Origin of the sequence: Streptococcus canis (assembly GCF_900636575.1) — a bacterium.
GTDB lineage: Bacteria > Bacillota > Bacilli > Lactobacillales > Streptococcaceae > Streptococcus > Streptococcus canis.
This window is the reverse complement of sequence record NZ_LR134293.1, coordinates 1348185-1405855: the sequence shown is the minus strand read 5'-3', so window position 1 is coordinate 1405855 and position 57671 is coordinate 1348185. Positions and strand designations below refer to the sequence as shown.

The 57671-nt window shown below is 38.8% G+C and carries 51 protein-coding genes and 7 pseudogenes (2 of these 58 cut by a window edge); 13 read left to right on the top strand and 45 right to left on the bottom strand.

Annotated elements, in window-relative coordinates; translation table 11 throughout:
* The 3 genes from EL097_RS07185 to miaA all read right to left on the bottom strand — a co-directional run.
* Positions 1 to 89, bottom strand: partial view of a hypothetical protein gene (locus tag EL097_RS07185; protein WP_003043928.1) — the 5' end (the start) only. The gene continues 547 nt to the left of window position 1, outside the view; 89 of the gene's 636 nt are visible here — the first part of the coding sequence; its start codon is at positions 87 to 89; the stop codon falls past the left edge of the window.
* Positions 82 to 1320, bottom strand: a complete 1239-nt coding sequence (hflX, locus tag EL097_RS07180; RefSeq protein ID WP_003043930.1) for a GTPase HflX — start codon at positions 1318 to 1320, stop codon at positions 82 to 84. Before hflX ends, EL097_RS07185 begins: the two co-directional genes overlap by 8 nt.
* A gap of 72 nt (positions 1321 to 1392) precedes the next feature.
* The gene (miaA, locus tag EL097_RS07175) at positions 1393 to 2292 is read right to left on the bottom strand and encodes a tRNA (adenosine(37)-N6)-dimethylallyltransferase MiaA (protein WP_003043932.1); all 900 of its coding nucleotides are present in this window, start codon (positions 2290 to 2292) and stop codon (positions 1393 to 1395) included.
* Between the two features lie 134 nt (positions 2293 to 2426).
* On the opposite strand from miaA, the gene EL097_RS07170 reads away from it, so the two are divergent.
* A complete protein-coding gene (locus tag EL097_RS07170; RefSeq protein WP_003043934.1) occupies positions 2427 to 2603 on the top strand; it encodes a DUF3042 family protein in 177 nt (58 codons plus the stop codon).
* A 110-nt stretch (positions 2604 to 2713) separates the two neighbouring features.
* On the opposite strand, the gene EL097_RS07165 is transcribed toward EL097_RS07170, so the two are convergent.
* From EL097_RS07165 to trhO, 4 genes are all read right to left on the bottom strand, one after another.
* Positions 2714 to 3631 carry a TDT family transporter gene (locus EL097_RS07165; protein WP_003043936.1) on the bottom strand — a complete coding sequence of 306 codons (918 nt, stop codon included), beginning with the start codon at positions 3629 to 3631 and terminating at the stop codon, positions 2714 to 2716.
* Positions 3632 to 3868: 237 nt separating this feature from the next.
* On the bottom strand, positions 3869 to 4477 hold the full coding sequence (locus tag EL097_RS07160) for a glutathione S-transferase family protein (RefSeq protein ID WP_003043938.1): 609 nt from the start codon (positions 4475 to 4477) through the stop codon (positions 3869 to 3871).
* Positions 4478 to 4591: 114 nt separating this feature from the next.
* A complete protein-coding gene (locus EL097_RS11065) occupies positions 4592 to 4792 on the bottom strand; it encodes a hypothetical protein (protein ID WP_112420680.1) in 201 nt (66 codons plus the stop codon).
* Positions 4792 to 5778 carry an oxygen-dependent tRNA uridine(34) hydroxylase TrhO gene (gene trhO / locus EL097_RS07150; protein WP_003043940.1) on the bottom strand — a complete coding sequence of 329 codons (987 nt, stop codon included), beginning with the start codon at positions 5776 to 5778 and terminating at the stop codon, positions 4792 to 4794. The genes EL097_RS11065 and trhO overlap by 1 nt, the downstream gene beginning before the upstream one ends.
* 202 nt (positions 5779 to 5980) lie before the next feature.
* On the opposite strand from trhO, the gene EL097_RS07145 reads away from it, so the two are divergent.
* Complete coding sequence (locus EL097_RS07145) at positions 5981 to 6283, top strand: hypothetical protein (RefSeq protein ID WP_003043941.1); 303 nt, start codon at positions 5981 to 5983, stop codon at positions 6281 to 6283.
* Positions 6284 to 6524: 241 nt separating this feature from the next.
* Here EL097_RS07145 and EL097_RS10935 read toward each other — a convergent pair whose 3' ends face one another.
* From EL097_RS10935 to EL097_RS07125, 4 genes are all read right to left on the bottom strand, one after another.
* Entirely contained in the window at positions 6525 to 6716 is a 192-nt protein-coding gene (locus tag EL097_RS10935) for an NAD(P)H-dependent oxidoreductase (RefSeq protein ID WP_003043945.1), read from the bottom strand.
* Between the two features lie 633 nt (positions 6717 to 7349).
* Positions 7350 to 9614, bottom strand: a complete 2265-nt coding sequence (gene glgP / locus EL097_RS07135; protein ID WP_003043949.1) for a glycogen/starch/alpha-glucan family phosphorylase — start codon at positions 9612 to 9614, stop codon at positions 7350 to 7352.
* Between the two features lie 25 nt (positions 9615 to 9639).
* On the bottom strand, positions 9640 to 11136 hold the full coding sequence (malQ, locus tag EL097_RS07130; RefSeq protein ID WP_129545007.1) for a 4-alpha-glucanotransferase: 1497 nt from the start codon (positions 11134 to 11136) through the stop codon (positions 9640 to 9642).
* 109 nt (positions 11137 to 11245) lie between these two features.
* Positions 11246 to 12277, bottom strand: a complete 1032-nt coding sequence (locus tag EL097_RS07125) for a LacI family DNA-binding transcriptional regulator (protein WP_003043952.1) — start codon at positions 12275 to 12277, stop codon at positions 11246 to 11248.
* 241 nt (positions 12278 to 12518) lie between these two features.
* Here EL097_RS07125 and EL097_RS07120 point away from each other — a divergent pair, with 241 nt between their 5' ends.
* The 4 genes and pseudogenes from EL097_RS07120 (at position 12519) to EL097_RS11230 (ending at position 17157) form a co-directional block, all read left to right on the top strand.
* Complete coding sequence (locus EL097_RS07120) at positions 12519 to 13772, top strand: extracellular solute-binding protein (RefSeq protein WP_003043954.1); 1254 nt, start codon at positions 12519 to 12521, stop codon at positions 13770 to 13772.
* A gap of 283 nt (positions 13773 to 14055) precedes the next feature.
* Positions 14056 to 15417, top strand: a complete 1362-nt coding sequence (locus EL097_RS07115) for a carbohydrate ABC transporter permease (protein WP_129545006.1) — start codon at positions 14056 to 14058, stop codon at positions 15415 to 15417.
* Complete coding sequence (locus EL097_RS07110; protein ID WP_003043958.1) at positions 15417 to 16253, top strand: sugar ABC transporter permease; 837 nt, start codon at positions 15417 to 15419, stop codon at positions 16251 to 16253. The genes EL097_RS07115 and EL097_RS07110 overlap by 1 nt, the downstream gene beginning before the upstream one ends.
* Positions 16254 to 16406: 153 nt before the next feature.
* A pseudogene (locus EL097_RS11230) lies at positions 16407 to 17157 on the top strand (LacI family DNA-binding transcriptional regulator).
* Positions 17158 to 17351: 194 nt separating this feature from the next.
* On the opposite strand, the pseudogene EL097_RS07100 reads toward EL097_RS11230, so the two are convergent.
* The 7 genes and pseudogenes from EL097_RS07100 to uvrB all read right to left on the bottom strand — a co-directional run.
* Positions 17352 to 18152: pseudogene (locus EL097_RS07100) on the bottom strand (IS630 transposase-related protein); the annotation flags it as partial.
* A gap of 209 nt (positions 18153 to 18361) precedes the next feature.
* On the bottom strand, positions 18362 to 19624 hold the full coding sequence (gene dltD / locus EL097_RS07095; protein ID WP_129545005.1) for a D-alanyl-lipoteichoic acid biosynthesis protein DltD: 1263 nt from the start codon (positions 19622 to 19624) through the stop codon (positions 18362 to 18364).
* Positions 19617 to 19856, bottom strand: coding sequence for a D-alanine--poly(phosphoribitol) ligase subunit DltC (dltC, locus tag EL097_RS07090; RefSeq protein ID WP_002984216.1), 240 nt, complete (start codon positions 19854 to 19856; stop codon positions 19617 to 19619). Before dltC ends, dltD begins: the two co-directional genes overlap by 8 nt.
* Before the next feature lie 15 nt (positions 19857 to 19871).
* Positions 19872 to 21128: a D-alanyl-lipoteichoic acid biosynthesis protein DltB gene (dltB, locus tag EL097_RS07085; RefSeq protein ID WP_003043970.1), complete on the bottom strand. Its 1257-nt coding sequence runs from the start codon at positions 21126 to 21128 to the stop codon at positions 19872 to 19874.
* On the bottom strand, positions 21125 to 22663 hold the full coding sequence (gene dltA, locus EL097_RS07080; RefSeq protein ID WP_003043973.1) for a D-alanine--poly(phosphoribitol) ligase subunit DltA: 1539 nt from the start codon (positions 22661 to 22663) through the stop codon (positions 21125 to 21127). Before dltA ends, dltB begins: the two co-directional genes overlap by 4 nt.
* A gap of 11 nt (positions 22664 to 22674) precedes the next feature.
* The gene (locus EL097_RS07075) at positions 22675 to 22818 is read right to left on the bottom strand and encodes a teichoic acid D-Ala incorporation-associated protein DltX (RefSeq protein ID WP_003043975.1); all 144 of its coding nucleotides are present in this window, start codon (positions 22816 to 22818) and stop codon (positions 22675 to 22677) included.
* 260 nt (positions 22819 to 23078) lie between these two features.
* Positions 23079 to 25061, bottom strand: a complete 1983-nt coding sequence (gene uvrB / locus EL097_RS07070) for an excinuclease ABC subunit UvrB (protein WP_003043977.1) — start codon at positions 25059 to 25061, stop codon at positions 23079 to 23081.
* A gap of 187 nt (positions 25062 to 25248) precedes the next feature.
* Between uvrB and EL097_RS07065 the strand changes: the two genes are divergently transcribed.
* Both EL097_RS07065 and EL097_RS07060 read left to right on the top strand, forming a co-directional pair.
* Positions 25249 to 27426, top strand: coding sequence for an ABC transporter substrate-binding protein/permease (locus tag EL097_RS07065; protein WP_003043980.1), 2178 nt, complete (start codon positions 25249 to 25251; stop codon positions 27424 to 27426).
* Complete coding sequence (locus EL097_RS07060; protein ID WP_003043982.1) at positions 27426 to 28166, top strand: amino acid ABC transporter ATP-binding protein; 741 nt, start codon at positions 27426 to 27428, stop codon at positions 28164 to 28166. Before EL097_RS07065 ends, EL097_RS07060 begins: the two co-directional genes overlap by 1 nt.
* Positions 28167 to 28464: 298 nt before the next feature.
* On the opposite strand, the gene EL097_RS07055 is transcribed toward EL097_RS07060, so the two are convergent.
* The 7 genes from EL097_RS07055 to EL097_RS07025 all read right to left on the bottom strand — a co-directional run bounded on the left by EL097_RS07055 (position 28465) and on the right by EL097_RS07025 (position 35741).
* Positions 28465 to 29844 carry a PTS sugar transporter subunit IIC gene (locus EL097_RS07055; protein WP_003043985.1) on the bottom strand — a complete coding sequence of 460 codons (1380 nt, stop codon included), beginning with the start codon at positions 29842 to 29844 and terminating at the stop codon, positions 28465 to 28467.
* Positions 29845 to 30019: 175 nt separating this feature from the next.
* The gene (locus tag EL097_RS07050; RefSeq protein ID WP_003043987.1) at positions 30020 to 30469 is read right to left on the bottom strand and encodes a DUF3284 domain-containing protein; all 450 of its coding nucleotides are present in this window, start codon (positions 30467 to 30469) and stop codon (positions 30020 to 30022) included.
* Positions 30466 to 30801, bottom strand: coding sequence for a PTS lactose/cellobiose transporter subunit IIA (locus tag EL097_RS07045; RefSeq protein WP_002992853.1), 336 nt, complete (start codon positions 30799 to 30801; stop codon positions 30466 to 30468). Before EL097_RS07045 ends, EL097_RS07050 begins: the two co-directional genes overlap by 4 nt.
* Before the next feature lie 2 nt (positions 30802 to 30803).
* On the bottom strand, positions 30804 to 31115 hold the full coding sequence (locus EL097_RS07040) for a PTS sugar transporter subunit IIB (protein ID WP_003043988.1): 312 nt from the start codon (positions 31113 to 31115) through the stop codon (positions 30804 to 30806).
* A 22-nt stretch (positions 31116 to 31137) separates the two neighbouring features.
* Entirely contained in the window at positions 31138 to 33132 is a 1995-nt protein-coding gene (locus tag EL097_RS07035; protein ID WP_003043990.1) for a BglG family transcription antiterminator, read from the bottom strand.
* Positions 33133 to 33237: 105 nt separating this feature from the next.
* A complete protein-coding gene (locus tag EL097_RS07030) occupies positions 33238 to 34332 on the bottom strand; it encodes a DUF871 domain-containing protein (protein WP_003043992.1) in 1095 nt (364 codons plus the stop codon).
* 8 nt (positions 34333 to 34340) lie between these two features.
* Positions 34341 to 35741 carry a glycoside hydrolase family 1 protein gene (locus EL097_RS07025; protein ID WP_003043994.1) on the bottom strand — a complete coding sequence of 467 codons (1401 nt, stop codon included), beginning with the start codon at positions 35739 to 35741 and terminating at the stop codon, positions 34341 to 34343.
* A 236-nt stretch (positions 35742 to 35977) separates the two neighbouring features.
* On the opposite strand from EL097_RS07025, the gene pnuC reads away from it, so the two are divergent.
* Positions 35978 to 36673: a nicotinamide riboside transporter PnuC gene (gene pnuC / locus EL097_RS07020; RefSeq protein WP_003043995.1), complete on the top strand. Its 696-nt coding sequence runs from the start codon at positions 35978 to 35980 to the stop codon at positions 36671 to 36673.
* 4 nt (positions 36674 to 36677) lie between these two features.
* Here pnuC and EL097_RS07015 read toward each other — a convergent pair whose 3' ends face one another.
* From EL097_RS07015 to EL097_RS07005, 3 genes are all read right to left on the bottom strand, one after another.
* Positions 36678 to 36836: a hypothetical protein gene (locus tag EL097_RS07015; RefSeq protein ID WP_002984154.1), complete on the bottom strand. Its 159-nt coding sequence runs from the start codon at positions 36834 to 36836 to the stop codon at positions 36678 to 36680.
* 68 nt (positions 36837 to 36904) lie between these two features.
* Entirely contained in the window at positions 36905 to 38218 is a 1314-nt protein-coding gene (obgE, locus tag EL097_RS07010; RefSeq protein WP_003043997.1) for a GTPase ObgE, read from the bottom strand.
* 54 nt (positions 38219 to 38272) lie between these two features.
* Complete coding sequence (locus tag EL097_RS07005; protein WP_002984145.1) at positions 38273 to 38401, bottom strand: DUF4044 domain-containing protein; 129 nt, start codon at positions 38399 to 38401, stop codon at positions 38273 to 38275.
* 173 nt (positions 38402 to 38574) lie between these two features.
* Between EL097_RS07005 and EL097_RS07000 the strand changes: the two genes are divergently transcribed.
* Both EL097_RS07000 and EL097_RS11225 read left to right on the top strand, forming a co-directional pair.
* Positions 38575 to 39816 (top strand): aminopeptidase, encoded by a 1242-nt coding sequence (locus tag EL097_RS07000; RefSeq protein WP_003043999.1) that lies wholly within the window; start codon positions 38575 to 38577, stop codon positions 39814 to 39816.
* 60 nt (positions 39817 to 39876) lie between these two features.
* Positions 39877 to 40788, top strand: a pseudogene (locus EL097_RS11225) (magnesium transporter CorA family protein).
* Positions 40789 to 40833: 45 nt separating this feature from the next.
* Here EL097_RS11225 and EL097_RS06990 read toward each other — a convergent pair.
* Positions 40834 to 41566, bottom strand: a pseudogene (locus EL097_RS06990) (pseudouridine synthase).
* Between the two features lie 115 nt (positions 41567 to 41681).
* Here EL097_RS06990 and EL097_RS06985 point away from each other — a divergent pair.
* The gene (locus EL097_RS06985; RefSeq protein WP_003044004.1) at positions 41682 to 42047 is read left to right on the top strand and encodes a thioesterase family protein; all 366 of its coding nucleotides are present in this window, start codon (positions 41682 to 41684) and stop codon (positions 42045 to 42047) included.
* Between the two features lie 125 nt (positions 42048 to 42172).
* On the opposite strand, the gene EL097_RS06980 is transcribed toward EL097_RS06985, so the two are convergent.
* Positions 42173 to 43393: an MFS transporter gene (locus EL097_RS06980; protein ID WP_003044007.1), complete on the bottom strand. Its 1221-nt coding sequence runs from the start codon at positions 43391 to 43393 to the stop codon at positions 42173 to 42175.
* Positions 43394 to 43760: 367 nt separating this feature from the next.
* Between EL097_RS06980 and EL097_RS06975 the strand changes: the two genes are divergently transcribed.
* Complete coding sequence (locus EL097_RS06975; RefSeq protein ID WP_003044008.1) at positions 43761 to 45245, top strand: DUF1846 domain-containing protein; 1485 nt, start codon at positions 43761 to 43763, stop codon at positions 45243 to 45245.
* A 250-nt stretch (positions 45246 to 45495) separates the two neighbouring features.
* Here EL097_RS06975 and EL097_RS06970 read toward each other — a convergent pair whose 3' ends face one another.
* The 15 genes and pseudogenes from EL097_RS06970 to EL097_RS06900 all read right to left on the bottom strand — a co-directional run.
* Positions 45496 to 45897 carry a PaaI family thioesterase gene (locus EL097_RS06970; RefSeq protein ID WP_003044010.1) on the bottom strand — a complete coding sequence of 134 codons (402 nt, stop codon included), beginning with the start codon at positions 45895 to 45897 and terminating at the stop codon, positions 45496 to 45498.
* Positions 45898 to 45972: 75 nt separating this feature from the next.
* Positions 45973 to 46767 carry a nucleoside phosphorylase gene (locus EL097_RS06965; protein WP_003044012.1) on the bottom strand — a complete coding sequence of 265 codons (795 nt, stop codon included), beginning with the start codon at positions 46765 to 46767 and terminating at the stop codon, positions 45973 to 45975.
* A 148-nt stretch (positions 46768 to 46915) separates the two neighbouring features.
* The gene (locus EL097_RS06960) at positions 46916 to 47755 is read right to left on the bottom strand and encodes a MetQ/NlpA family ABC transporter substrate-binding protein (protein ID WP_003044013.1); all 840 of its coding nucleotides are present in this window, start codon (positions 47753 to 47755) and stop codon (positions 46916 to 46918) included.
* Between the two features lie 605 nt (positions 47756 to 48360).
* Positions 48361 to 48740, bottom strand: a pseudogene (locus EL097_RS06955) (transposase); the annotation flags it as partial.
* A 96-nt stretch (positions 48741 to 48836) separates the two neighbouring features.
* Positions 48837 to 49180, bottom strand: a pseudogene (locus EL097_RS06950) (replication initiator protein A); the annotation flags it as partial.
* 107 nt (positions 49181 to 49287) lie between these two features.
* Positions 49288 to 49806, bottom strand: a complete 519-nt coding sequence (locus EL097_RS06945; protein WP_129545004.1) for a ClbS/DfsB family four-helix bundle protein — start codon at positions 49804 to 49806, stop codon at positions 49288 to 49290.
* 444 nt (positions 49807 to 50250) lie between these two features.
* Positions 50251 to 51753 (bottom strand): annotated as a pseudogene (locus EL097_RS06940) (IS1182 family transposase).
* A 223-nt stretch (positions 51754 to 51976) separates the two neighbouring features.
* Positions 51977 to 53158, bottom strand: a complete 1182-nt coding sequence (locus EL097_RS06935; RefSeq protein WP_003044017.1) for an ROK family transcriptional regulator — start codon at positions 53156 to 53158, stop codon at positions 51977 to 51979.
* Between the two features lie 125 nt (positions 53159 to 53283).
* Complete coding sequence (locus EL097_RS06930; protein ID WP_003044019.1) at positions 53284 to 53592, bottom strand: PTS lactose/cellobiose transporter subunit IIA; 309 nt, start codon at positions 53590 to 53592, stop codon at positions 53284 to 53286.
* Positions 53593 to 53601: 9 nt separating this feature from the next.
* Positions 53602 to 53913: a PTS sugar transporter subunit IIB gene (locus tag EL097_RS06925; protein ID WP_003044021.1), complete on the bottom strand. Its 312-nt coding sequence runs from the start codon at positions 53911 to 53913 to the stop codon at positions 53602 to 53604.
* A 10-nt stretch (positions 53914 to 53923) separates the two neighbouring features.
* The gene (locus tag EL097_RS06920) at positions 53924 to 54823 is read right to left on the bottom strand and encodes a DUF7916 family protein (RefSeq protein ID WP_003044023.1); all 900 of its coding nucleotides are present in this window, start codon (positions 54821 to 54823) and stop codon (positions 53924 to 53926) included.
* A gap of 3 nt (positions 54824 to 54826) precedes the next feature.
* Positions 54827 to 56155 (bottom strand): PTS sugar transporter subunit IIC, encoded by a 1329-nt coding sequence (locus EL097_RS06915; protein ID WP_003044025.1) that lies wholly within the window; start codon positions 56153 to 56155, stop codon positions 54827 to 54829.
* Positions 56156 to 56235: 80 nt separating this feature from the next.
* The gene (locus EL097_RS06910; protein ID WP_051026413.1) at positions 56236 to 56787 is read right to left on the bottom strand and encodes a hypothetical protein; all 552 of its coding nucleotides are present in this window, start codon (positions 56785 to 56787) and stop codon (positions 56236 to 56238) included.
* Between the two features lie 133 nt (positions 56788 to 56920).
* On the bottom strand, positions 56921 to 57544 hold the full coding sequence (locus EL097_RS06905) for a glycoside hydrolase family 16 protein (protein ID WP_051026414.1): 624 nt from the start codon (positions 57542 to 57544) through the stop codon (positions 56921 to 56923).
* A 23-nt stretch (positions 57545 to 57567) separates the two neighbouring features.
* Positions 57568 to 57671 carry the 3' portion of a hypothetical protein gene (locus EL097_RS06900; protein ID WP_003044027.1) on the bottom strand. Its footprint extends 103 nt past the window's final position, so 104 of the gene's 207 nt are visible here — the last part of the coding sequence; its start codon lies off the right edge, out of view; it ends in the stop codon at positions 57568 to 57570.

Sequence of the window (57671 nt, the reverse complement as noted above, 5' to 3'; positions counted from 1 at the left end):
GTCAAACCGGCTAACAGATGGTTTAGGTAGTTAGTATCCAGACTGGTAAATCCACCATAGGTTTTAGCTAAATCAATATAATTATTCATAAAAATCGTCAAGTCTCCATTGCTGTCTTGGGGAAATGTAGCCTGAAATATCCTCTATTTCATGGTCAAAAGTGTAGTGGTCTAAAAGAGCAACCCGATTCAAATCATACAGTTTGTAAGCCTTGTCTTGATGCACTTTGATAGAAAAAGGAACAAATAAATCTCTAATCTGATCAATGATTAAGCGTCTCAAGAGAACCTTGCTATCCTTTGAACGTGCTGAAATCCTGACATTTGGAAAGACGGTGGCTGTTAACTGATCTGCCATATCCATTTTGTTATAAATAGCCAAGCGTGGAATATCAAGCATGTTCAACTCTTTGAGGAGATCTAAAACTACCTTTTCCTGCTCACTATGATTGGGATCACTCGCATCAATAACATGTAAGAGCAGATTCACATGCTTGCTTTCTTCCAAGGTCGATTTAAAGGCAGCCACTAATTCCGTTGGCAGGTCTTGAATAAAGCCTACGGTGTCTGTCAACGTTGCTTGAAATTGATTTTCTAAATAAAGTTGTTTTGTGGTTGCGTCCAAAGTAGCAAATAATTCATTGGCTTCATAGTGACTGTCATCTGTCAACAAGTTCATAATGGTTGACTTGCCAGCATTGGTATAGCCAATCAAACCAATGTTAAAGGTGTCTGAACCCACACGACGATTTCTAATCGTTTGGCGGTTTTTCGCCACTTGGGATAATTGACGTTCAATATCCGCAATCTGATGACGAATCGAGCGGCGGTTTAATTCCAACTGGCTTTCACCTGGTCCGCGGCTACCAATACCACCTGCTTGACGGCTTAACATGATTCCCTGCCCTACCAATCGAGGCAACATGTACTTCAATTGGGCAAGGTGAACCTGTAATTTGCCTTCATGACTTCTGGCACGCATGGCAAAAATATCTAAAATCAACTGCATACGGTCAATGACTTTTACCTCTAAAACAGCTTCCAGATTGGCATTTTGTCTGGCAGTCAAACGATTATTCACAATAACGGTATCAATCTCATCGGCTTCCACAATCGCTTTGATTTCATCCAGTTTTCCTGATCCGATAAAGGTTTTGCTGTCGTAACGTTCCCGCTTTTGGCTAAAGTTTGCCACAACTTTTGCACCAGCTGTTTTGGCCAGATTAGCTAACTCGGTCATGGACATGTCAAAGTGTTCTGTTGTTTGAAGCTCAACACCTACCAAAATCACTCTTTCTTGCTGATTTTTTGTCTCAATCATATCCCTTGCTAATCCTCCAAATTCCGTAAACTTTATTATAGCATATCTCCACCAAATTCTGCTAATTTTGCGTTATGACTTCTCCGTCTGTGCAAGGAAATCTCTGACCTTATCATACACTACTTGCGGGTAATCAGGAGCTGTTATGGCAGTGAAGGTAACAGCCATTCGATTGCGGAACCAAGTTAGCTGTCGCTTGGCAAAACGTCTCGTATTCTGCTTTAATTGTTCGCTAGCTTCTGTTAAGGTCATTTCTCCTGCAAAATAGGGGAATAATTCCTTATAACCTATGCCACGGCTCGCTTGGGCACTGGGGTAGTTGTCATATAGCCACTTTGCCTCTTCTAACAAACCTGCTTCAAGCATGCGATCCACGCGCTGATTGATACGGTCATAGATAACTTGACGGTCATCATTTAAACCGACAATAAGCGGCTCATAAGCCGTTTCGGCATTCTCTAATTCATCAGCAAATTGACTCAACTCAAGGGCTCGAATGGCCCGCCTGCGGTTAAGCTGCTCAATGGTAATACTTTTCATTGTCAAGAGTTCATACACCTCTTGATCAGATAACTGCTCTAATTCCTGTCGATAAGCTTTTACCGCCTCTTGGTCAACTTGACCTCCTAAATGATAGCCTTCAAGTAAGCTTTGAAGGTAAAGACCCGTCCCCCCTACAATAATCGGTAATTTCCCACGGCTAACAATGTCTGAAATAGCTTTTTGAGCATCTTGAACAAAATCATAAGCCGAATAAGACTCAGTCACCTCACGAATATCAATTAAGTGATGAACCGCTTCCTCCTGCTCTTCTCGAGTTGCCTTGGCTGTTCCAAGATCCAACTGTCGATAAACTTGTTGGCTATCTCCCGAAATAATCTCTCCATTAAAAGCCTTTGCTAAGCTAATCCCAAGTGCTGTTTTTCCAACCGCTGTCGGACCAACAATCACAACTACTTTTATTTTTGTCATTTTCTTATCTTTCTATTAGAAAAGCGTATCAAAAAACGCCTTTTGCTTGAAAATTATACTATTTTTCGTTACCATATATTATAACATAAGATTGGAGGACAACTGAGATCCTTCGCTAGAAATGGAGAATTATCATGGCTAAGAAATATCAATTTATTAAAGGTCTTGCAACCGGTGTCCTAGCAACTACTGCTACCGTTGCTGGTGCTGTCTTTGCTGTTAAAAAAACAATCATTGACCCTGAAGAAGAAAAAGCGGCTTTCGTTGAAGAAAACCGTAAAAAAGCAGCCCGCCGTCGTGTAGCTCGCTAATACACCTTATTCTGACGATAAAAAGAGACTGACACATGACTGTGCTAGTCTCTTTTTTTCATTCATCATCAATAACTAGTTAAGAGTAACTATCTCTGTGAGTTCAGGTGTTAGCTACTCTTCTTATTTTGAAATAGAAATATCAGGGAACCCCCATAAACATAAGTGACTAAAGCTGTCGCCAACAACACCTCTCCTAGCAAAAGGATCTGCCAACCTAATCCTTGCCAACCTAAAAAAGACAGATTCATTTTCAAGGAAGTGGCACTAATCACAAACGGAAAGGTAAAGGCTGAAAAACCTGGATTAAAAGGACGATTAAGTAAGCGAGGAAGCTGTAAAACCACAAAAGCATATAACAGCTGTGAACTGATGAGAAGAAAGAGAACCATTGTCTCTTGCGGTTTAGGAAAGGTTGCCAAATAAGACGCTGATAATAACGACAGAGGGGCACAGAACGTTGAGATATTAGGCATTGCTGCCTCAGGCAGGCCAATTCTATAAGCCTTTGTTGCCATAAAGGGTAAAATGATAGCTGTTAAGATGAGACAAGCCCAAAAAATAATTTGCCCTAACCAGAACTGTTTGCTAGCAGGTGCTGTTAGTGCTGCCATGGCAATTCCGACAAAGAGGACAGACCATGACGGAAAAACATTGTCCCAAGAAAAAGAAAAAACAAAACGATACTGGTAATAAGCAATCAGGACAAGATTTCCCAAGAAGAATAACCACCAAGCCACCAAGCCCAGCCAATGCCCTCCTAGCATTTTCAAAAAGAGAGCAGCTAATAACATTCCTGTCATAAAAAACGTTGGAAAAACAGATGCAATCAAAGGCTGTCTTAACTGCATTTTGGTGTCATTTAGGTTCCGAACTATACCAACGACTAAGATACCATAAATAAAGAGGGAAGCAAGGAGACCTAAAGAACTAAATAAAGAAAAATAAGATGCCAAGAGGTTACCCAAAGAAAGTGTACCTAGTGCCAATCCTGACATGACCAAGGGTGGGTTTTTGAGATGTTTCATCATTGTCCTTCTTTGCCTGCCACTAGTCAGGCCTAATAAAATCACTTTATTTATTTTATCACAATTTGATTATCTGTAACAGGCATCTATCAAGAAAAAGCAAATCTAATATAATTAAAAGTGTGTCCTTCACAAAATAACTACTGGCTCATGATGTCAGGGTCGTTAAGAAAACAAGGACATCAGCACACGACTTAAAAAGAGTAGAGATTTCTCCCTACTCTTGTCTGATTTTATTTAGTGAGCTGCATTAAGCACTTTTTGAACAGCTGAATCTTCCTCCATTTTTGCCATAAAGGTTGCCAGATGGGGATAATTCTCATAAGATTTTGGTGTTTTTTGAGACCATAGCGCCATGACATAAGCATAAGCATCTGCAATGGTTTTTTGATCTTGATAAACATGCCCACTATCCCCAATAAGACCATCTAAATGCGTCATAGCAATATCAATCCGCTTATAAGAAGCTTGTCTCACTTCTTCAAGAGCTTGATTGTCTTGAGAAATAGTGTAGCGATAAGGGCTAAACATTGGCCAAAAAGCAGGATGGAAATCACCTGTTAAGAAGTCCATGATTTCGTTAAATCGACACTCTGCCAAAAGATTATCTTGGGGAATAAGCTGAGCTTTCGGAGCTTGTTTTGCTATAAAGGCCAAGATAGTACCTGCCTGTGTAACAATTTGCCCATCGTCAAGCTGTAAAGCTGGAACCATTCCCAAAGGATTGATTTTAAGGTACTCTTCAGAACCCAGTTTTACCTTCTCTACCTCATAATCCAGTTGTGCCCATTCCAAAGCTATCCAGCAAGCCAAGGCACAGGTTCCAGGAGCATAATAAAGTTTCATCATAATTTCCTCCCTAATTAGTATTAAATTAAGTATAACACTTTTTGAAAACCTTTGCAGGAATAAAGTATCCTTACCTCATGTTTTTCTTTCTAAGAACCACATACCTTGAGACTAGTTCAACCAAAACTCACAATCCTTTTGACAGGATTCTAAATAAAGTTGATATTGACGTCTTCGATGTTGATGGCTCTGCATGACAAAATGAGCTTGGTACCCACGTTCACTGGTATCTCGTTGCAAAGGTCTTTGCGATTCAGTCTCATCATCTGTATAACCAAAAACAAACCAGTTTCCTGATTTGTTTTGAGATATTAGGCGCCTACAAATTCTGGTAACGTTTCACCTATCGCTTCAAGACGAGCTGCCCATTCTTGACGGCTCAAGCCATTTTCTGCCACATAACGGTTACGATCATGGGCACGACATTCTGGCGAACACCCACGCACATATTTGTCTTCGCTTTCTACAGAAGTGAAGATTTGTTTGTTACAGAATGGATTGGCACAATTAACATAACGTTCACACGGTGTGCCATCAAAATGGTCACGTCCAATAACCGTTGGATCCACATGATTGATTGGTACTGAGATACGTTCATCAAAGACGTACATTGCCCCCTCCCAGAGTTCCCCTTGAACTTCAGGATCCTTACCATAAGTGGCAATACCCCCATGAAGCTGACCAACGTCTTTAAAGCCTTCACGGACCATCCAGCCAGAGAATTTCTCACAGCGAACACCACCCGTACAGTAAACCACAACACGTTTTTCCATAAACTTGTCTTTGTTGTCTCGTACCCATTGTGGCAACTCACGGAAGTTACGAATATCTGGACGAATCGCTCCACGGAAATGACCAAGGTCGTATTCGTAGTCATTACGGGTATCTAAGACCACCGTATCTTCGTCAAGCAGGGCTTCCTTAAATTCCTTGGGTGATAGGTAGGCTCCTGTTATTTCAAGTGGGTTAATGTCGTTGTCAAAATCATTGTCTTCCAAACCAAGGTGAACAATTTCTTTTTTGTAACGGACGAACATTTTCTTGAAAGCTTGCTCATCTTCTTCATCAATTTTGAACCAAAGGTCTGCAAAACGCTCATCGCTATGTACCCAGTCCATGTATTTTTGAGTGGTTTCATAGTCACCTGAAACCGTACCGTTAATCCCTTCGTCTGCAATCAAGATACGGCCCTTGAGACCAATCGATTTACAAAAGGCTAAATGTTCAGCCGCGTAGGCTTTGGCATTTTCAATGGGAACATATTTGTAGTAGAGTAAAACTCGAATCTTATCTGACATGTATTCTCCTTCATTATCATTCAATTACATTCCATTATAACGAGCAAAATAAGATCTAAGCAAACCATTTGCTTGTCTCTTTTCTCACAAAAAACTTAACTAATTAAGTTTTTTTAAAAAATCGCCATTATCATGTTAGTTCTTAAACAAATGATTAGAAGCTCTGCCTATAAAATGCTAAGATAAGGGCAAGGAGGTTATGATGACTTACGAACTTTGTTTAGAATATGGAACCTATCCGCTATCGCTTGTGAACGCTGCTTTAGGAGAGGACCAAGAGCCACCAGCCTTTATCAAAGATGACCAGGTACTCCTCAATAAGCTTGACATCATGAATCAACTCTTTCATGACTTATTTGCAACCATTGAGTCTCAATTCCACTACATTGGCTTTAACATGCCTGAAAACAGAGCTCAGATTAGAGAGCTCTATGATGAGGTGGTTACCATCTTGGAAACCAAATACAAGGATTACCCAATTATTATTGAGAAATTCCTCCTCTAAGAATAGAAGAATCACTGACAAAAAGCCAGCAACCAAGTGTTGCTAGCTTTTTTGTGCCACGAGAGAAGTTACATCAACCATTGAGCAAAGTCTAAAAAAGCTTGTGTGGCTTCTGCCAAGGATTGCGCAGCCGATGCATCAATAAAATCGCTTTGATCATTAACAAGGGTATGAATATGCACTAAAAATATTTCAGCTTGCAGTGTAACAGGGACATTAAAAAAATCAAACTTTGTCTTAACTAATGCTTGGTCCCAAAGCCATCTAACCTGTCATTGGATTGTGAAATAATCATGGCAGTTTTACCACTAAAGGCTACTTGTTGATAAGGTCTTGGCCCAACCTCAATAGCATTTTTTAGGGCAGCAGGAAGCGTTTGGTTATATTCTGGAATGATAAGTCTTGGTCGTGAATGCTCGTCTAAAGTGGTCACAAGAAACTGATCTGCGTCCTTCTTTATCAATATCTGGGTCAAATAAAGAGAGACCCTCAATGCAACTGAGAGATACCTGTATATCTTCAGGAAAAAATGGCAACATTGCCTTAGCTAAATATTTTGAAAAGGACTTGTCCTTGATACTTCCTAAAATAACACCTATTTTTTCATTATTACCTCCTAATCGTGTTTGGAAACATTATCAGGAGTACTTTATGATGATACGGCTTTCTACCATTGATTAGCAATAGCTTAATAGGATAAATGGTTATCAATACAGCTTGCTTTGGTTTTTAGGGATGGTTTATCACTAAAAGAAATAGGAAATCAACCTGACAATTTGAAGAACAAATCAAGGAGTTCTCCTTAACCACTTCTTCTCAAAATGCATCAACCTAAAATCACCAAAAAAAGCGGAAAATCCGCTTCAGATTGAAGAAAGAGTCCATTTAGGACAATTTTTCTTCAATCTTTTTTGCTCTTCTAAAAAAGAAAAACTCCTGAAACGCGATAAAATAGGCATTTCAAGAGTTAGTAGACATCATGATCATTAAATCATTTCCATTGACACCTTCTAAAAATAGAGTTTGTCTACGTTCTGAAGCGGAAAATCCGCTTTTGGGTCAGTGTTTAATTTGAATGCCAAATGTCTTCATTGTATTGTTCAATGGTACGGTCAGACGAGAAGAAGCCAGCTTTGGCAATGTTATGAACCACTTTTGTCATCCACAAGTCTTGGTCTTCATAATCTGCTAACATTCTTTCTTTCACCTCAATGTACTCTTCAAGGTCAATCAAGGTCATGAACCAGTCTTTTGAAATCAATTCTTTATAGAGACGATCAAGACGTTCTTCATTTCCAAGTCCAAGTAATTCTGGACTGATAATAAAGTTAACTGCTGACTTAATGGCTGGGTGACTATCATAGTAGTCTTTGGCCACGTAAGAAGCTGTCGCATAAAGATTGATGATTGTATCAGAATCTTTACCAAAGGTATAGATATTATCCATGCCTGCAAGCTCTGCAATTTCCACGTTGGCCCCATCCATAGTTCCTAAGGTCAAGGCACCATTAAGCATAAATTTCATATTACCAGTTCCAGAAGCTTCTTTGGATGCTAGTGAAATTTGCTCAGAAATATCGGTTGCAGGAATCAAGTGCTCTGCTACTGTCACATTGTAGTTTTCGACAAGATGGACATTAAGGTATGGACTTACCTCGGGGTCATTGTTGATCAATTCTGACAGACAAAGGATCAAGTGAATGATGTCTTGGGCAATGATATAGGCAGGCGCTGCTTTTCCACCAAAGATAACAGTGATCTTACGTTTTGGAAGGTTGCCTTTTTTAATTTCCAAATATTTGTGAATCACATAGAGGGCATTCATTTGTTGGCGTTTGTACTCGTGGAAACGTTTGATTTGGGTATCAATAATAGAGTTTTCATCAAGTTCGATGCCTTTATTATCTTTAAGATAACGTTTAAGAGCTAATTTGTTGTTGTATTTGATTTCAGCCAATTTAGCATGGACAGCTTTGTCATCTGCAAAGGCCATCAATTTTTCTAATTTAGTCGCATCAGTCAAGTAGTCATCGCCGATAAGTTCTTTGATGTAATCAGCCAAGTCTTGGTTGGCAAATTCTAGCCAACGACGAAAAGTAATCCCGTTGGTTTTATTGTTGAATTTTTCTGGGTAAAGGTCATAGAAAGCTTTTAATTCACTGGTTTTCAAGATTTCTGTGTGAAGAGCAGCTACGCCATTTACGCTTGTCGCAAAGTGAATATCCATGTGTGCCATGTGCACGCGACCTGATTCGTCAATAATTTGAACAGCTGGATCAGATACCTCTGCTCGAACAAGAGCATCTAGTCTTTCAATGATGGTTACCAAGTGGGGAACTACTTCATTAAGATAAGCTATTGGCCATTTTTCAAGAGCCTCCGCAAGAATGGTATGGTTTGTGTAACCAACCATATTTTTCACAACAGCTACAGCTTCATCAAAGTCAAAACCATGTTTTTCAGTCAAAAGACGAACCAATTCAGGAATAACCATTGATGGGTGTGTATCGTTGATTTGCACATAAGCATAGTCTGCAAGATCATGAAGATTTGAACCACGTTCGATAGCTTCGTCAATTAATAATTGAGCTGCATTGGAGACCATAAAGTACTGTTGGTAAATACGAAGCAACTCACCGTTCTTATCAGAATCATCTGGGTAAAGGAACAAGGTCAAATTTTTAGCAATTTCAGTTTTATCAAATGAAATACCACCTGTGATTAACCCATAATCAACACCCTCGATGTCAAATAAATTAAGGTAGTTTTTAGTGTCACGGTTGTAACCCAAAACATCAATACGGTCAAGACGAGATTTCAAGGTAAAGTTCTTAAATGGCACATCGTAAGAAATGTCTGTTGGAACCAACCACGAATTGTCTTCAATCCAGAAGTTTGGCTCTGCTTCTTGCTCATTGTGTTTGAAAACTTGCTTAAATAACCCACAATGATAGTTCAAGCCAACCCCTTCACCATTGATGCCAAGAGATGAAATAGAGTCAATGAAACATGAAGCAAGACGTCCCAAACCACCATTACCAAGGGAGGGTTCTAATTCAACGTCTTCGACTTCTGCGATAGATTTACCAGCCGCAGCCAATTCTTCTTTAATATCTTTGTAAGTTCCTAGGTTGATGAGGTTGTTTGATAATAATTTACCAATCAAAAATTCCGCTGAGATATAGTAAACTTTGCGTTTAGCAGTATTTTTAGCTTTGTGGCTAGCTTCCTCTTTGACAAAGTTTAATAATGATAGATAAATCTCTGCATTACTGGCTTGGGCAAGGGGTTTTCCTAAGTTAGTTTCAGCATAATCTGTAAAGCGTTTCATGTCTTCCTCTTTTCTTTTGTTCTCTTTAACGATTTGCACGACCGTACAATTCAGTCAAATGGGTTAGGTAGGCTTTATGCTCTTCAGTGATATCACCTTCAAGCATTCGCCATTGCCAGTTGCCACCAACAGTATTTGGCATGTTCATACGACTGTCAGCTCCCTTATCAAGCAAATCTTGCATACACAAGATAGCCGTGTTGCTCACTGTTGCAAAAATCGTGCGCAACATAGCTTGGGTGATGCTCTCGTCTGATCCTTTGTGGAGGTAATCATTAACAAAAGCCACTTGCTCCTTGCTAAGGTTTGCATACCAACCATTGACCACTTCATTGTCATGGGTGCCCGTGTAAACCACACAATTATGTCCATAGTGATGTGGCAAGTCGCTACTTTGACTCGTGGTATCAAAAAGACCAAATTCTAAAATCTTCATACCAGGAAAGTCTGTGGATGCTAATAACTGCTCTGCTTTTTCATCAATGTAGCCAAGGTTTTCTGCAATGATAGGAAGTTCTCCTAAAGCTTCACGTACCGCAGCAAATAAGGCTAGTCCTGGAGCTGATTCCCAATGACCATTTCGAGCTGTGGTATCCCCGCCAGGAATTTCCCAGAAATCTGAGAAACCTTTAAAGTGGTCAATCCTCAATTTGTCATACAACTTGAAGCTTTCTTGAATACGGTAAATCCACCAAGCAAAGTTAGACGCTTCATGGGCAGGCCAATGATAAATCGGATTTCCCCAAAGTTGTCCGTCTTCGCTAAAACCGTCTGCAGGAACGCCTGCAATGAATAAAGGATTTTTATCAGCATCCACTTTAAACAGGTCAGGCTTTGTCCAGACTTCTACACTATCGGCAGAAACATAGATTGGCATGTCACCAATAATCTCAATTCCATTAGCATTGGCATAAGCTTTTAGAGCCAACCATTGCTGATAAAAGAAATATTGGCAAACCTTGTGATAATTAATCGTGTCAACAAGTAATTGGCGGTAATGGGTTAGCGCTGCTTTTTCCCGTTTAACAACGGCCCTATCATCCCATTCTTGTAAGGCTTTATTTTGGAAATGTTCTTTCAAAGACATGAATTCAGCAAAGTCATTTAACCAGCTCGCTTCTGCCTCAAAAGCTATCAATTGTTTAACGCCTGCTTCAGTCGCTAAAAAGGCTTTGACTGCTTTTTCCAATAATGGGCGTTTTACTTGAAAAAGCTGAGCATAATCTACCGCTTCAGGATTGGCTCCAAAATCAACACCTATTAAATCATCTTCTTGCAAATAACCATCTGCCACAAGCAACTCAAGGTCGATAAAGTGCGTATTTCCTGCAATGGCAGAGAAAGATTGGTAAGGAGAATCTCCAAAACTTGTTGTTGTTAAAGGGAGAATCTGCCAATAAGTTTGTTTGGTTTCTTTTAGAAAATCAACAAAGTCAAAAGCTGCCTTCCCAAAAGTTCCGATTCCATATGCTCCAGGAAGGGAACTGATATGCATTAAGATACCGCTTGCACGTTTATTCATTCTTTTTTCTCCTCGTGAAATCTAGTTATGATGAAATTATAGCGCAACCGTTTGCGTAAGTCAACCACTTTTCAAAAAAAGTAGCATTCTGAAGACATGCTACTAGTGATTAGTTAGTTGATGAAGGATTGATGTCACGAACACTCTCCCGTTTTTTCAAGGTGAAAGGCACAAAGATTTTTTGACTAAGGCTTTGCTCCTTGGAATTGATAATATCTAGCAACTGTTTAAATGAGGTTTTGCCAAGATTGGCAACATTAATGTCAAAAGTTGTCAAGTAAGGATGAATCAACTTGGCATAACTCGAATTATTGAAGGTAATAATTGACATATCATCTGGTACCTTGATGTTGTAAAAAGACAATAACTGCACCATTCGTACTGATAACACGTCCCCGATAACCACCAAGGCGGTTGCTTTAAAAGCACGAATATTTTCCATCAATGATTCCACACTAACAGGATCCTTACGATCAAATAAAAGCATAGGCTGGGTTTCTAAAGAAAGCTTGAGACAGCCTTTTAAGTAGCCGATGTAACGTTCTGAAGCCACCTCTGATACCAAGTCATCTGTAATAAATAAGATCTGACGATGTCCTTTTTGATAAAGGTGATCTACTGCTGTTTTAGCCATCAATTGGTTGTCATTATCAATATAGGTGATTTTATTGGCATCACCTTCTGGAGCCCCTACAATAACAAAGGGAATCTTGTTACTCATCAAATATTTTCTGACAGGATCTTCTTGAACTGAATAAAGAATAATAAAGCCATCCACTCGCTTTTGAAGGTGCATCAATTTGACTTGCTCTAACAAGTCATCCAAAGACATGCCGGTAGCAATTGAGACCGTAAAGTGATGGTTCTTGGCTTCACTCGTGATGGTTGAAAGAATTTCCATGAAGAAGGGCTCACTCAACCGATCACTTGTCATAATAGGAGGAAAAACAAGACCAATATTATGGGTCAAACCACTGGCAAGCATTTGCGCTGCAACGTTCGGTACATAGCCCAAATCTGCCATAGCCTTTCTCACTTTCTCCTTAGTTTTTTGAGAAATGGAGCGGTTGTCTTTTAGTACCCGACTGACAGTCGAAGGGTTTACTCCTGCCTTTTGGGCAACATCTTTAATTGTTACCATAGTCACCTCGTTCTTGTATTTACTTAAGATAATACCTATCTCAAGCTTTTTCTCTTGTATTTTGTTTCCATTATACAGTTATCTTTTAAAAAATCAACTTCTAGTTTGTATTTTTAAAATAAGAAAGGAAGAGACACTGACTATTTAAAAAAAGATAAGTTTTTAAAAAAAACGCTTGACTTTTTCTGCAAGCGGTTGCATAATATTAAGTGTAAGAAATATATCTTAGGAGGAAATAGCTATGAAATCATGGCAAAAAGTTATCGTCGGTGGAGCAGGTTTGACACTTGCAAGTACCTTATTAGTCGGATGCGGATCTGATTCAAAAAATAAAACAGAATCAGCAGCAGGCTCTGATTCAAAAATGATTAAACTTTGGGTTCCAACTGGAGCTAAAAAATCATACGCAGATATTGTTGCAAAATTTGAAAAAGATTCTGGCTATAAAGTTAAAGTCGTCGAATCAGAAGATCCAAAAGCACAAGAAAAAATCAAAAAAGACGCTTCAACTGCTGCCGATGTCTTCTCGCTTCCTCATGACCAACTTGGTCAACTTGTAGAATCTGGTACAATCCAAGAAGTTCCAGAAGAATACACCAAAGAAATTGCTACAACTGCTACTGACCAAGCAATTGTAGGTGCTCAATACAAAGGAAAAACTTATGCCTTCCCATTTGGTATTGAATCTCAAGTTCTTTTCTACAACAAAACAAAATTAGCCGCTGAAGATGTTGCTTCATACGATACCATTACAGCAAAAGCAACTTTCGGTGGTACCTTCAAACAAGCTAACGCTTATGTTACTGGACCATTGTTCATGTCAGTTGGTAACACTTTATTCGGTGAAAACGGTGAAGATGTTAAAGGAACTAACTGGGGCAATGAAAAAGGCGCTGCTGTTCTTAAGTGGATTGCAGACCAAGCTTCAAACAAAGGATTTGTTAGCTTAGATGCCAACAACGTTATGTCTAAATTTGGTGACGGTTCAGTGGCTTCCTTTGAATCAGGACCTTGGGATTACGAAGCTGCTCAAAAAGCTATCGGCAAAGAAAACCTTGGTGTCGCTGTTTATCCAAAAGTAACTATTGGTGGCGAAACTGTTCAACAAAAGGCATTCTTGGGTGTAAAACTCTACGCAGTCAACCAAGCACCAGCTAAAGGTGATACAAAACGTATCGCAGCTAGCTACAAATTAGCATCATACTTGACTAACGCTGAAAGCCAAGAAAACCAATTCAAGACTCGTAATATTGTCCCAGCTAACAAAGAAGTTCAATCTTCAGAAGCTGTTCAATCAAACGAACTTGCTAAAACGGTTATCACAATGGGTTCTTCTTCAGAATATACTGTCGTAATGCCAAAACTTAGCCAAATGGGCACATTCTGGACTGAAAGTGCTGCTATTCTTAGTGATGCCTTCAACGGTAAAATCAAAGAAGGTGATTACCTTGCTAAATTGCAACAATTTGACAAAGACATCGCTGCAACAAAATAATCTTATCTCGTTTTACTAATACCATACTGAAACAAGCACAGAGGTGAGTAACTTCTAGAAGCTATCTTATCTACTCATCTTTTAGGAGTGGAACTGAGCTCCATCACGTTTTGTTGGGGGTTAGTCCCGCTCCTACTTGTTTTTGATGTTATTTAAGTAGCTTAGTGCTACTTAAATTTTTAATCATTTAAAGGTTTACGTAACACTTAGCTAGTTGTTTTTTCTATTAAGAGATATGACCTGATTTACCGACTCTGGTATCCTAAAATAAAGGAGAATCGATATGACTCAGTCAAGTTTGACACCACAAGTATCTGTGACAGAAGCCATGAAAAAAGGAAGTTGGGATATTAAGCTCTCTGCTATTATCATGGGATTTGCTAATATCGCCAACAAACAATTTGTCAAAGGTACCCTATTTTTAATCAGTGAACTGGTATTCCTGATAGCTTTTGTATCCCAAATCATTCCTGCTATTGGTGGACTCTTCACCCTTGGTACCCAAACTCAAGGAATGGCCACCAAAACCGTTGATGGCATTAAAATCCAAGTAGCCGTTGATGGAGACAACTCCATGTTGATGCTTATTTTTGGTCTGGCATCACTCATTTTCTGCCTAGTCTTTGCTTATATTTACTGGTGTAACCTCAAAAGCGCTCGCAATCTTTATCTTCTCAAACAAGACGGACAAAAAATTCCAACCTTTAAAGAAGACTTTGCGACACTTGCCAACGGTCGTTTTCACATGACCTTGATGGCAATCCCACTCATCTGTGTACTATTATTCACTATTCTACCTCTAATTTACATGATCTGTTTGGCCTTCACCAACTTTGATCATAATCACTTACCTCCAAAATCTTTATTTGATTGGGTTGGCTTAGCTAACTTTGGTAATATTTTTAGTGGTCGTATGGCTGGAACTTTCTTCCCAGTTTTCTCATGGACTTTGATTTGGGCTGTTTTTGCCACAGTAACCAATTTCTTTTTTGGTATTGTTCTCGCCCTATTAATCAATACCAAGGGGCTAAAATGGAAAAAAATGTGGCGTACTATCTTCGTTATTACCATTGCCGTTCCTCAATTCATCTCATTATTGATTATGAGAAACTTGCTCAATGACGAAGGTCCTCTAAATGCCCTCCTCAATAAAATCGGCTTGATTCATGGGTCGATACCATTTTTATCTGATCCTCTCTGGGCAAAATTCTCAATCATTTTTGTCAACATGTGGATCGGTATCCCATTTACCATGTTGATTGCAACTGGTATCATCATGAACCTTCCAAGTGAACAAATTGAAGCTGCTGAAATTGATGGAGCGAGCAAATTCCAAGTCTTCAAATCTATCACTTTCCCTCAAATCCTCTTGATCATGACACCAAACTTGATCCAACAATTCATCGGAAATATTAATAACTTTAATGTAATCTACCTTCTTACTGGTGGTGGCCCAACAAATTCCGAATACTATCAGGCGGGAACAACAGACTTGCTGGTCACTTGGCTCTATAAATTAACCGTTACTGCTGCTGACTACAATCTAGCTTCTGTTATCGGTATCTTAATCTTTACAGTTTCGGCTATCTTTAGCTTACTTGCCTATACTCGAACAGCATCATACAAGGAAGGAGCGGCTAAATAATGAAAAACAAACGTCGATTTCAACTTGGCCTCGTTTATGCCACTTTAATCATCCTCTCAATCATTTGGCTCTTCCCAATCGCTTGGGTCCTTCTCACTAGTTTCCGTGGCGAAGGGACAGCCTATGTGAATTATTTCATTCCAAAAACCTTCACGCTAGATCATTACATCAAGCTCTTTACCAATGAGACTTTCCCATTTGGTCGATGGTTTATGAATACCTTTATCGTGGCAACCTTCACTTGTATTATCTCAACTTTTATTACGGTGGCTATAGCTTATTCACTTAGCCGTATCAAGTTTAAATTCCGTAATCGCTTCTTGAAACTGGCTCTTATTTTAAACATGTTCCCTGGTTTCATGAGCATGATTGCTATCTATTATATCTTGAAAGCTTTAGGCCTTACCCAAACCCTGACAGCTCTTGTTTTGGTTTATTCAGCAGGTGCTGCCCTTAGTTTTTACATCGCAAAAGGGTTCTTTGACACCATTCCTTACTCGCTCGACGAATCAGCCATGATTGACGGAGCTACACGAATGGATATCTTCTTCAAGATTACCCTTCCACTGTCAAAACCAATTATTGTCTATACTGCTCTACTAGCTTTCATGGGCCCTTGGATTGACTTCATTTTTGCCCAAGTTATTTTAGGAGACGCCACAAGCAAATACACAGTTGCTATTGGACTCTTTTCAATGCTCCAGCCCGATACCATTAACAACTGGTTTATGGCCTTCACTGCTGGTTCTGTTCTCATCGCCATTCCAATTACCCTCCTCTTCATGTTTATGCAAAAATACTATGTTGAAGGAATCACAGGCGGTTCTGTTAAATAAGTTACAAAATGCCAAACCTTCTAAAGGACTTGCCTTTAGAAGGTTTTTGATAAATAAGACAGTCGATAATAGATTTAGCTGGTACTCCTTCTTACCAGCTAAATCTATCAATGATTCCTTGACTTTTACCATGAATTCGGATATAACAAAACTATGACATCTGAAATTACTATTAAAGATATTGCGCGAGAAGTCGAGATTTCTGTAACAACCGTTTCTTACGTGTTACACCAGCGCAATGATCAAAAAATTAGTGAAGAAACCCGCAATAAGGCCCTTCATATTAGCAACCTTCTTAACTATACGCCTAATCAGGCAGCCAGATCATTGTCACACAATAATCAAACAGTGTTGTCCTGTATTACAAATATGTAGATACCATTTTAGCTAGGGCTAAACAACTGCATACCATTAGTTTTCTATCCCGTCTCCTGCACGAGCAGGACTATCAACTGGTTTGCCTAAATGAAGATAGCATTGAAAAATTTGATTAGGCTGACCTCATCTTGACCTTAGACATTGATAATGACATTTTTAAAAGATTGGGAAACTTCATTTCAAAACCCTAATTGCCATTGATAGCTTTGTTAATGACCCCCTCTTCTTCCAGATTAATACAGATTATGCTGCTCTCAAAAACCAGACAGAACAGTTTTTCAACAAAAAACCTTATCCCCTGCTTTCCTTGCCTATTACTAATCATGAGCGATATGAGCACGTTTCTGCCCTCTTTCCAAGTTTGCACATTATAAAAGACCTTCGTGAGCTAACCCACTTTGAAAAAAATAATCTTTTGCTGATTGATGAGAGTTTAAACCAACTCTTTGACCACAAGCCACAGAACCTTTACCTGCCAACAGTTCATCTCCCAAAAGGACAGTTAATTTTAGATGCTATTGAATAGGCCAAAAAATGCCAGCCTGATAAAAACCATAACCTTCTGGTGTAAAGTCCGAGAGGAGTGATCTATCTCGACTAATTTCTTGTAACTCAAAACCTTGCCTCTTTAGATAAAGGAGCAAGGTTTTTTTGATGTCTAATCTAATAACAAGATCTGACTTACATCTCTCATCAGTCTCTAAATTGTGTTTACTATAGTCAACTGAAACAGGAGCAAGACAAAAGTGACTTAAAAAAGTATCGTTCTGACAATACTTTGCTGAGGTGTTTTTGATATGAGTCCGTATTTTCTCAATAAAATGATACTCAGGTGAGTACGGAGGAAGGGGTAAAAGTCTATGTCCCTGCTCCTTACACAAGACCTCTAGCCTACTCCTCCTATGAAACGTTGCCTTGTCCATAATGACAACCAATGTATCTAAAGCGGGGAGTAAGACTTTTTGGAACAAGTCACTAGTCATAGGCTCTTTGTAAATAATGGGGGCTATAAGCTCACCATTTAAGAGACCTGCAACTAAAGATAGTCGCCAGTACTTTCTTTCAGAAACCTGACCTTTTAAGAAAGGACCATAGTCTTGATAAACTATGGTTTCCCCTGTCTCATCACTAGAAACAAGAGTCAGGTGCCCTAAGTGGTTACATGCGTTAAGGAACAGAGCTACTTGTTCAGGAGCTTGCTCCTAATAGCTAGAGCACTTTTTTCGATTATACCCTATAGCTTTGAGAACCTACTAAATAGCGGTTGGCTGACAGCCCAACTCAGAAACTATTTCAATCAAATAAGCAGCTGGATAAATTTCAAGATAGTTTTTTTAAGTTATCCCTATCAACTTTTCTTGATTTGTTTTCTCTAACTTGGTGAGTAAGCGCGCCTGTTTTCTCTTTTAGTTTTAGCCGTTGATAAGTAGTGTTACGTGATAGTTGAAAAACGAGAGATGCTTCAGAAATGCCGCCAGTTTTGTCACAGTATGCGAGAACTTTTTTACGAAAATCTAGTGACTATGCCATAAAGCCACTATATCATAAATGTACTCTATTTATTTCATTTTGCTATACTTGAAAACAAGTCTGACCCTTCTTCTTTCTCTACACCTTTTGCACCTCGCCGCAAACAAATAAGACCAAACTTAGATGGTCTCAGGACAGGCTAAAATAGCAGCTGTCACAAGAGAGAATCATCTTGTTTCAGTCTTATTAAACTTATGATGTTATTCTTCAGCTTCGGAAACCAAGCGCTTGTTTGCCCACTCTTTACCATAAAAATAAGGGGTTATCCGATAGCTTGGCGCTGGCTGCTTCGTTTCTAGAAATGGTTGAACTTCTTTATCAAAAGCTAACCAGCCATTCCAACCAATGTGAATGGTGTCTTGCATGAAATAGGATTCGCCACCATCTTTTGAGAAGTCAGCAATATGATGAAAGCCTTGTGATTTTAATTGATACTTAATCTTGCGAACTGCCTCTTGATACTTGTCTTGATTGAGTCCTGTATAATCTGCCCAAGCCTTATTCACAGGTGTGATGATGAAAATAACATCTGTTTTTTGCTTGGCAAACTCTGATAAGAGCAACTGAAAATCATTGTATTCTGGGGAAGCAAGATAACTATAATTAACTTGGAAATTTTTATACAGATTGTACTGGGGAGCAATGCGCTTACTATAAAAGGTATTCTTAATGCCAAAACGATTATTAGTCGTTGCCAGTTGACCTCTTTTAGTTGCTAGCTCATTCAATCGTTGATAGGAAAATGTTTTCGGCAATCCTTTGACCCGCGGCACAATCTTAGTCTCATAATTAGCTGATTTACCTAAAAAGCTAAAGAGAGACTCTTCTCGAAGGGCCACTTGATGTTGACATTTCAAAATAGCCCTATCCCAATGACTAAGCGTTTGACCCTTGCTAATCTTTTTAAGTAAATGTGATTTAGAAACTCCGGGATTTACCTCAAGCAAACGCCTAGCAGCAAATTGTGATTCTTTATCAGTCTTCGCTTGTAGTAAAAATTCAATCACTTGGGTATTGGACAAATACATTTGAACTGCCCCTGGATTGGTCCCCTGTGGAGTAAACCACTGAGGAGACACTACAAAAACTGCCTTTTCCCCTTGCATATCCTTGGAAATCTGTTGCATACCATAATAATGTGATAAAGAAGCTGATCCTCTTTTGCCAATTAAAAATGGTCTATAACTCCGCTTGTAGCGCTCTGCGAGCACCGACGGGTGCATACCGTCCATTCGACTCCATTCGCTGGAACCAAAAAAAGGAACAAAGCGGCAACTTCTATCAGATAAGGCTTGTCTTTTAATTAAGCCATTCTTAAAGGAACTATCCGTGATGGCAACAGCATTTGATTTTTCCTGAGTTAAGGAATGATCAGGTTTAGTCGGAAAACTAAAAATAGTGACAATAACCAAAAGGGAGGCAATAAGAAGAGGACCTAGGATTAACCAGAGTCTCTTAAGCATGCTGTAATTCCTCTACACCTTGAACAATCTTAGTCACGGTATTCCAATCATCACGACCAAATTCTGAAATAGGCACTTTGATATTGAAGGTTGACTCCAGCTCAACAATCAGTTCCACTGTCCCAAGACTATCCAAAACACCTGCATCAAACAAGTCTTCGTCCATCATCTCTGAAACATCTTCCATAAATAAACGATCAAATAATTCAATTACAGTTTCTTCAATAGACATTTTATACTTCCTTTATTAATGTAGTGGTCTGTTAAACCAAAGATCATTTAAAAATCCAGAGAATAACAGAAGTGAAAACATGACAACGTGGAAGGTTATCACGATACATAAGACATGGAATGCCTTGCTCTGAAAGAGGGGTGAAAGACCTTTTTTCTTACGAAGACGATTCATTTCTTTTTTCTTGCGAATCCAAGCATCGTTGACAATCAACCCAATCCCATGGAAGAGTCCATAGGCAATGTAATACCAAGTCAAGCCATGCCAAAATCCCATGACCAGCATATTAACCAAATAGGCAATACCAGAGGTAACATTTCGATTTTTAAAGGCCTTATGTTTGATTAATAAATGAACCAATCGCATAAAGACATAATCTCTAAACCAGAAAGACAAACTCATGTGCCATCTATTCCAGAAGTCTTTCAAGCTTGCTGATAAGAAAGGCATGTTAAAGTTTTCTGGCGTCCGAATGCCTAATAGGTAGGAAATACCAATCGCAAACATCGAATAACCAGCAAAGTCAAAAAAGAGATTCAAGCCATAGACATACATGACAAGGATGGTCTCTTTGTTAAAATAACCTCCAACCATTAGGGCCTTATTTTCAATAATAGGGAGTAAAATCCCACCCAAGCAATAAGAAATGATATGCTTGTAGAGGAAACCTAACATGATATACATCACTGCTTTGTTGAGCATGGCCAGATAGGTATTGCGGTCAGGAAGAGTATGATAATCTTCTTGAAAACGCCTAAAGCGATCAATAGGACCACTTGAAAAGGTTGGGAAAAAAATCATGAAGCGAATAAAGTCAGACAAGCTAACCTCTTTGAGGGTACCATCTCGCAATTCAATAATCACCCCAATACTTTTGAAGGTCAAATAAGAAATCCCTAGAAAGCTAAAGAGAGTTTGAGGAGAAGGTCCTGTTAAGGGGGCCACTTTGACCCAGATAAGGGGGAATAAGCCCATCGCAATAGCTAGGTAAAATACTCCTGCACTATTGGCTTTCTCCCGGTATTTCTTGTAAGCAAAGACGCTAACTACCTGCCAAATGAGATAAAAGAAAAAAGCTAATAATTGCAGATAGTGGTCTCCCCCAAACATAAAGAAAATGAAAACCAAACTGACCAAGGTTTCATAAGTGCTTAAGCGCTTTTGCTTAAAAATCCCAATAATGGCAGGTAAGAATGCCAAGATAAGGTAAACAAAATAAATAGGATTCCCATAAGGTTCCATATAGGGAACGTGATCAAAAAACGTCATCATCGGTTATTGACCTCATTAATCAAAGCTTTAATGTCAATCTTACCATTTGGAGTCAACGGAAGACTGTCTCGGTAGATAAATTTCGAGGGCATCATATAGGCCATCATCTTATCTTTTACAGAAGCTTTAATAGCTTTTGTTAGGTCTAATTCCCTATCGAAACGCTCTTTAACACCGTCTTTCACAACAATATAGGCAAGGAGATTTTGAACCTTATGTTCTTTATTGTATCTTGGAACAGCCACAGCCGATGCCACCATTGGTGATTGATTCAACTGCTGGGAAACATCTTCCAATTCAATACGATAACCAGCGTATTTAATTTGAAAGTCTAAACGGCCACCATACAGCAAAATATTATCTTCTGTCAGTGAGCCAATGTCCCCTGTATGGTAAGCAGCTTGTCCATTAAAGGTGAAGAAAGCTTCTGCTGTCTTCTCAGGATTATTGAGGTAACCTTTTGACACAGCAGGCCCTGTAACAATAATTTCACCCTGCTCTCCTGGAGCTAGCTCCTTACCATCTTCATCAATGATATAGGTGGGAGAATCTGGTTTTGGGTAGCCAATCGGCAAACGGGCATAATTATCCACCATTTCTCTGGTAATTTCAATAGCAGATAAGGCTACCGTCGCTTCGGTTGGTCCATAGGCATTGATAATCTTGGCATTTGGGAAACGTTCAAAGAGTTTGCGAGCTGTAGAAACCGTTAATTCTTCACCATCAAAGTAAAAATGCGTTAAGGCTGGCATCTTAGCTTGGCAAAAATCATCGCTAAGCATGGCCATATCAGCAAATGAAGGTGTTGATGTCCAAATGCCAACAGGTAGTTGCGCAATTGTCGTAAATAACCGTTTAAAGTCTATCACCAATTCTTTCGGAAGTGCAAATAGGGTTCCACCTAAAGCCAAGGTAGGTGCCCAGTACATGACAGAAAGGTCAAAGGAATAGGGTGGCTGCGCCAGCATTTGTGGCTGTTTGGGTACGTCAAATGCCGAATCTTCAATCATCCAGTTGGTAAAGCTCAAAAGATTGTCATGTGAAATTTGCACCCCTTTTGGTTGACCCGTCGTTCCAGAGGTGAAAATAATGTAGTAATTATCATTTCCTTTAACAGAATGTGTTCGCTCATAGGGCATCTCTGCTAATTTTGCCGACTCAATCTCTGCTAGTGAGACAAGGGAAATTCCTTCGATAGTAACAGGAAAGTCCTCAATAGCAATGATTAAACTTGGCTTAGCAATCTCAATAATCGCTAAAATACGTTCTGGTGCTGAATGCACATCTACTGGGATATAGGCGTGACCTGATTTGGTCAAGGCTACAAAAGTAGCTAACATATCATAAGTTTGAGCCCCAAAAACTAAAACTGGAGATTTTGCCGGTAACCCTAAATTATCTATAAATGAGGCAATGCTATCAGAATCTTTTTTGAGTTGTCCATAGGTGCGACGTTCCCCCAAACAATCATAGACTGGAAAATCAGCCTGTGTCTGAGCAAACTGCTCAATACTGTCAATCATATCCTTAATCATCAGTCAATCTCCTAAAATTCATTGTAAATAAAGTTACTTTGACCATGTCCTAGATAACCAAAGAAATAGACCAGCAACATTAAAATCAGATAAAATAAGATTGTTTTACCAATAAAAACAGCAATTTCTCTCATTCTTGATTTGTTTTTTATCATACTTTACCTTCTTGTATTAGTGAAATAATGTACTAAAAAATTCTACTCGAAAAAGCCTCACTTGACAAGCTAAAAGTTAAATTATTAAAAAGAAAATTTATTTAATACAAAACTCTCTAAAATCTTAATCTTAGTTTCCTATCAATGGCTCTTTAAGCATTATTTTAGGAGATTAACTTAAAGTTTTCTTAACGGAAAAAACAATTAAAAAATCAGCCAGTTTCTTGACTGATTCCTGAGGACAGTAATACTCAGTCCATTCATTTAAGTTCTAAAATCATGTCACGAATTTGGGCAGCTAATTCAAAATCAAGCAACTCTGCTGCTTCTTGCATTTGTTTTTGTAAGGTTTTGATAGCTTCTTTTCGTTCTGATGCAGACATGGTTTCATCATTAACCGCTAACTCTGCTACATCAGTCTGACTTGTCTTGCTAATGCTGATAAGATCTCGAATATCTTTCTTTATGGTTTGCGGGATAATGCCATGTTCCTCATTATAAGCCATCTGAATCTCACGACGACGAGCCGTTTCGTCAATCGCTCGTTGCATAGAATCCGTCATCTTGTCCGCATACATAATAACATGTCCATCAGCATTTCGAGCCGCACGTCCAATGGTTTGAATCAAGCCGCGTTCATTGCGGAGAAAACCTTCTTTATCAGCATCCAAAATGGCTACAAGACTAACTTCTGGCACATCAATCCCCTCACGGAGCAGGTTGATTCCAATCAACACATCAAAAACACCAAGTCGTAGATCACGAATAATTTCTGTTCGCTCTAAGGTTTTAATATCACTGTGCATATACTTGACCTTGACCCCCATTTCTTTCAGATAGTCTGTCAAATCTTCTGCCATTTTTTTTGTTAAAGTTGTGATAAAGGTTCGCTCCCCGCGGTCTACACGTTGGTTAATTTCTCCCAATAAATCATCCATTTGCCCCATGCTAGGCCGCACTTCAACTTCAGGGTCAAGTAGCCCTGTCGGTCGAATGATTTGTTCAACGATAGTGTCCGTCTGCTCCATTTCATAATCGCCTGGTGTTGCTGAAACATAAACAATTTGATGCACATGACTTTCAAATTCCTCGCGCCTTAAGGGACGATTATCAAGGGCAGATGGTAAACGAAAACCATAATCAATCAGCATTTGTTTTCTAGCTTGGTCTCCATTATACATCCCTTTGATTTGCCCCACAGTCATGTGGCTTTCATCAATCATAATTAGAAAATCTTCTGGAAAGAAATCTAACAGGGTATAAGGAGGCTCTCCTGCTGATCGGCCATCCATATGGCGAGAATAATTTTCAACCCCATTGGTATAGCCCATTTCACGCAACATTTCAATGTCATATTCTGTTCTCTGGCGTAATCGCTGCGCCTCAAGCAATTTACCTTCTGCCTCAAAGACCTTCAATTGATCTTCAAGTTCTGCTTGTATTTTAGCAATGGATTGCTCCATGTGTTCGTCATTAGTCACAAAGTGAGTGGCAGGAAAGAGGACTAAATGATCAACCTCACCGATGATTTTTCCAGTCAAGCTTTCAATTTCACGAATACGGTCAATCTCATCCCCGAAGAATTCCACCCGAAAAGCATGCTCATCTCGTGAAGCCGGAAAAACCTCAACCACATCGCCCCGCACTCGAAAACGTCCCCGCTGAAACTCAATGTCATTACGCTCAAACTGGATATCTACTAATTGATTTAACAGTTGGTCTCGGGAAATTTCTTGTCCGGGACGAAGGCTAACGGCCGAATCCGCATATTCTTTTGGAGACCCTAACCCATAAATACAGGAAACAGAAGCCACCACAATCACATCATTACGTTCCAACAAAGCCGAAGTTGCTGAATGACGAAGTTTATCAATTTCATCATTAACTGAGCTATCTTTTTCAATATAGGTATCACTGGATGGCACATAAGCTTCTGGCTGGTAGTAATCATAATAGGAAACAAAATATTCCACGGCATTATCTGGGAAAAATTCTTTAAATTCCCCATAAAGTTGACCAGCTAAGGTTTTATTGTGAGCAATGACTAAGGTCGGTTTATTGACCTTGCTAATCACTTGACTCATGGTATAAGTCTTCCCAGTACCGGTCGCTCCCAAAAGAATCTGAGCCTTCTCTCCACCTTCGATATTTTCTACTAAGGTCCCAATGGCCTGAGGCTGATCACCTGATGGCTCATACTTTGAAACTAATTTAAATGGTTTATCATCGCGTTTATCAATCATTCTCGTGTCCTCTAACATCTATCTCCTTCTTATTTTAACACAGACAGGAAGGAATAAGCTTTTAAAAACATCGAAAACCTCCCATAACGATGTTAGGTTTCCTTACATAGAAAAGAGAAATTTGTTGCTTTCCTTAAAGAAATTTGCTATAATTAGTCATATTTTTTATTTTTATAAGGAGATTAGTATGACGTACAAATTAAAAGCATTACTGCTTGCCATAGTATCTATCTTTGTCATGACAAGTGGTATTGCAAGCGCTGAAATAATTGATATTGTTTCGGATACGGCTTATGCCCCATTTGAATTTAAAGATTCAGATCAGGTTTATAAAGGAATTGATGTTGATATTATTAATGAAGTAGCCAAACGTCAAGCTTGGGATTATAACATGACTTTCCCGGGATTTGACGCTGCTGTGAATGCTATCCAATCTGGTCAAGCTGATGCGCTTATGGCTGGCACGACCATTACTGAGGCCCGTAAGAAAGTCTTCCATTTCTCAGACCCTTATTACGATACCAAAATCGTTATTGCAACGCGCAAGGCTAGCCCTATTAAAAAATACAGTGAGCTAAAAGGAAAAACGGTTGGGGTTAAAAATGGAACTGCAGCCCAATCCTTTTTAGATAAATACAAAAAAAAGTATGGTTATACTGTCAAAACATTTGACACGGGCGACCTCATGTATAATAGCTTGTCTGCTGGTTCGATTGCAGCTGTCATGGACGATGAACCAGTCATTCAATACGCTATCAGCCAAAACCAAGATCTTGCCATTAATATGAAAGGTGAGGCCATTGGTAGTTTTGGGTTTGCTGTCAAAAAAGGCAGCGGTTATGACTATTTAATTGATGATTTCAACACTGCTCTTGCAGAAATGAAGCTTGATGGTACCTATCAAGCCATCATGGCGAAATGGTTAGGAACAGACGACAAAGCCACTACAAGCCAAGCAATAGGGGATGCCTCTGCTAAGGCAACCCCAGTAAAAACTAGCTATAAAATTGTTTCTGACTCCTCTTTTGCACCTTTTGAATTCCAAAATGACAAGGGCAAATATGTCGGCATTGACATGGAATTAATTAAGGCTATCGCTAAGCAACAAGGTTTCAAACTCGAGATTGCTAACCCAGGGTTCGATGCTGCTTTAAACGCTGTGCAATCTAGCCAAGCAGATGGTGTCATCGCTGGTGCTACTATTACTGACGCTCGTAAAGCTATCTTTGATTTTTCTGATCCTTATTATACTTCTAATATCATTTTAGCTGTTAAGGCTGGAAAAAACATCAAGAACTATGAAGACTTAGATGGAAAAACGGTCGGTGCTAAAAACGGAACATCTTCTTATACGTGGTTGAAAGAAAACGCTGCTAAATATGGCTATAAGGTCAAAGCATTTGATGACGGGTCAACCATGTATGACAGTTTAAATTCAGGTTCTGTTTCAGCTATTATGGATGATGAAGCAGTCCTCAAATACGCAATTTCCCAAGGCCGTCGTTTTAAGACCCCTCTTGATGGCATCTCCACTGGTGAAGTTGGTTTTGCCGTGAAAAAAGGGACTAATCCTGAATTAATCGAAATGTTCAACAATGGTTTAGCTGCCTTAAAACAATCTGGTAAATATGATGACATTATCGACAGCTATCTAGATTCAAAAAAGGCGGCTACACCAACTGAAAAAAGTGTTGATGAATCAACTATCGCAGGACTGCTCTCTAACAACTATAAACAATTGTGGGCTGGTCTTGGAACAACCCTCAGCCTAACTCTTATTTCATTTGCTATTGCTATGATTATCGGAATCATCTTTGGTATGATGGCCGTGTCACCAACTAAACCACTTCGACTCATTTCAACAGTCTTTGTGGACGTCGTTCGAGGAATTCCTTTGATGATTGTCGCTGCCTTCATTTTCTGGGGAGTACCAAACCTTATCGAGAGCATGACTGGCCACCAATCACCGATTAATGATTTCTTAGCAGCTACTATTGCCCTATCGCTTAATGGCGGTGCTTATATTGCTGAAATTGTTCGCGGTGGTATTGAAGCTGTCCCAGCAGGACAAATGGAAGCTAGTCGCAGTCTTGGTTTGTCTTACGGAACCACAATGAGAAAAGTGATTCTGCCACAAGCTGTGAAACTGATGTTACCTAACTTTATCAACCAATTTGTTATCTCGCTAAAAGACACAACCATTGTCTCAGCAATTGGTTTGGTAGAACTCTTCCAAACAGGTAAAATCATTATCGCTAGAAACTACCAGTCATTCCGTATGTATGCTATTTTAGCAATTATTTACCTCATCATGATTACACTCTTAACAAGACTTGCAAAACGTTTAGAAAAGAGGCTTAACTAATGGCAGAATTAAAAATTGATGTCCAAGATTTACACAAATCTTATGGACAAAACGAAGTATTAAAAGGGATTGATGCCAAATTCTACGAAGGCGATGTCGTTTGTATCATTGGTCCTTCTGGTTCTGGAAAATCGACCTTTCTCCGTACCCTCAATCTTCTTGAAAGTATTACTAGCGGTAAGGTTGTGGTCGACGGTTTTGAACTATCAGACCCTAAAACAAATATTGACAAGGCGCGTGAAAATATCGGGATGGTGTTCCAACATTTCAACCTTTTCCCTCACATGACCGTTCTTGAAAATATTATTTTTGCTCCTGTTGAACTCGGTAAAGATTCTAAAGAAGTTGCTAAAAAACGCGGAATGGCGCTTCTTGAAAAAGTTGGTCTATCAGATAAGGCTGATGCTTTCCCAGGCAGCCTATCAGGTGGGCAAAAACAACGTGTAGCTATTGCAAGAAGTTTAGCCATGAAGCCAGATATTATGCTTTTTGACGAACCAACTTCTGCTCTTGACCCAGAAATGGTCGGGGACGTTTTAAACGTTATGAAAGACTTAGCTGAACAAGGCATGACCATGTTAATTGTTACTCACGAAATGGGATTTGCTCGCCAAGTAGCTAATCGTGTTATCTTTACAGACGGTGGCCAATTCTTGGAAGATGGCACTCCTGAAGAGATTTTTGATCATCCTAAGCACCCTCGTCTCATTGAATTTTTAGACAAGGTCTTAAATGTCTAATAGAGCAGACACCATACTAACTTCCAAAAACATAAAAAGGCAAGGAAACATATCTCCTTGCCTTTTTGGGTTACTGTTATTATTCAAATCAGCAAAATAGAGATACCCTTATCACTCTCTCCTTCATAAGAGTATCCCTATATACGTTATTACGGGCGCTTACGTTTCGTTAGGTAATAACCTAATCCCGTAAGAGCTAGTCCCGTCACTATGTGTAAGTATTTGTTACTAGCCAGCGGACTAATGGCAACGAGAAAAAAGCCAACAGCCATTAAAAAAGTTGCTCCATTTTTTTCTGTCATGCAAGGTCACTCGCTTTTTCTTTATTGGCCAAAATGACAAATGGTGCCCAGATAAGGAAGGCAACAAAGAGGTTAAACAGTGAAACCAAACCTGCCATAATATTACCTCCAGTAGCTAGGTAAGCATAAAGTCCAACAGGGGTAATCCAAGGTACTGATAAGAATACCGGTGGAATCAAACCTATTGCAGTAGCAAAATAAGCTATGCTAGCACAAATTGGTGGCACAATTAGCCACGGAATCACAAAGGTTGGATTCAAAACAATTGGCATCCCAAATGTAATTGGTTCGTTGATATTGAAAACACCCATTGGTGCGGACAATTTGGCAATGGTTTTATGCTCTTCTCGTTTTGAGAATATGAAGATAGCAATAATCAATGCCAAGGTTACTCCTGAACCACCCATTTGAGCATAAGCATCAAAGGACCCACGTGTCCAAAGGTATGGTAAATTAGCAGCGCTATGCGCTGTATTGTAAGCAGCTGTATTTTCTGTTAAAGCTACCATATAAATACCATCCATCACTGGGGCTAAGACATTATGACCATGCAAGCCGAAGAACCAGAGCAGTTGAACTAAGAAGGTTAACAAAATAACTGAACCAATACCCTGTGACAAGCCTAGCAATGGCAATTGGATATAGGTTGAAATGACATCACTTAGGGAAGAACCTGTTAATGCAAAGATGAGGTAGGCGAAAACTGCCGAAGCGTAAATCGCAACTGTTCCTGGAATAATAGCAGCAAAGGCTTTATTAACCGCAGGTGGTACATTGTCTGGTAAGGTAATGGTAATGTTACGTTTGGTCAAAGCCGCATACACAAAACTTGACAAAAAGCCAATAATTAAGGCTGTGAACAAGCCTGTGGCACCAACATACTTTAGAGCTATTGCTCCCCACTGACTGGTTTCAATACTTGAAGCTCCACTCGCAGTAACGACTGAAAGCCCCATTTCTTTCAAATTGCTAATTAAGCTAGCAGAGGCATTTTCAAGTGGTGTCGAAATGGTTAAAGTCTGAGGTAGGGTGGCAATAAATGAGGCAAAAGAAATCAAACCTCCTGCCAATGGATTAATCTTATGCATAACAGCTAAATTGTAACCGAAAGCAAAGGCAAAAAAGAGCGCCATGATACCAATTGTCCCAAAATAAACATAGCCATTGATGTCGATAACAGGTTGCATAGCTTTTACAAATCCTGTCCATCCCATATTATTTGGAATATCGCGTAAAAAAACGTTCAATAAAACAGCAACTGAACCTGCCATGGTAATAGGCATCATTGAAATAAAGGAATCACGAATAGCTACTAAATGCCGTTGTGACCCAATTTTTCCTGAAATCTCCATAAACTTATCAGAAAAATACGACATAAATCTTCTCCTCTTTTTATTTTTTTAATGTAACAAAGGTAACCTTAAAAGCGGCGGTGTCTGCCTAACACAATTATCTCAAAGTCATCCTTGTTAAGCGTGATGCTTAGAGATAACCGATAATCGTCTCTTATCCAAATGACTCCTTCTCTCATTCAAGATCTGTGAGTAATCTTCACAGAGATGATAGTTGCTGCAACTGCTTAGCATATTGGATAAGGGCTGCTAACTGAGCTTGAGATTGGCGTTCTAGACTTTTTTTGAACAGTTTGCCAACAATAAATTGATTTGCTTTTTGAAAAATATCTAGAGGATGATAGTCATAAGAATAGGTAATTCTGGTCCGATTCTCCCCCAGAGCCTCTAATTGATAAGCCAGTTCTTTTATCCCATGATTGGAACTAAAACAAGCAGTATATAATTGCGGAGCCTCTAGGGCGGTAATAAGCACCCTAACTGTATGCTCTTTGTGTTTACCATAATGTTTAACATAGTTTATCCCCGCTTTGATATCATCTCTTGACAACTGTCTCAAGGTATTTTGTCGGTAATCTTCTTGAAGCGATACCAGCATGGCTTCAAAACAATGATGAATGGAAACATCCCCTTCTGCTGAAATGATCATGATTCACCCCTTTGTATTGCTGACATTTTGTCGTAAACGGTAACCAATTCCTTGGCTAAATCAATAAAGGCTAAGGCAGTCATCATGTGATCTTGCCCATGCACCATCAATAAAGACAATTCAACCGCATCACCAGCTGCTTCTTGGGAGAGCAAATGGGTCTGCGATTTATGGGCAATATTTAACGAGTTTGTCGCTTCTTGAAGTAAGTGCTGAGCCTCCTCAAACTGCCCATCTCGTGCTGCATGAATAGCCTCCACGGCCTTGCCCTTGGCTTCGCCTCCATACATGATTAAGCCCATAATAGCTTCTAAATTGGATGGTTCCGTCATGCCTATTCCTCCATCATCGCTAGGGCTGTTTCAAGGACTTTTTTACCGTTCATAAGACCATAATCAGCCATGTTAATGGCATCTACTTTAATATCTGGTTCAAACTTATCTTTAAAATCCTTTAGTAAGAATTTGACTTGTGGGCCTAACAAGAGAACGTCAATGCTATTAGCAGCCACTTCGTTGTCAGCTTCACTCACAGGAACTGCCCAAATAGAAACTTCAAGGTCACGCGCTTGGGCTGCTTTTTGCATCTTAGTCACCAACATACTAGTTGACATACCGGCATTACAAACTAACATAATAGATTTCATAAGGTTTCTCCTTTTAATCGTTTTAATCATGAATAAGTGAGGTAAACACTTCCATGAATTTGGAATAATTTGGTTCTTCTAGTAACCTTTGCTGAAGCTCCACCTGATTGACAAAAGATGCCAAACCTGGTGATACATATTTTAACTTATGATTATGCCCTTTAGACGGAGATAATAAAAAGACAAAATGAACAGCTTGATGCACCTCATCCCACTCAAGAGGCTCTCGGCAAATAGCCACTACTACCTGTTCAGAATAAGTCATGGGATTAGCAGGATGCGGAAAGGCAAGCACTTCTCCATAAATAACTGGACTGTAATTTTCCCTCAGTACCATTTGATGATAGAAGTCCTCTACAAACGTTTCTGTCCCCACCTCATCAAGACAAGCAATCATCCGTAAAAGCAAGTCTTCCTTTGAGATTTTCTCGTCTAAATAAAGAAAACGATTAGGACTAAAAACACCTGTTAGAAGCTGATCTGCTTTTGCTAAACTCATCTGTGACGATAACTTGACCTCTTTTTTGATGCCTTCTTGTTCTCCAATAAACTCTCGAATAGTTTCAATATCCTGATTTGACAAAAAGACACTGACGGTAATCACTGGTGTTAAAAACATCAGATTAGCAAGGCTGATAGAGGAAATAATCACATCAACGGTTTTCAGTCGCTCTTCAGTTATTTCATAGTAACTGATAACATCGACAATACGCAAACGTCCTTCAAATTCCTTTTCCAAGCGATTTTTCAACATCATGGCACTACCATAACCTGTGGCACAAACTACTAGAACCCTCACTTTATGACGGTTTGAATAACGCTCAATGGCTGCCATTAAATGCAAACTAATATAAGCCCATTCATCGTCTGAAACATCATTCTTTTGACAGACAGGCAAATCCGCAAAGGTCTGCTTGGTAAGGGTAAATATTTCAGGATACTGGCTTTTAATTTCCTCAGTTAAAGGATTGGTCAGCTGAATATGGTTTTCAAGACGTGTAGTCAAGGGCATCATGTGGGCTAATAAACCTTGAAGTAAATTGGTATCTGTTTCTAAAGTCATGCCTGTCAATTGACTAACCTTGGCAATACATGCTTTTAAATGGTCCTGCAACTTTTCGTCGGTATTATCATCTTGCCAATGCTTACCGACAGAATGTTTGACCTTTAGATGCAGTGCAATATAATTAGCCTCCTCTTTTGGAAAACGTATCCCCATCACTTCTTCCACTCGATACAAAATGCGCAGAGCTACTTGATACTCATCAGACTGACGAATCGCTATTGGAATGGAAAACAGTCCTAATGGATACCCCGATCGAATACGCTGAACCATTAGGGCAATATGCAAAACTAGATTATTCATGACAAAATCAGAAAGTTTCAACTTAGCATCCCGACATTCATCCAAGACAATAATCATGATTTCTGCGAAATTAATACCTTCAAGAAAGGTATTACCTACCATGGTGGACAAGATATTATCAAAACTAGTAACAAAAAAATAGTCCATGATAAAATGCCTAATGTCCTCTTCTTTACCTCTTATTTGAATATGTTGGTGAGTTATTTCAAGCTCTAACTGGTAAGGTATTATGCGCTCCTTAATGCCTGCTAAAACATGTTTTAACGTTGTCCGACTGATATACAATTCTTGACAAAGCTCTTCAAAATCCTGAACGGCATCTTCAAAAAAGAATTTATGAAGCACATAATCTTCTCGATCAACCGATTCTTCCACTTGAGTCACATCTGCCAAACGTTTTTTAGACGTCACACTTTCTTGCCAAAAGATGTCAAATGCCATAGAATGGTCAATTTCTAAGCAGTAACCTCGACCTTGTTTAGAAATGATGTGAGCCCCGTGTTCAGGAAGGCTACTGATCAGTTCTTTGAGGTATTTCCTAACCGTACGGTCACTCATACCAATAACCTCAGCCAGAGTTGCACTAGAGACAAACTGCTCTTTGTGATGGATTAGAAATGTTATGATGGCCAGTTCTTTTTTTGATAACATTAGTCCTCCTTACTACTTTAGAAAACGCTTTCTACCCTCTTTTAGTGTAACAAATATTTTCCGAAAAAGGTGACCATCATTTTCCGCATTGATTGTGAAAAGAATCTATGATGGGTCAATCTCCAAACAAAATTCCTGCCAAGGTCGCAAATCATCTAACAAACTAAGATAGTCCTCTCTGACCTCAGCAACCACATTAGCTTTTGAACTAACCGTAAAATTTTTCAAAGCAATTTGCAGTTCTCCCTTATATCGATGATAGTGGTCATTGTCAATGATAATACTACCTCGTTTGACCTCCTTAGATTGATCTCTGGGAGCAATCGATTCCTGAGCATAAACTAGACGTGGCATGGTTGATCGAATCACATAATCAGATACATCGCCACGATAACAATGCGGATAGCCAATGATTTGCTCCTCAACTTCTGTCAAATCGATGATAGGCCTAACCTTGATCGTTGTGACTGGTCTTGCTAAAGCCTGAGTACATGCTTCCAATTCAACTTCCGAAATGAATTGGTTAGAGATGAGGATATTATCAATGGTTCCTATCGCTTTCATTAATTCTACTTGCAGGCCAATGGGCAAGTGCCTATGGTCTTCCACTGTCGGCAAGCCTTCTGCCAGTAGCCAAGGGCCTTCAGATGCTGACTGAGCGGTGATAAAAGCAGCCGTTTCAATATCATGCTCATGATAAAAGCGTGACATATCCTTAAAATGTTGCCATGACAGACCGGTAAATTCATGTGGGTAAAAATTATGGCAACCAATAATATTGCTCCGTTTTGCATCTGTCGCTAGTAATGACATCAATAATTGTTTATCAGTGCTCATATTAAGTTCAATTTTAAGCCCAAAGGGATTTTTTGTTAAAGTTACAATCTCTGCTAGAGGGAGAGCCTCGTCTAAGCGTAAGCCAGCCAACCCGAAGGCATGAGCCTGTTCAATAAGCTGGTCTGACCAACCAGCTTGGCTAATAAAGCTTGGACTAACATCAGCAATCACTTGAATGCCTAATTGATTTGCATAAGCAATGAGCTCTGCGTAGCAATGAAACATCTGGTGATCAGCTGGTGCCAGCTGTAAGAGACTCATAAACAAGCGCTTGGCTCCATAGCTATGACATAAGTCAATATAAGCTTTACTCTTAGTAACACCATGCCGCTCAGGGTATAGAGAAAATCCTAAATCAACCATATTGCCTCCTATTTATCAAAACCATTTGACTCGCTCAACGCCTTAAACCAGTAACCTGATTTTTTTATGGTTCGCTTTTGACTCTCTAAATCCAAAGCTACCAAACCATATCGATTTTTATAAGCATTTAACCAAGACCAGCAATCAATAAAAGTCCACAAGAGGTAGCCTTTGCAGTTGGCTCCTTCTTCCAAAGCCTTATGAAGCTGGATAAGATGATCCTCGATAAAGGTGATGCGGTAGTCATCTTGTATTTGGCCATCTGCTAAAAAAGCTTCTTCACCTTCGACACCCATACCATTTTCCGTGACTAGCCATTCGATGTTACCATAGTGTTCTTTTAAATTAAGGGCAATATCATAAAGTCCTGGTTCATAAATTTCCCAACCCCGGTGAGGATTGACTTTTTTACCAGGCATATCATAAGGGTCAAAATAAATATCTAAGCTAAGGGGGGCACCCTCTTGCTGTGACTTACTAGGTGCCTGAACTCGCAAAGGTTGATAATAATTTACTCCCAAAAAATCAACAGTATTGTTTTTGATAATCTCTAATTCATCAGCACTATATTGGGGTAATAAATCAGCTTCCTCTAAAATGGAAACTAACTCTGCTGGGTAAACACCCAAAACTGATGGATCTAGGAAGGATTTGGTTTGGAAAAGCTCTGCGATTCTAGCAGCCTTGACATCTTCAGGAGCATCACTCCGAGGATAAGCAGGTGTCATGTTAAGCACAATACTAATCTTGTGGTCGGGATGAAGCTCATGACAAGCTTTGACCGCCAGTGAACTGGCCAGTTGTGTGTTGTAAGCCACTTGAACTGCTGCCTTGACATCTACTTTACAAGGGTAGTGATAATAACCTAAATAGCCACATTCGACTGGAACAATTGGTTCATTAAAGGTAATCCAAGTGTTTACTAAATCACCAAAAAGCTCAAAACAGGTTTTTGCGTAGGTTTCATAAGCCCAGACAGTAGCTTTGTTTTCCCAGCCCCCTTTTTCTTGCAAGGCATAAGGGAGGTCAAAATGATAGAGGTTAACAATCAATTTAATACCTTGAGCAATAATGTCTTGAAATACTTCTCGGTAAAATGTCACCGCCTTTGAATTAACCTCCCCAACTCCTTCTGGAATCAATCGAGACCACTGGATTGAGGTCCGAAAAACCGTGTGGCCTGTTTCTTTCAAAAGGGCAATGTCACCCTTATAGTTTTCATAAAAGCTTGAGGTCTTTTCTGGGCCAATTTGGTGATGAAACTTAGCTGACTCAATACTAAACCAGTAATCCCAGTTGCTAGGTCCTTTGCCATCTCCAGAAACCGTTCCTTCGCTTTGAGGACCAGATGTGGAACTTCCCCATAAAAAGCCATCTGGAAATTGATAACGGTGTTTTCTTTGTTGCATATCCTTTGTCCTTTCTTTACTCACTTCTCTTTTTATTATAAGAAGAAAAACAGGTGATGTAAACGCTTTAAAAAACCTGTTTTTTCCTTATCATCACGGAAAATAAGTGATTTTAAGTTTGAAATAGTGACAATCTTCCTTCATTATCTTAAAGAGCCTATCTAACCTGCCTTACTACTTCTTATCACAACCAAGCCCCTATTGACAGATCCCTTAGCCTATGTTTGAATAGGGGTATGGCTTATTTAAACTACTTTACAAAAACCGAGTGGGCACTTTGGTTAAGTTCTGTCTCGGCTATTCTGATAAGTGCCTTTTTATTTGGAGACCAAGCCCCCTTAGCATTGATAGCCTCTTTGATTGGAGTAACCTCTTTGATTTTCAGTGCCAAAGCTAACCCTATTGGTCAAGGGCTCGTCATTATTTTTTCCATTATCTATGCCTATCTTTCATTACAAAACAGTTACTATGGAGAGTTAATGACCTATCTTTTCATGACCCTACCAATGGCTATTTTTTCACTCTTTACTTGGTTAAACCATCCTTTTGAAGGGAAAAAATCACAAGTTACTATTTCACGATTAAAAAAATCTGATAGCTTACGGTTAGTCATTTTTACGGTAATTGTCACCCTTATTTTTTATGGCATCTTGGCTGCTGTTAAGACAGCCTACTTACTTGTTTCCACCTTATCCATTGCTACTTCTTTTTCAGCCGTTTATCTCAGTTATAAGCGCAGCCCTTATTTTGCCTTAGCATACGGGCTCAATGATCTAGTCCTCATTCTCTTATGGATGCATGCTGCTCAAACAGATTCTAGCCAATATGCTGTGGTTATCTGCTTTGCTACCTTTCTTATTAATGATAGTTACACTTTCTATAATTGGCTAATGCTCCAACGTTACCAAGAAAAAAAGGTCAAAAAAGGATGAGGGCCTAAGCCTCATCCTTTTTCAATTTTTCACGTTCTAAGCGCAAACGTCTATTGGGATTTAAAAGATTAAACAATTCTTCTAATTTCTCAGCATTCCAAACATCTGCTGCTGAAACAAAGTTACCATCCTTATCCTTAAAGGATATCGGTTTATCACCCATAATCAGAAACCTCCATCTTAAAGATAAAACACAAGGTTGCTATGGCAATGCCATCTCTAAAGACCACATTAATCCACAAATTCAAATTCAAATTTACCAATACGAACAAGATCCCCGTCTTTTGCCCCACGTTCACGAAGGGCTTCGTCAACCCCCATACCGCGCAATTGACGGGCAAATTTCATGATGGACTCATCACGTTCCATATTGGTCATAACAAAGAGACGTTCTAACTTCTCACCGGACAAGACCCAAGTAGCGTCATCGTCACGTGTGATCTCAAATTCTTTCTCAGCCTCAGCAAAACCATAGTAAGCTTCCTCGTCCACCAGATCAGATTCATCATACAATAAGAATTCATCTGTCTTAGCGAGTAATTCTGCTGTTGCTTCTAATAAATTGTCTAACCCTTGATGTGCCAAACTTGAAATTGGAAAAATCATTGGCAAGTCATCAAACTCGTCATATTGGGCAGCCAATTTTTCCTTGAAGACTTTCAAGTTTTCTTGAGCTTCAGGCATGTCCATTTTATTAGCCACGATAATCTGTGGACGCTCCATCAACCGCAAGTTATACGTTTCCAACTCGTTGTTAATGGAAACATAATCTTCGTAAGGATCACGGCCTTCACTAGCAGACATGTCAATCACATGAAGAATAACCCGTGTCCGCTCGATATGACGGAGAAATTGAGTTCCTAAACCGACCCCTTGGCTGGCGCCTTCAATCAAACCTGGCAGGTCTGCCATGGCAAAGTTATCGCCAGACTTGGTGCGAACCATGCCCAAATTTGGGACAATGGTTGTAAAATGATAGGCACCAATTTTAGGCTTAGCTGATGAGACTACGCTTAATAAGGTTGATTTTCCAACAGATGGAAAGCCAACTAAGCCAACATCTGCAAGAATTTTTAGTTCTAACGCTAACTGACGTTCTTCACCCGGTTCACCATTCTCAGCAATTTCCGGCGCAGGATTACGAGGGGTTGCAAAACGGATATTCCCACGGCCACCACGGCCACCCTTAGCAATGACCACTTCTTGCCCATGTTCTACTAAGTCTGTAATTACCTTACCAGTTTCAGCATCACGAACCGTTGTTCCCTGAGGGACAGAGACAATCAAGTCTTCTGCACCACGACCGTGCATGCCTTTGGTCATGCCCTTTTCACCAGATTTTGCCTTGAATTTACGATTATAACGGAAGTCCATCAAGGTACGCAAACCTTCGTCCACTCGAAAGATAACTGAGCCACCTTTACCACCATCTCCTCCCCAAGGACCGCCGTTTGGGACGTACTTTTCACGACGAAAGGCTACCATACCATCGCCACCACGGCCTGCTTGGACGCTAATTTTTGCCGTATCTAAAAACATACTCATACTTTTTATTCTCTAACTTTCTTTTACTTTAAAAAAACGCCTTTCAGCGTTTTCTTACATCAATACTGATAGGGCACTCGCAATAAGCCCACCAACAGTTACAAGAACCATTAGGATAACAACGACCATTGTCACTTTTTCAAAGGTTGTTTTTTTGCGAGGTCCATTTTCTCCAAATGCCACGTTAAATACCTCATCTATTGATTTTTCTTCTTATATCTTAACATGAATGACTATTTTAAGCAAACATCAGATAGGTATTTCTCTCGGGAAAGCCATCCTTTTTCGCAATTTCTTGTGAATCTTCTCTGAATATGGTACATTAGAATTTACAAAATAATGTTTAGGAGATTCCCATGGTTTTACCACATTTCGAACACAATCTTGAAAAATACGCTAACTTACTGATCAAAAAAGGCGTCAATGTTCAAAAAGGCCATACCCTTTTGATTACTATTGCAGCTGAGCACTATCACTTCGCTCGTCTTTTAACTAAAAAGGCATATGAGGCTGGGGCTGCTGAAGTTGTTGTCGATTACATTGATGACCAAATCACACGCGAAAAACTCTTGAAGGCTGACGAAGAGCGTCTCCTAAATGTTCCTAACTATGTGGTTGAAAAATCAAATTATTTACTTGGCAAAAAAGCTAGCCGTTTAGTTGTCCGTTCAGCTGATCCAAATGTCTTTGCAGGCGTTGACTCAGACCGACTATCTGGTGCAACACGTGCCACCTCAATCGCTCTTGAAAAGCAACGTGCTGCTACTCAAGCCAACAAAGTTAGTTGGAATTTGGTAGCCGCAGCAAGTCCAGAATGGGCTGCCATGGTTTTCCCAAATTTAACATCAGAAGAAGAACAGGTGGATGCCCTCTGGGATGCCATTTTTAAAATGAATCGTATCTACGATGAGGATCCGGTGAAAGCTTGGGACGATCACCAAGCACGTCTTCTTTCCAAAGCCAACCTTTTAAATGAGTATCAATTTGATGCCTTACATTACATGGCACCTGGAACTGATTTAACTCTCGGCATGCCTGAAAACCACGTCTGGGAAGCGGCTGGTAGCATCAACGCTCAAGGAGAAGAATTCATTGCTAACATGCCAACCGAAGAAGTTTTTACCGCACCAGACTATCGTAGAGCTGACGGTTATGTCTCATCTACTAAACCACTTTCCTATGCTGGCGTGGTGATTGAAGACATGACCTTTACCTTCAAAGATGGTCACATTGTTGAGGTGACAGCTAAAAAAGGCGAGGAAACTATTAAGCGATTGGTTGAGGAAAATGACGGTGCTCGTGCCCTTGGTGAGGTAGCCTTGGTTCCTCATAAGACGCCAATTTCACTATCTGGTTTAACTTTCTTTAATACTCTTTTTGACGAAAATGCCTCTAACCACCTTGCCATCGGCGCTGCCTATGCTTTCAGTATTAAAGGTGGTACTGAAATGACCAATGAAGAATTAAAAGCAGCTGGTTTAAACCGCTCAACAGCCCATGTGGACTTTATGATTGGTTCAGAACACATGGATATTGATGGTATCACCAAAGATGGCCAAGTAGTCCCTATCTTCCGCGGTGGAGAATGGGCTATCTAAATTGATTAAAAAGTCAGTCTTGCACTGGCTTTTTTGACTGGGTAAGCCTATAATGACACTATGTGCTACTTAATTTTAGAAAAATTAACCACTGTCTCCCTGACAGGCTGTCTAAACAGCACTTCTCCTTATGTTGCTATCTTAACTCCGGACGAATGGCGGCGCCACCATGACCTGTTCAATATGGATATTGATATGGAGTTTATCATTGACTTTACTCATTCGACCAAGACTGAAGTCAACAGTGATTCCCTCACTGGAATCTTTAAAATTCCCAATCAAAAAGACTTGCTCGAGCAGGCCATGGATTTTTCCTTTGCCCTTGATGAAAGAGGTATTGTCTTTATTGATGAACATCGCCATATAGCTGATATTCTGGCACAAATTCAAGTCAATAAAAAATGAAAAAAACAGTCTAGAACGTTTTCTCTACGATTTCTTAGAGATGATTATCCATGAGGATTTAAACCTTCTAGAAGACTTTGATACCCAAGATAAGTTTGAAGAAACTATCCTAACGGATAAAAGCGTGGCTAATCAAGTACAACCTAACCTCATCAGGCGGCAACTCACCAAATTAAACCTCCACTATGGGCAACTGATTGACTTAGCTCAAGAATTCTGTGAAAATGAAAACAATTTCTTCGCTGAGGAAAACCTGCGGTTCTTACACCTCTTCTCTTCGTAAGTAACGAGACTTCAGACGACGCTTATGATCTTACGTGAGAGTCTTGTTCAACTTCATGAATTGGCCTAGTTACAGTTGGAAGTGAAATAAAACAAGATTATGAGCGTCCTGACTATCGTAACGACCCGCTGCTCGCCCTTAACTATTTTAGTTGGCTGGTATGGCATAAATTTCAAATACATGCCTGAATTGTCAGTCTCATTGGCTATCCAGCAGTGATTGGCTTTGCTGTCTTCATTTTCGTATCTGCCATTGCTTTTTTCAAATACAAAAAATGGTTGTAGTAATTAACTAAAATCCTTCTCAGTCAAAGTGAGAAGGATCCTTTTTTATAGTGAGCTCTGACAATAGGGCTCTAAGCTCTGCAATTCCTCGGACGTCAAACGCCTAAACTCCCCCTCTGCGAGACTAGGGTCTAATTTTAGAGGCCCCATGCTGAGACGTTGCAATTCTATAACTTCTTTGCCACAGGCTGCTACCATGCGTTTCACCTGATGAAATTTTCCTTCTTGAATGGTAATACTAACCATACAAGTCTCTTGACTTAAATCCTGATCAAGCACTTCCAATTTAGCAGGCAGGCACTGGTGGTCCTTTAAAGAGATACCTTTGGCAAAATCATCTTTATCTGCATCAGTCATGACGCCTGCTACTTTCGCCAAGTACTCTTTGGCAACATGTTTTTTTAGGAGATAAAAGGTCGTGAGCTAACTGACCATTATTGGTCAAGAGCAAGAGTCCGCGGGTATCCTTATCTAACCTGCCAACAGGAAAAACATCTTTTTGTTTGGCAGGTTCATCTAATAAGTCTATAACGGTTGCTTGTGCTCTATCTTGTGTCGCTGATAAAACTCCTGCTGGCTTATTTAACAGGTAATAAACAAAGGTTTCATAGACCAAGGGCTTGCCTTGATACGTCACCAAATCCCTGTATTCATCAATGTGTACCTTGGCAGAGGTTTCAACCTTTTGATTGACGAAAATAGCTTTCTTTTTCAAAAGGCTCTTGACTTGGCTTCTACTCCCAACTCCTGTTTCTACTAAAAATTTATCCAAACGCATTGTTACCCTCTCAAGACGAATTCTTTAACTAAGTATAACACAAAAAACAGTTATCCCGAGACTGAAAGCGCTTAATGTATTATAATATAGAGTATAGAAACGAGGAGATTGACTTATGACTATTTATTCTCACATTTACGAAACTAATGCTCAGCATTCTGCGAAAGCTATGGGATCTGGGACACTAGATGTCCTTGCTACTCCTGCTTTAGTGTCCTTTATGGAAAATGCAGCTTACTTATTTGCCCAAGAATCACTAGAAACAGGACTGACTACTGTTGGTAGTGAAATGGCTATTCAACATTTAGCTGCTTCTGCTATTGGAAAAGCAGTAACTATTGTGATTACTGCTCTCAAAGAGGAAGGCAGAAAATACGATTTCCGTATAGAAGCTTTTGCGGGGGAACAACTGATTGGTAAGGCCTGTCATACCAGAGTTAGGGTAGATAGTCAGACCTTCATGGCAAAATTAGTAGACTAAGATCAACGACATGAAAAAGGTAAGCAAAGACAGATTGCTTACCTTTTTATAGTAACTTCTATCACTCAGTTAAATTTGAAATCCAAAAGAATGACGTCCGAGTCAACCAATAGGTGAATTTCTCTTCACTTTCTCTGCTGATAGTATTCTGTTTTTAATTGATGAATCGTCCACATAGCAGCAAAACTAATCAAGTAAAGACAAGAAAGGAAAATCATAACCGTTGACACTCCTGATGCATCGAGGATACTTCCGATAATGACCGACGAAAAGCCTCCTAAAGCACGACCAACATTCAAAATAACATTGTTAGCAGTAGCCCTGATATGATGTGGGTAAAGTCTGGTAATCATAGCACCGTAACCTGCAAACATCCCATTAACAAAAAAGCCGACTATAGCACCTCCAATAGCCATACTCGCCATGGAATTGGCAAATTGAAAAAGGTAAACACAAATAGATGATGCTAATAAAAAAAGCGAATAAATCAGACGTGGACCAAAGCGATCTAAGAGATGACCAAAAGTCAACATTCCTAGACACATACCTAGAATAGTCGCCACCATCCATAAAGAGGAGCTTTTGATAGAAAGGTTCAAGCTTGTTTGAATCATGGTTGGCAACCAATTCATCATTCCAAAATAGCCTGCAATTTGAACGGTTGTCATCACCATTAAAGCAAGGGTTTGAGTCGCTAAGCTTGTTGTTTTAAAAAGTTCAGTAACGCTAACCGGTTGACTACTTTTTTTCTCCTCTAGACCATGATAATCCCAAACCTTGCTATCGTCTATGGCCAAACTCATCCATATTACCAAAAGGATTGGAAGTAAGCCGAAGAGGAAAAGCCCTCTCCAACCCAAACTTGGAGCAATCCAGCCAGCCAACAAGGCTGAACTAATAGATCCCAGCTGACCAGCAATCCCATTCAACGAGGAGACGCGTCCCATTTTTTCTGGTGGTACAATCCCTGCCATAATCGCAATGGCTACACCGTATTCACCTCCAACTCCAATTCCAGCAATAAACCGCATCAGGTATAAGTAGGGCAAAGACGGAGTAAGATAAATTAATCCTGTTGCTACTGAAAACAGTAGAATCGTCCATTTAAAGACCTTAAACTTGTGGTATCTATCCGCCAGCAAGCCAAATAAGATGCCTCCCACTAACATTCCTAAATTGGTGATGGTGGCAATCCACCCTCCCTGGGTGCCACTAAGGCCCAGCTCCGTAATAATAGAGGACATAGAGAAAGCAAGAAACATGACATTCAAATCGTCCATTCCTGAAGCAACAATAGCTGCCACTAAAGCACGTCTATTTGTGGTGTCCAATGATAATGTTGACATAAATCGTCCCCTTCTTAATAGTAGCTCACTAACTACCTTAATTAATTGAATACCTTTTGCCAATCGTCAAAAAAAGACTTGGAAACATGTCCGCAAGTCTGCTAAAAGTCACTAAAAAACAAGAGATGAGGCCTATCTCTTTTCAATCTTAATGCTTTCATGCTTCACGGAACATGTTTAAAGCGGTATTTAATTATTACCAGTATAATAAAGCCTTTTCTGACTGTCAAGTTACAATCTCTGCAAAATATCTCAAAGGCAATAAGGTGAGTACTCCTTGCTTAAACAATTGACCATTATTCCTTCCACAAAAAACCTTTTCTTTCTTCTGATTTCTTTGTTATAATGCTTAATAGAGGTGAAAAAAATGAAGACTATAGCTTTTGATTCTAATAAGTATTTAAATTTACAAAGGGATCATATTTTAGAACGTATTAGCCAGTTTGACGGCAAGCTCTACATGGAATTTGGGGGCAAAATGTTAGAAGACTACCATGCTGCCCGTGTACTTCCTGGCTATGAACCTGACAATAAGATTAAATTACTCAAAGAACTCAAAGAGCAAGTCGAAATTATGATTGCCATTAATGCTAATAATATTGAGCATTCCAAGGCACGTGGAGATTTGGGGATTTCGTACGACCAAGAAGTTTTTCGCTTAATTGATAAGTTCAACACTTTAGACATTTATGTCGGCTCAGTGGTGATTACCCAGTATAACAATCAACCAGCTGCGGATACGTTTCGTAAGCAACTCGAAAAAAATAGCATCGCATCTTACCTACACTACCCTATCAAGGGCTACCCAACAGATATTGATCATATTATCTCACCTGAGGGAATGGGGAAAAATGATTACATCAAAACCAGCCGTAAGCTTATTGTTGTGACAGCACCAGGCCCTGGTTCAGGGAAATTAGCCACTTGTATGTCTCAAATGTATCATGATCAGATAAATGGTATTAAGTCTGGCTACGCTAAATTTGAAACTTTTCCTGTCTGGAATCTTCCTCTTCACCACCCTGTCAACTTGGCTTATGAAGCAGCCACGGCAGACCTAGATGATGTGAATATGATTGATCCTTTCCATTTGGAAACGTATGGCAAAACTGCCGTTAATTACAACCGTGACATCGAGGTCTTTCCTGTTTTAAATCGAACCTTTGAGCGTATTTTGAGCAAGTCTCCTTATGCCTCACCAACCGATATGGGTGTTAACATGGTTGGTTTCTCGATCATCAATGAAGCAGCTGCTATCGAAGCTTCCAAACAAGAAATCATTCGCCGTTATTACCAAATGCTTGTTGATTTTAAGGCAGAGCGTGTTTCAGAAGCTGCTGTCAAAAAAATTGAACTCTTAATGAATGATATTGGTGTCACTCCTGAGGATCGTCAAGTCACTGTGGTCGCTCGCCAAAAAGCAGAGCAAACAGGTCAACCTGCCCTTGCTCTGCAATTACCAAATGGGCAGATTGTAACAGGAAAAACATCTGAACTCTTCGGACCAACTGCTGCTGTCATCATCAATGCCATTAAAACCTTGGCAAAGATTGATAAAGCCACTCACTTGATTGAACCAGAGTATGTGAAACCCATCCAAGGGCTTAAAGTTAAGCATTTAGGCAGTCAAAATCCACGTCTTCATTCCAATGAAATTCTGATTGCGCTAGCCATAACCGCTATGAATAACGAAGAAGCCAACCTTGCCATGAAAGAACTCGGAAACTTAAAAGGCAGCGAAGCCCATTCTACCGTTACCCTAACCAATGAAGATAAAAATGTCCTTAGAAAGCTTGGCATAAATATTACCTTTGACCCTGTTTACCAACATCACAAACTTTACCGTAAGTAATCATAAAAAAGTTCATTTAGGACAATCTTTTTTGCTCTTCTAAAAACAACTAACTCCTGAAACACCATAAAACAAGCATTTCAAGAGTTAGTTGACATCATAATCATTAAATTATTTTAATTGACACCTTCTAAAAATAGAGTTTGTCTACGTTTTGGAAGAGGCTGGGATAAACAGCCTCTTTCTTGTGTCTTTCAATAAGAAAAAATCCCAAGTCTCAAAGAGTTAGAACTTTTTAGCCGTCTATTAATCACTCGTTCTTACGTCGGCCGGTCACAAACATGGTCAAGCTAGCTTTTGTTAAGAGAGCTCCTGTCTGATTATGAATAGTCACATCAACCAGCTGTGTGGTTCGACCTCCATGAACCAACCGGCCTTCGACCATCAATTTGTCTCCCTTGTGCCCTGCTTTTAAATAGTTAGTATTGGCTTGTAACGTTACGGATTCTACGCCAGTCGTTCTAGCAACTAAACCACCTACTTGGTCACATAGGGTAAATAGATAACCGCCATGGGCATTTCCATAATAATTCAACGCCGTCTCAGTCACTTCTGTGCTTAAAATAAGGTGCCCTTTTTCAGCAAGTTCAATTTGGTAATTATCAAAAATACTAATGACATTTAAGGTCATCTCTTGTGTTAAATCTGACATTGTTTCTCTCTTTTCTATGCTATCAATACAAGCCTCATTATACTACAAATGTGAAAAGAAAGCAGGGCTCCTGTTTCAAAAATGAGTAGCTTTTCCATCCTTTTCTAGCCTAGTGAGCACCTCCAAACATAAATGAAGTGCAAAGCTAAAGGAATCAGCGCCCCAGTTGCGTTGATCGTAACCCCCTACATCTGCTAGAGCACCTGCTGTAAATAAGAGTTGTCCCCAAAGGACCTCCCTGAGCTGAGCTACTGCTGCTAAGGCAGCACATTCCATCTCAACAACCGAACAACCTTCTTCGCGGCGATAAGCCACTTTCTCTTTTGTCTCTCGGTAAAAACCATCTGTTGAGCAGGTGATAACCTCTTGATAAGCTACCCCCTGTGCTAAAAGCGTTTTCTCAATCAGTCGAAGCATCTGGGAATTCATGTTAATATAACGAGATGGTGCCACGTAATGATAACTTGTCCCTTCATCTCGCAAAGCCTTGATTGGCACTAAAAAACGGTTTTCTTCGATAGGTATTAAGACGCTACAAGTTCCTGTACTAATGATCTCTGTAACACCGTAACCAATCAGCCAATCCATGAATTGTGCAGCAGGAGCCGAGCCAACGGGAGCCTGAGCAAGGCAAATGTCTTGGCCTTTATAGGAAATCAGGTAAACAGGGTAACCCTTTGTGGCTGAAATAAATTCTGCAATTTTTTTACCCTGATGGTCTAAAGCAAAAGCTTCAACCTCGTCTTCTAGGAAAGCATAGACACACTTGCCTGGAAGCTGAATAGCTAGTCCTTCATGATTAGGCATAATGACGGCTGATGGATGACTATCAACTTCTAAAAGGGGAAGCTCGTGCTTGATGATTGACATTTGGCTCTCCTTACCTTTTCATATCGTTACAATAGTCTTAGTTCTATTTATTGTAGCAGCTTGTTTTCAAAAAGCAAGGACTCTCTATCAAAAAAAACTCTTCTAAAACACGGCTAGAAGAGTTTTTGACAGTGTTTATCTGTATGCTTTAGAAAGCGACCTTAGCATGACCTTTTAACTTGTCCTCGATAAAGGTTTTGATTTCCTTGCTTGTCAACGCTTTTTGAACAGCTTTAACAGCTTTGCTATCTTTGTTATCCTCACGCGCAACAAGTGACACAGCAAAGAAGTGATCCTTACTTTCTTCAACAAGCACACCATCTTTTGTAGGAGTCAAATGAAGTTTGGCAATATAAGTTGGGTAGTTGAAAATCATATCTTTTTCCTTGTAAGCTTCATTCAAATTAAGCAAGGAAACTGGTGAAAAAATAAGATTTTTGGGATTTTCCGTAATATCTTCTACAGTCACTGACATGCTCTTTGGATCACGCAGGCTAATGACCTTGTGTTCTGCTAACAAGCGAAGGGCGCGGGTCATATTGGTTGGATCATTTGGAATGGCAACATCTGCACCATCCTTAAGATCCTTGATGTCTTTAAGGTCTTTACCATAGAAAGCCACAATAGCATCGTAAATAGGCTGCACTTGAACCAGATTAGCATCGTTTCCTTTATTAAACATTTCCATAAATGGTTTATGTTGGAAGAAATTAGCATCCACTTCTTTATTTTTTAAAGCAACGTTGGCTTGAATATTATCCGTAACAGTGACTACTTCTAGCTTATAGCCTTCTTTAGCTAAATTATCCTTTACTGCTTCAAGCATATCCGTCATAGGGCTCGTATGAGCAGCTACTTTAACAACGGTCATATCCTTTGTTTTAGTAGATGATGATTTTCCAGAATCACCTTGCTTTGCTTGTAATCCGCAAGCCACCAAAACAAAACCAGCTAAACATGTCAGAACAAGTGACAACAGTTTTTTCATTAGAAGAATCTCCTTTTCTCAATCAATCAGTTACAAAACTGACAACAACGACAACTCCCTAGCATTGTAAATAAATGCTAACAAAGAAAAACATTAGTAATATTGCTAATTATTCTTTCATATCAAGGAAACTTAAGGTCCCTATAACAGTTTTCTTAGAAAGATAATTTTATTGTAACAGAAGAATATTGAAAAAAGCAAACCAAGTGACTTATAAAAAATAAAAAGCATCATACCAGATAATTTAGCGCTTTCTTATCTAAGAAAAAAGTCATTAGTACAGTTAGAAAAAAAGTGACAACTGTAACACAAAATAGCTCATAAAAGGAAAGCAAAGAGAATTCTGATGAGCAACCGACTCTACCAAAAACTCATTTTATTAAGAAGTTCTAACCAACACTTGCTGAAATCATCAACTCTATCAGCATCAGAGTAATGAGGCTTGTCATCGCGTGCAAGACCGTGTTAAATGCTAATCTTTCTGTTCTATTATGGACGACAGCAAATACTAAACCAGATACAAAATTAAAAAGTCTTTCTGTTAGTTTGAACAAGGGCTATAAACCCCTATTACTAGCCAACGTCTAAAGGCGTTGACTCAGTATGTCATAGTCTCTGATAAGAATGATTCTAATTTTATGTGTTCCTAATCTTTTCTTGGCTTTGTGATATATTTCAAGAATAAGTTTTCTGTACTTTTGGTTATCAAATTCCCGTTTTGAAGGTTTATATTTTAAATAAGCATAGTAAGTAGAGCGATTAACCTGTCAAACGCGACACAAAGTCTGTATCGCATGCTCGAATTTGAATTCTGCATGAAGACGGCAACGGTATCATCGTCAAGTTTGACTTGATGGTATTGCTTGATCCAACGAGCCAGTGCAGAGTGAGAAATACCGTAATCTTTACAGAGTTCGGTTTGTGTTTTTCCTGTTTGGTAGAGATTGACGAGAAATTGTTTAAACTCTTCATCATAGCGTTTAAATAGCGTTTAAAACCTGACATAAAAAAGTCCTTTTGTTTTAGTATCTTCTGAGACATACTATAGCACATATTTTGTGTCTATGTTTATAGTATACGTCCAGTCTTTGACATAAATGATGTTCGGCTTATCAAATCCAAGTCTTACTCGTTCAATTCGTCCGATTCCTTTTTTGACATCCAGCTCGTCTAATGTTTTTATAACGGTAGGTTTGGACATACCTCGTTTTTTCATAATTTCTTCGACTGTAAAGTAGATATATACTCTTCCTTATCTATCCAATTATTCTTAAAGGACATTCCTGTTCGTTTTAAAAGCATGGAATAAAGGATAATTGCTTCCGCAGACAGTCCTTTAAATTCTTCTGCGTCCACCAATATTTCAGGCACTTTCAGAAAGTTAAATCGTTCTGCTTCTCTGTTATAGAAATAATCAAAGTCCATTGCTTCACCTCCTCCCTTATAAATTTGCAAAGAAAAAGACGATAGTTTTTTCTTCTATCGCCTTTGGTGACCATTTTTATGAACTTTTTTAAAGTTAAAAATATAGTTTATAATACTACCTTCTTCCATTTTCTGATTTTAGTTCGGAAAGTTCCAAAAGGTGCAACCGTATTTACATGAATAAACTTATACACCTCCCAAGTCGCTGTTTTAGTCGCTTCGTCAGCCCACTTTCTCATATGCGGTTCAAATAATTCTTCCTCACTCAACGAATCAATCATTGCATAGATAGAATTAATATTTTCATTTAATTTTGCTTTCAACTCTTGCAAAGATAAATGAGCATAGGTATCTGTGAACCACTGATATAATTCACCAAGCTGATTCCATTTAAATTCATCCGATGGTGTTTTTACTTGAAGTCCCTTTTTTTCATCTTCTTCCCATTTAAGAACTAAGCTTGTCCATCCAACCTGATATGAAAGGTTTTCTGCTGGAGTTCTATCAACTTCATCAACTCTCTTGTCCTTTAAATTTTCTGGAATATTATCAAATTCTGAAATATATTTCTCAAATGCTTTATTTATTTCTTTTTTCAGCTCTTCTTTATTTTCGTATGTTCGCAAAAAAATCACCTCCATTCTGATTTATCAGTACCCTAAATTAAACAGATCTTATTTTCTCCTTTACCTCTTCAAAAAATATTATATTTCTATACCTTTTACGAATAAAGCTTTTCAAAGGCAGTGACTATTCTCAGAAATATTATGATTGTAAACAAGATTATATCTATTAACAACCACGAACTCTCTTCTTTTCTATTATTATACTACTTTTCTCTAAATGTTAAAATAAGGATATTATCTTATTGATTTAAAAATACTAACTTTAAAATATGTAGTATCAACATATAGAACTCACACTTCTATCGACCATCTTGGTGATATCAGAAAATCAAAAAAGTGGGGGCAAAACTATTCCCACAGATACCCTACCTGTCAGAACATTTTGCACCCCCTCTGCGTATGTGGGAATAAATTTTATACTTTACCGCTATCAATCCAACTACCTCACTTCAGATTGTTTGATTGATACTTCACCCAAAAATTCAAAAAAGGCTTGAAATCAAGGCCAGACCGCAGAGAAACCCTGCTTTTTGTTCGGGTTTGTCTTTTGTCATTCTCTAAACTAGTAAAAATGTGAGAAAGTGGCTCATTTGAGCCAAATAAAAAGGCCTTCCTAGACATGATTTTGGTGTATTTTTTGAGATTGATGCAGGCTAACGCTAGCCCAAGCTTATCCTGCATCTTGGACTTACCAATCTGTCTCGTGTACCTGAGGTTATGATACTCCTTGGCTGTCCCAAAGAGTCGCTCAATGGTCTCTTTCCGTTTCTGCTCTCTCTCTTTCATCCCTCTCTGATGCCGAATATCCTCACAAACCTCCAAAGCATCCTTCCAGACATGACGAGTGACAACCTTTTGCTGATCTCGCCTTTCGGTACAAAGGGATAAGAGTGGACAAGTGGCACAAATCTTAGGGGTGCTCTTATAGTCACGGTAACCATCACGGGTGGTTGTGCGGTAGGTTAGAATCTGATTTTCAGGACAAAGGTAGACATCATAATAGTCATCATAGATGAAATCCTTAGGGCGAAGTTTCCCCTTTTTGCCTCGGAGTCGGGTATAGGGAAATACAGGTGTAATGTCTTCTTGGAGGAGAAAACAGACAATAGCTGGCGTCTTGTAGCCAGAGTCCGCAATCAGGTAAGTTGGTTGAAAATCTTTAATCTGCGCAAAGAGCTTTGAAAAGGCTTGGCTATCATGGACATTTCCTGCATGAACAGAGTAGCCCAAAGCCCAACCGTATTTATCACAGGCGACTTGTGCGGTGTAAGCGAAAACTTCCTTATGGTCTCCTTTATGAAACCAACCACTCTCAGGGTCAGTGGTAGAGATTTTCTTAGCCCGTGGCTTACTTGCTTTTGCGGGCCTTAGCGACTTTTTGTCATACTTTCTCCTGTCCTTCTCAATCTCTTTTTCTAACTGGTCACTCATAAACTTGGCTTGTTGGTCAACTTCCTGGTTGATATACTTGCGACCATTAGCGTTGGCCTTGATGTGGGTGCCATCCACAAAAATCTCGACTGGGTCTATTAGGCCTGCGTTGATAGACAAGGCTAGGATATGACTGAAGATAGCTTCAATAACCTTCTTGTCCTGAAAGCGTCTAGTCACATTTTTCCCCTAGGTCGTGAAGTGAGGAACCTTATCTTCCAAGGTTAGCCCAAGAAACCAGCGATAGGCCACATTGACCTCGATGTCCTTGATCGTTTGACGCATGGAGCGAATGCCAAACAGGGTTTGAATAATGGGAATTTTAATCAGAAGAACAGGGTCCAGACTAGGTCTGCCATTGTCAGGACAGTAGCTATCCTCCACCAAGTCATAGATGAAGGAGAAGTCAACAGTCTCTTCAATCTGACGCAGGAGATGGTCTTTGGGAACCAGCTCATCTAAGCTGTAGAAACCGACTAAACCTCGATTATCGTTAGGATTTTCTTTGTGAAACATAGCCATTCCTCCCATTTTTTCCTATCTCTATTATAGCACTTCACATTACAAAAAGCCCTTAGAATAAGAATTCTAAGGACTTTGTCTTCAGTCTGAAGGAGCAATCAGACTAAACTAAATGCTCCTATTATTTATCTAAGTTCCTATGACCAAACGCCTTATCAAGTTTTTTTGAGTCACCTTAAACGTCTAGCTTAATTTTACAAATTGGGAATAACTAAATTTACTTAGACAATATCGTTTGCCGCAATGCTAATGCTGATGCTCCAAGAGCTCCAAAATTGGCTTTGTATGGAAGAATAACACGTTTTACTTTTCTATCAGCATCAATAATTGACTTACTGGCTTCTAGTTTTTTTCTAAGTTTTTCAGCTATTAGTTCTTCTTCAAAGAGTTTACCATGAATATAGATGGTCTCTACATCTACAAAAATTAAAAGGTTATTAATTAACTGAGCTAAGTATAAAACCGATTGATCTATAATTTGATAGATCAATTCTTCTCCCATACGATAGGCCTGAATAATATGTTCAATAGTTAAATCATCAACTGAATCAACTAAATGTGATAAAAACTGAGTTCTTCCTGACTCATAAGCAAGCCTAGATTTTTTTACAATCCATGATAAACTGGAATAAGTTTGTAAACAACCAGCCTTTCCACACTCACACTGCTCACCATTTGGATTCATAACACTGTGACCAACTTCACCAACGAGATAATTACTATCTCCGTATAACTCTCCTTGATAGACATAAGCTGCGAATATACCACGTTTAAGATTAACAAAAACAAAATTAAGGATATCTTTATAAGAATCATAATAAAGTTTTGCTAAAGCCATACATTTAACATTATTTTTCACATAAACAGGTATATGGATATTATTCTTAATTTTTGAAATTTGAAACTGAGACCATATCTCTCTATTGGATAAAATAATATCTTTCGTTTTATCGTAATGCCCTGGAATAGCAATTCCGATAGCCCTAACAACATAATCATTATTAACCTCAATAAAATCAACAATGATTTTCAAAACATCAGTCTCTGATAACGGAAAAGAATAATTACTATCTTGGGTGATTACTGTAGAAGAAATAACTCTACCAACACTATCTGTTAAACAGCAAACAATTTTCACTTCACTAATCTCAACACCGATAAAATACGCATGATCGGCAACAATTTGTAACGGGATTTTCTTTCTACCAGTCTTTAAATCTTTCAACCCACCATTTTCTTCAAAAAGAATCTTTTTAGAGATAAGATAAGCCGTTATTTCTGTAATTGTTGCGGGAGTAATATGAAGTAATCTAGCTAAATCAGCTCTTGACATTGGACCATGAAGGTATAAGCTATTCACTATTTTTTGACTTTGTATTAATTGTTTTTTTGATAACATAGAAATCCTTATAAAAATGAAACGTTTTCCTATCATTTATTCTATCTCAAAAGCCTACTTCCGTAAAGGAAGTAGGCTAGTTTTGTTCATTTTTTATTTAAAGTTAGCTATTTGCCACAAAATCCTTATTTTGAACGATATAAATCAACGATTTCTTTTGCAAGATCTAAAAATGTCATTGAAGTCATTAAATGATCTTGACTATGAATAGTCAGTAAACTTAATGAAAACTCTTCGCCATCCGCTTCTTGTGAAAGTAATTTTGTTTGTGCTTGATGAGCTATAATTAGAGTTTCCTGAGCTGATGCTATTTTTTCATCAGCTACGCTAAAGTGACCAATCTTTGCATTGTTAATAGCTTCCATTGAAAGACTCTTAGCTTCACCACTATTTATGATTAAGCTCATGATAATTTCTAATTGTTCTTCTGACATTTTCTTCTCCTATTCTATAAGTGAAAGAGCAGTATCTAGAACTTTACCACCATTCATCATGCCATAGTCTTGCATATTAATTACTGCTAAAGGTATTCCATATGGTTCTAATTTGGTTCGCATATTATTTTCTTCATAACGAACTTGAGGTCCTAGTAATACAATATCAATCGTATTATTATCTAATTCTTTATCTAGTTCCGCTACAGAAACAGCATAAATTTTAGCTACAATATCCTTTTCTTGAGCTGCTTTTTCCATTTTTGAAACTAGAAGACTTGTTGACATACCTGCAGCACATGCTAATAAAATTGTTCTCATTATTTTTCCCTTATCTATTAATTGATTTACCAATCATTGCAAGAGTGTGACGCTGTCCACGGATAGCTTTACTCATTGTAAAAATATTTTCAACTGGTGCTAAACCACCATATCCAGAGTCTCCAATATGCTGTATATCTACGCCACACATTTTATTTTTAAGTGCCATATAACGGATAGTTTCAGGTTCAGAACTCTCTTGACTAGTTCCAATAGCAGTCATTACTAATGCCCCAGCTTCATGCGCTACTTTAACAATTGATGTTAAATCTCCAACTGTAAACCCTGGTACCGTCCCTATTGACGGTGCTAAAACAACATCCGCACCAGCCTCTACAAGAGATTTCACTGCCTCCAAATCAACAACAGCTTCATCTACTCCCGCTGCATGCATTTTCCCAGCAAAAATGAGACCAGAAAACTCTGTTTTTGCAATGGAAACAGCTTCAAGAATGGCCTTATTGGTAACACCTGCACCCGGATTTCCTGTAAAACAAACAAAATCAAAACCTAATTTTTCAATCTCCTTGATACTCTCAAGTCGTGCCTGTCGTCCTTTTGAAATGGACAATTTTTCTTCTATCATTTCTGCATCATCATCTACTGGCTCTAAATTAATACCAATTGGACGCCCTACCAAATAATGAAGTCTGTCAACAAAATTACCTTCATAATTTCCTAAGCCTGCAATATCAGGTTCAAAAACATCTACCAAGTTGAGTAATATAAGATCAGCACCAAAAGCTCTTGCCATCTCAGAATTGGTAAATTCCGAAATATATGGCTCTCTAGGTGCTACATTCTCTGAGAGAATAATACGTCCTTCAGAAGCTTTTATGCTCTGTTTTAATTCAGCTGCTGACATCGCTAACATCTCTGAAGTATTACAATTTAAAAATCTTTTTACCATTATTTATTCCTCACTTTTCTCTTGTTTTTTAAATTCTTTTTCCATAGCCATAAAGAACGGCAGATATAGTGCTATGTCAATGATAATTAAAACAATTTGTAGTAGTGATCCCATAACACTACCAGTAGTTAGGAAGCCTGATAAGATTGGTGGCATAGTCCATGAGGCTTCAGCACGAGTTAAAGGTACAAGTCCAGATGACATTGCTAGCCATGCAACTATTGTATTAACCATTGGAGCTAAAATAAACGGAATAAGTAATGATACATTCATAACCACTGGAAGTCCAAACATTGTTGGTTCATTAATATTAAAGAAACCTGGTATAACAGTTAAAGGAGCTAAAACTTTAGATTGTTTACTACCATTTTTCCTTTTTGCATACCAAGCGATACATAGTACAAGACCAATCGTAGCACCCCCACCACCGATATAGACAAAGTTATCCATAAATGGTGTAGTAAAAATTTCTTTCAATGGTTCTCCAGCTTGATAAGCAGAAACATTTGATGATAAATTATCTATCCATGTTGGCTTCATAATTGCATTTACGGTATTACCGCCATGAATACCAACAAACCAGAATAATGAATTAAGACCTGCTAAAATACTAACCCCAATAACATTACTTCCTAGCAATCCAAGAGGCTTACCTAGAATTGTTTGAGCAAGCTCATGGAGATTTGGAAGATTATTTGCATCTAAAATCCCATATAACATTAACCAGAATGTTATTATAATAGCACCAGGAATAATTGCTGAGAAGCTTCTTGCAACTGCAGGTGGAACAGAATCTGGTAATGTTATCTGGATATTATGATTTATAAACCAATCATAGACTATTGCACTAATTAAACCAAGTAAGATTGCAACAAAAACACCCTTCGCAGACATATATGAAGCCATAATACCGCTTGGAACAGCAAAGCCTTTAGGTAATGTTACATCAGGATTTGCCAATGCAACTATACTAGAATTAACATATGGTGTTACGGTGATAAATGAAGCCAGTGAAATTAAACCTGATGCTACACCGTCTACTTTTTCTTGTTTAGAGTAACTATACGCAATCCCAAATGCTGAAACAAGTCCTAAAAGACTAAAACTACCATCAACACCTTTCCAAAGATAACCAGCAACTCCAATTTCTCCTAACCAAGACTCCCATCCTGGAAAAGGAAATGACGCGATAATCATAAATATAGAACCAATAATAAGTAATGGCATTGATAGGGTAATACCATCACGTATTGCTACTAAAGCTTTATTGGAGCTCATTTTTGCTGCCACAGGCATCAGTCTGTTCTCAATGAATTGATTAAATCCATTCATAAAATATACCTCTTTTCATTTTTATATTTTTTACTATATTCATAAACTGTATCTTGAACAATTCTTCTAAACAATCTAATTCAGTGGTTTAGTAAAAAGTCGCCACTGATTGATGTTTCAAATACTCTTCTTTTATTAGGGCTAATTGGATCATTTAAATTCGTAAAAGTAATAGCATGCGTAGAGTAATCTATCAAGATTTCATCAGGATTAACCCAATTCCATCCTTTTGGAAGTGAAATAGTTGATAGTTTTTGACCTTTGACTCCTTTTAATCTTTCTGGGAAAATAATCAAATAGCTGTGAGCTCGTGTCATCTTATAAATAGGAGTCCCTCTTCCTGAGTAATCATTTGCGTTCGGTATTGTTGTGTAGTAAATATTATATATTCCCGAAGGAAGATTTGAAATTTTAGAATAACTATTAGAATTTTCTACAACGTTTACAACTTCATTTCTCCCTCCTGCACTTCTGGAATTAACAAACATATGCTCATTATCTATTGAATACTCAACTCTGTACCCACTATTATTTACAGATACTCCCTCAAGGAGCGAAGGAATAGTACCTTCGATTATAATATGATTTTTAACACCATTTATAATGGGCTTTGTTTTATAATAAGAATCCATTGATGCTTTTTGTTCATCACTTTGTAATCAACGAACCCAATCAACTTCAACAGATTGTCCCGCAAGATTCTTTCCAGCAATACCAAGCCAGTTTCCACCAGTAGCAAGATTAAATTGGATGTACTGTGGCCTATTAAAGGCTTTTTTTTAGAGCTTGGGAACGTTCTGAATTATCATAAACTATCGTGTTATAAACCACATCATCTACATACCATTCAATACAATCCTCTGACCAATTAATCCCAAAAACATGAAATTCTTCAGAAAAATCTTTATCTAATGTAAGATTTCCACTAAATCCAGAGCCTGGATTACCATTTTTATCAGCATCTTCCTTATCATAGTAGAAATGAGGAGTTCCATAAATAACTCTATTACCACGACCACTAGAGGAGCCAATTAACTCCATAATATCAATTTCTCCAGTTGACGGCCATCCATAACCTTGACCAGATTCAATCCTTCCGTCTAAATTAAAATCTGCTCCAAGTGTCCAAAAAGCTGAAAAAACTGCTTGACCTTTAGGTAATTTCATTTTTGCTTCTATTCGACCAAACAAAAATTCTTGCTTTCCAACAGTTCGTACACTACCAGAATTATAATGAACTAATCTTGCATTTTTTCCATGTTTTTGACGGTTATAATATTGATCTTCAGAAGGACGATCAATAACTTTTAAAATAAGTTTACCATCAGTAACATCAACATTATCCTTACTACTATAATGTTGTTGCTCATTTCCACGTATATTCCCCAACTCATATCCCCAGTAGGAATTATTTAATTTTTTCCTTCAAACTCATCTCTCCAAACTTCATTAAAGACTGTGTTTTCATATACTTTTAAATTATCTAATTTAGTAACTGTATTCAATGTATTGTAAT

Coding starts and splice junctions, on each gene's coding strand:
- EL097_RS07110 (WP_003043958.1), top strand. CDS start 15,417: ATGAAAAACAAACGTCGATTTCAACTTGGCCTCGTTTATGCCACTTTA.
- EL097_RS06930 (WP_003044019.1), bottom strand. CDS start 53,592: ATGTCAGAAGAACAATTAGAAATTATCATGAGCTTAATCATAAATAGT.
- EL097_RS07045 (WP_002992853.1), bottom strand. CDS start 30,801: ATGACGGAACCATCCAATTTAGAAGCTATTATGGGCTTAATCATGTAT.
- EL097_RS07050 (WP_003043987.1), bottom strand. CDS start 30,469: ATGATCATTTCAGCAGAAGGGGATGTTTCCATTCATCATTGTTTTGAA.
- dltA (WP_003043973.1), bottom strand. CDS start 22,663: ATGATTAAGGATATGATTGACAGTATTGAGCAGTTTGCTCAGACACAG.
- EL097_RS07145 (WP_003043941.1), top strand. CDS start 5,981: ATGACTTACGAACTTTGTTTAGAATATGGAACCTATCCGCTATCGCTT.
- EL097_RS07125 (WP_003043952.1), bottom strand. CDS start 12,277: ATGGTAACAATTAAAGATGTTGCCCAAAAGGCAGGAGTAAACCCTTCG.
- EL097_RS07030 (WP_003043992.1), bottom strand. CDS start 34,332: ATGGTTGATTTAGGATTTTCTCTATACCCTGAGCGGCATGGTGTTACT.
- miaA (WP_003043932.1), bottom strand. CDS start 2,292: ATGACAAAAATAAAAGTAGTTGTGATTGTTGGTCCGACAGCGGTTGGA.
- EL097_RS07170 (WP_003043934.1), top strand. CDS start 2,427: ATGGCTAAGAAATATCAATTTATTAAAGGTCTTGCAACCGGTGTCCTA.
- EL097_RS06935 (WP_003044017.1), bottom strand. CDS start 53,158: ATGTTATCAAAAAAACAATTAATACAAAGTCAAAAAATAGTGAATAGC.
- EL097_RS06965 (WP_003044012.1), bottom strand. CDS start 46,767: ATGTCAATCATCAAGCACGAGCTTCCCCTTTTAGAAGTTGATAGTCAT.
- EL097_RS07165 (WP_003043936.1), bottom strand. CDS start 3,631: ATGAAACATCTCAAAAACCCACCCTTGGTCATGTCAGGATTGGCACTA.
- EL097_RS07160 (WP_003043938.1), bottom strand. CDS start 4,477: ATGAAACTTTATTATGCTCCTGGAACCTGTGCCTTGGCTTGCTGGATA.
- dltC (WP_002984216.1), bottom strand. CDS start 19,856: ATGTCTATTGAAGAAACTGTAATTGAATTATTTGATCGTTTATTTATG.
- EL097_RS06925 (WP_003044021.1), bottom strand. CDS start 53,913: ATGAGAACAATTTTATTAGCATGTGCTGCAGGTATGTCAACAAGTCTT.
- uvrB (WP_003043977.1), bottom strand. CDS start 25,061: ATGATTGATAAACGCGATGATAAACCATTTAAATTAGTTTCAAAGTAT.
- EL097_RS07115 (WP_129545006.1), top strand. CDS start 14,056: ATGACTCAGTCAAGTTTGACACCACAAGTATCTGTGACAGAAGCCATG.
- EL097_RS07000 (WP_003043999.1), top strand. CDS start 38,575: ATGGTTTTACCACATTTCGAACACAATCTTGAAAAATACGCTAACTTA.
- EL097_RS07060 (WP_003043982.1), top strand. CDS start 27,426: ATGGCAGAATTAAAAATTGATGTCCAAGATTTACACAAATCTTATGGA.
- EL097_RS06910 (WP_051026413.1), bottom strand. CDS start 56,787: ATGGATTCTTATTATAAAACAAAGCCCATTATAAATGGTGTTAAAAAT.
- glgP (WP_003043949.1), bottom strand. CDS start 9,614: ATGAAACGCTTTACAGATTATGCTGAAACTAACTTAGGAAAACCCCTT.
- pnuC (WP_003043995.1), top strand. CDS start 35,978: ATGGCTTATTTAAACTACTTTACAAAAACCGAGTGGGCACTTTGGTTA.
- EL097_RS06980 (WP_003044007.1), bottom strand. CDS start 43,393: ATGTCAACATTATCATTGGACACCACAAATAGACGTGCTTTAGTGGCA.
- EL097_RS07040 (WP_003043988.1), bottom strand. CDS start 31,115: ATGAAATCTATTATGTTAGTTTGTAATGCCGGTATGTCAACTAGTATG.
- obgE (WP_003043997.1), bottom strand. CDS start 38,218: ATGAGTATGTTTTTAGATACGGCAAAAATTAGCGTCCAAGCAGGCCGT.
- hflX (WP_003043930.1), bottom strand. CDS start 1,320: ATGATTGAGACAAAAAATCAGCAAGAAAGAGTGATTTTGGTAGGTGTT.
- EL097_RS07015 (WP_002984154.1), bottom strand. CDS start 36,836: ATGGGTGATAAACCGATATCCTTTAAGGATAAGGATGGTAACTTTGTT.
- EL097_RS06915 (WP_003044025.1), bottom strand. CDS start 56,155: ATGAATGGATTTAATCAATTCATTGAGAACAGACTGATGCCTGTGGCA.
- dltD (WP_129545005.1), bottom strand. CDS start 19,624: ATGCTTAAGAGACTCTGGTTAATCCTAGGTCCTCTTCTTATTGCCTCC.
- EL097_RS06960 (WP_003044013.1), bottom strand. CDS start 47,755: ATGAAAAAACTGTTGTCACTTGTTCTGACATGTTTAGCTGGTTTTGTT.
- EL097_RS06985 (WP_003044004.1), top strand. CDS start 41,682: ATGACTATTTATTCTCACATTTACGAAACTAATGCTCAGCATTCTGCG.
- trhO (WP_003043940.1), bottom strand. CDS start 5,778: ATGTCAGATAAGATTCGAGTTTTACTCTACTACAAATATGTTCCCATT.
- EL097_RS06975 (WP_003044008.1), top strand. CDS start 43,761: ATGAAGACTATAGCTTTTGATTCTAATAAGTATTTAAATTTACAAAGG.
- EL097_RS06920 (WP_003044023.1), bottom strand. CDS start 54,823: ATGGTAAAAAGATTTTTAAATTGTAATACTTCAGAGATGTTAGCGATG.
- EL097_RS07025 (WP_003043994.1), bottom strand. CDS start 35,741: ATGCAACAAAGAAAACACCGTTATCAATTTCCAGATGGCTTTTTATGG.
- EL097_RS06970 (WP_003044010.1), bottom strand. CDS start 45,897: ATGTCAGATTTAACACAAGAGATGACCTTAAATGTCATTAGTATTTTT.
- EL097_RS07055 (WP_003043985.1), bottom strand. CDS start 29,844: ATGTCGTATTTTTCTGATAAGTTTATGGAGATTTCAGGAAAAATTGGG.
- EL097_RS07075 (WP_003043975.1), bottom strand. CDS start 22,818: ATGATAAAAAACAAATCAAGAATGAGAGAAATTGCTGTTTTTATTGGT.
- malQ (WP_129545007.1), bottom strand. CDS start 11,136: ATGAATAAACGTGCAAGCGGTATCTTAATGCATATCAGTTCCCTTCCT.
- EL097_RS07120 (WP_003043954.1), top strand. CDS start 12,519: ATGAAATCATGGCAAAAAGTTATCGTCGGTGGAGCAGGTTTGACACTT.
- dltB (WP_003043970.1), bottom strand. CDS start 21,128: ATGATGACGTTTTTTGATCACGTTCCCTATATGGAACCTTATGGGAAT.
- EL097_RS07065 (WP_003043980.1), top strand. CDS start 25,249: ATGACGTACAAATTAAAAGCATTACTGCTTGCCATAGTATCTATCTTT.
- EL097_RS07035 (WP_003043990.1), bottom strand. CDS start 33,132: ATGTTATCAAAAAAAGAACTGGCCATCATAACATTTCTAATCCATCAC.